Consider the following 57671-nt stretch of genomic DNA (forward strand, 5'->3'; position numbering starts at 1 on the left):
ATCCATCTCAATCCGGTGAAACGCGGCTATGTGGATGCGCCTGAGCATTGGCGCTACTCCAGCGCGCGGAACTATGCGGGGCTAGAGGGGCTGATCGAGATTGATCGCTGGGACTGAGTGGACGCGGAGCGTCTCAGGCTGCATTCCCACGCGGAGCGTGGGAACGATCAACGAACAACTGGCCTGCCCGACTATCTGACGGCACTCCCCGCCTTCCGCTCCAAATGACTCCGATACTCCCCCGGCGTCATCCCGGTCCAGCTGCGAAAGGCACGGATAAAGGAGCTTTGTTCAGAGTAGCCGAGCAAGAGTGCGACATCGGTTTGCGCCAGTGCCGGGTCGGCCAGGTATTGTCTGGCGAGGGTGTGCCGCGTGTGCGCCAGCAAGCCGCGATAGCTGTAGCCCGCGCTGCGCAGCTGTCGATAAAAGGTGCGTACGGAGCAACCCAGGGCGGCGGCGACGGCTACGGCGCTGACGTCGCCATTTTTCATCGACTCCAGGATCTGTTCCTGCACCCGATGAAAAGACGCACCTGCTTCGGCATCGTCCATCTGCGGTAGCTGGTTGAGTAACGCCTGCGCTTGCTGTTCGAGCAGGCGCAACAGATAAGGGTCTTTGCCGGAAATCGGTAGCGCCAGCAGGTGCGCGGGAATGGTTAGCTCGATGGCGCTGCAGTCAAAATCGACCGGGCAGCCGAGCAACGCCTGATACATGCCCACATCCTGCGGTTTCGGGAATGGTAAACCGGCGCGAAGCGGTGTTATTGCTCGGCCAATCAGCGCTTGGCACAAACTGACAAAGACCGCGAGACTGAACTCACTGGCCAACGGGGTGTTGGCTACGGACTGGGTCCAGCGCATGCGCAAGGCACCCTCCTTCAACTCGGCACGTGATACCAGACCATGCTGCAGCAAACGCTGGTAGCGGTGATAGCGCGCCAGCGCCTGCCCCAGAGTGCCACAGTAAGACACCATATAGCCGACTACGCCAAAGTAGCCGGGTTTTGCCGCCAGGCCCAACCTGACGCCCAGCGCGCTGACTGGTTCTTGCTCCCAGACGGCGGCCAATAACTCACAGAATTTTTGCGCAGGAACGCTGGGCGATTCCAGGCACTGACTCATCTCCTCCTGGAGCGCGGCAGCCGGCAGCGCGCGCTCGGCGACATAGTCCTGCAGCGTATGGATGAATCCTGAGGGAAGGTAGTCTGGCTTGCTCATAAAGGCACTATCGGGACGCTGGCACAAAATGTCAATCAGGCAATTACTGCCAATACGCACACACAAGCCCAGACATACCATAAGGGCTTTGCAATCTATGTGCGGAGTAGATAATGGCTTACGTAGTCACCCAAAGCTGTATTGGCAACAAACACACTAGTTGCGTCGATGTGTGCCCAGTAGAGGCTTTCCGTGAGGCGCCGGAAATGCTGTTTATTGATCCGGACGTTTGTATTGACTGCAACGCCTGCGTCTCCGCCTGCCCTGAGGGCGCGATCTTTCCGCGCAGCATGGTCCCCGACGACCAACAGAATTTTATCACCCTCAATGCCGAGGGCGCGAAAACCCACCCGGTGATCCGCCAGAGCCTGCAAACCGGCCAACAATCGGCCAGCCCGCTCGCCAATGTGTCGAGCCGCTTTGCGATTATCGGCTCAGGCCCTAGCGGCTTTTATGCCGCCGAAGCACTGATGAAGCAGTTGCCTGGCGCCCAGGTGGACATGTTTGAGCGTTTGCCCACGCCATTCGGCCTGGTGCGTTATGGCGTGGCGCCGGATCACCCGCGTATCAAGTCTGTCACTAGTAGCTTTGAGCGCATCGCCGAGAGTGAGCGCTTCCGCTTTTTTGGCAACGTGCAGATCGGTCGCGACCTGAGCAGCGCCGAGTTGCGCCAGCATTACCACGGCGTGATCTACGCCACCGGCGGTTCACAGAGCCGCCCGCTTAACCTGCCCGGCGCCGACAGCGGCAACATCTTTGGTTCATCTAATTTTGTCGGCTGGTACAACGGGCACCCGGATGAAGCCGATTTGGCGCCCGACCTGTCGGGCACAACCGCCGTGATCATCGGTATCGGCAACGTCGCGCTCGATATCGCCCGTCTGTTAGTACTGCCCCATGCGCAATTGAGCAAGACCGATATCGCCGACCACGCCCTGCAGGCACTGGCCAATAGCGGCGTGGACGAAGTCTGCCTGCTGGCCCGCCGTGGTCCCGCGCAAGCCGCCTTTACGCCAAAAGAGCTGGAACAGCTGATGGCCATCCCCGGCCTGCAACTGCGGGTAGATGCCGCTGATCTTGAACTGGACGACGCAACCGCGCGCCAGCTAGAGCAGCCCGAATTTGCCGAGGCGCGCCAGAACCTCAGCCTGCTGCGCGAGATTGCTGCGCGCCCCTTGAGCGCAGGCAAGCGCATTCGCTTTATGTTTTATACCAGCCCCGCCGCCTTCACCGCCGCCGGCGGACAGGTCACCGAGGTAGAGGTGCAGCGCAACGAACTGGTACGCGATGAGCAAGGTGCGCTGGTGGCACGCCCTGCGGATCAAAGCTCACGTCTGACTGCCAGCCTGGTGGTCCATGCGATCGGCTACCAGGGCTCGGCCATTGACGAGCTGCCCTTCGATTTGGGCCGTGGCGTGATGCAGCATGAGCAAGGCCGCATTCAGGGCCATGCCGACAGCCGCGATTACGTGGCTGGCTGGATCAAGCGCGGTGCCAGTGGCGTGATTGGCAGCAACCGCCAGTGCGCCACTGAGAGTGTGCAGCGCTTGCTCGCCGACCTGGGCAATAGCCTGCCCGAGCGCGGCGGCGATATCAGCGAACTGTTGTCTGCACGCGACGTACAGAGCGTCAGCATGGCGGACTGGCAGTTGCTTGATCAACATGAGCAAACCCGTGGCCGTATTGAAGGCCGGGTGAGAAGCAAGGTCGTCAAGATTGCCGATATGCTCAGCGTTATCCGCGATGCCCGCGCCCACGAAGAAGAACAAACTCGCCTACCGGTGAAAACTCACCACCGCGCCTGCACCCTATGTGAAGCCATGTGCGGTGTGGTGATCGAAACCCAGGGCGAGCAGATTCTGTCGATCAAGGGCGACAAGGACGACCCGCACAGCGAAGGCCATATCTGCCCCAAAGGCTACGCCCTGCAAGATCTGCACAACGATCCGGATCGCTTGCGTACGCCGCTGGAAAAGGTCAACGGCGAATGGCTGCCGATTGACTGGGACAGCGCGCTCGACAAGGTCGCAGCCAAGCTGGTGGATATCCAGCGCCGCCACGGTGACGATTCGATTGCCGGTTACTGGGGCAATCCCTCATCGCATAACCTGGGGTTGATGATGGCCTCAGGCACGCTGCGCAAGGCGATTGGCACACGCAATATCTCGTCCGCCGCCTCCCTCGACCAGATGCCCCACCAGTTGGTCTCTTACCTGATGTTTGGCCATAGCCAGCTATTTACCATTCCGGACATCGACCGCACGCAATACATGCTGATGCTGGGCGCCAACCCGGCGGCGTCTAACGGCAGCCTGATGACCGCTGGCGACATTCTCAAGCGACTGGAGCGTATTCGTGAGCGCGGCGGCAAGGTGGTACTGATTGATCCACGCCGCACAGAATCGGCGCGCTATGTCGACCAGCACCTGTTTATCCGCCCCGGTACCGACGCCTTCTTTTTGCTCGGCCTGATTCGTCACGTGCTCGACCAGGGGCTGACCAAGCCAGGCCGCCTGCGTGACCTAGCCGACGACTGGACGGCGCTCGAGCCGCTGTTCGACGGCGTATCACTGGAGCAAGTCAGCGCACGCTGCGGTATTGCGGTAGCAGACATCAAGCGCATTGCCGAAGACTTTGCCGCCGCCGAATGCGCTGTGTGTTACGGCCGCATGGGCGTTTCCACGCAAAGCTACGGCGCACTCAACCATTGGCTGATGCTGGTACTCAATATCCTGACCGGCAATCTCGACCGCCCCGGCGGCATGATGTTTACTACCCCGGCCTTTAATAAGGCACAGAGCCGGCCCATGGGCAGCTTCAATACTTACCAAAGCCGAGCGCGTGGGCTGCCGGAGTTTGATAGTTACTTCCCTGCGGTGACCATCGCCGAAGAAATGCTCACGCCCGGTGAGGGCCAGGTGCGCGGTTTTGTCTGTGTGGCCGGCAACCCGGTGCTGTCGACGCCCAACGGGCGGCAGATGGACGAGGCGCTGGACCAACTGGAGTTCATGGTCTCCATCGACTTCTACCTGAACGAAACCTCACGCCACGCCGACATCATTCTGCCACCCACTGGGCCGCTGGAGCACGAGCAATATGACATCGTGTTCAACATGCTGGCGGTGCGTAACCTGGCGCGCTTCAGCGACCCGGTATTTGCAGCACCGGAAGGCACGCGCTGCGACTGGGATATCGTGCAGGGGCTGACCGCGCGCATCATGGCACTGAAAAACCCGGATGCCGAGCCTGCGCGCAAAATGCCCTCGCCTGAACAGATTCTTGATCATGGCTTGAAAACCGGCCCCTATGCCGAAGGCTTCCATGAGTACAACAGCGGCGAGCCAGTGAAGTATGACGAGCCGCTAAGCCTGGACGTACTCAAACGCTACCCGCACGGTCTGGACCTAGGGCCTATGCGCGAATCCTTCCCCGGCTACCTGTTTACCGCCGATAAAAATCTGCATCTCACGCCGCCGGAACTGGTCGCCGATCTGAGCCGCGCCATGGCTGAGCTGCGTGGCGCCGAGCAAGGCGAGCTGATGCTGATTGGCCGTCGCGATCTGCGTACCAACAACTCCTGGATGCACAACAGCGAGCGACTGGTCAAAGGCAAGGACCGCTGCGCCCTGCTCGTCCACCCCAGCGATGCCGAGCGTCTGGGGCTGGCAAGCGGTAAACAGGCGCGCATCATGTCACGCACCGGAGAACTGCTGGTCAGCGTGCAGGTGAGTGAAGACATCATGCCCGGCGTGGTGTGCCTGCCACACGGCTGGGGCCATGATCGTGAGGGTGTGAGTCTGCGCGTTGCCCAGAGCAAGCCCGGCATCAACGTTAACGACATTACCGATGATCAGGTCGTCGATGTGCTATCCGGCAATGCTGTGCTCAATGGCATTCCGGTGTCGGTAGTCGCGGCGTGAGTCGTTCCAGCTAGTAGCGCAGCATCACGCAGTAACGGTTTCGAGCCGAGTAGACAGAAGCCTGATGTGTGAGTGATTGAGGGGAAACCAAAAAAAGGCCAGTGCTAATCGCACTGGCCTTTTTTTAATTCAAGTGAGTGTTAGTGGGAACTCAACTCACTTACTTCTTTTTCTCGGCAATCATTGCCCGCAGATGGGCGGCACGATCTTCAGAAGCGGGGTGGCTATCAAACATGCTGCTGCTACCGCTATTCATGGCTGCAAGCTTATCAAACGCACTCACCAGGCCGTCTGTGTCCAGGCCACGGTCTACCAGCAAATTCAGCGAGAATTCGTCTGCAGCGCTTTCCTGCGACTGTGAGAACTGTGCACCAATCAGCGCTTCAGTCATTGCGCCTAGCTTAGACTGGGCCGCAGCGGATACGGCTGCGTTGCTGGAAAGCGCGGCGGCATTGCGGCCCACAGACGTTGCGGCGGCGACCTGCATGGCGCGCTTGGTATGTCCCAACGCGACGTGACCCATTTCGTGGCCCAGCACACCGGTTACCTCTTCGTTATCCATCAAGTCCATGAGACCCGAGTAAACGCGGATGCAACCATTTGCCATTGCCCATGCATTGACGTCATCGGCCATATACACCTTGTAATTGACCGGCGTACCGGCGATCTCATTACCCAGTGAGCTGGCGATGGAATTCAACCGGCGCGTGTATTCACTATTGCTGGGGGCGATCTCGGCGCGAGCATCCATCTCTTGGCATGCATCGTTGCTCATCGCGATCACTTCTGCGTCGCTGAGCGTCGCTGCTTTCAATCCAGTCATGCCTGCTTGCAGAGCATTGCCGTCGAGGTTGCTGCAGCCAGTGACCAAAGCGCTGAGAGAGAGAGTGAGAAAAATACCAGTGAGTTTCACGATACATGTCCTTTGCGGTGAGGATTGAAGTAGTTAAAAGACGCCCTTCAGCGGCGCGCGCAGATACTACCGGCAAGCGCCATCACTTTAAAAGCCATCACCCGTGCTGTATCGAATCCGAGACTCGTAAACCTCGACCATTGCGCAAAAATGGCTGAATGGCGGAAGAAGTAGTTGAATCCAGGACACATTCCTAGGGCCAATTCTTGGTGAAGTCCCAACGGCACCTGGCGACGCAGGAGCCATCAAAACTGATGCTTGTACCTGAGTTGATCATCCCACCCGAAGCGGCCCATAAAGGCAGCCAATTGATTCGCGCTTTTACCAACCAGCAACAGGCCAATCATCTGGCTGCAATGACCATTCAGAGCCGTGACCTTGCCATTGGGCTATTGCTGACCAGAGCGGGTTATCGCTTGCAAGCGCATCGATTTATGCCTGAGCAGTGAATACAATGATAAATACTATCAATTGCATTACTGAAAGGCGCTTAACGCATTTCAATAATGCAAAGGCATCATTTTTTCGGGAAGTCGGTCTGGATGGAAACGCACACACCCAAGTACGACGCAACCGCCCGGCTGCTTCACTGGATTTCTGCGGCGGTGATTTTGTGGGCCACTCTGACCGGATTTTCTACTCTGCTACTAGCCAATGACAGCGCCCTCAAACATGTCATTGCCGACTTTAATGTGTCGCTGACGACGCTTTTTATTCCGGTTTTTCTGTGTCGAGTAATCTACCGTCTGCGCACGCCCTCGCCTTCTTATAACAACCAGCTCAGCACCAAAGAGGCAGGCATTGCCAAAGTAGCGCATTGCGTTATGTACATCCTGGTAACCCTGGTGCTGCTGAGCGGCGTGTTGATGATGACGAAAGACATTGAGCTATTTCACCTGATTGCCATACCTCAGATGGTGCACAACGACTTTGCACTAGCCTTGCTGAAAAAGTTGCATACCCTGGCTACAGTCCTGCTGGGTATCGGCATTATTTTGCATTTGGCGGCCGTGGTAAAACACGAGTTGGCCGGCAAAACCATGCTGCGGCGGATAGTCTAACCACCCGCTTGATTTATTGGTCATTAAGCCTATAACGCAGAGCGGGCATCCACCATAGCCGAGAAAAAACCGCAGTTAGCAAAGCTTCACACAAGCAAAAAGCGCATTGCCGGATACCCGATCCCAGGGCAGGATTCTGTCGTAATCATGCTCCAATACCTGCACATCAAAATACGGCGCAAGCAGGGCGAGTAATTCGTCAAAGCGCACCGCAACCATGGGGTGTGAGTCGTTCCATACCTGCCTTTCACCCGCCGTATTTTTTTCAATACGCAGTTTTAGCGCCTGCTGCGAACCAGTGCCAGCGTAATGCCAACCCGAGCTAAAGCTGAATAGCGAATCCGCGTGTTTAACGTTGTGCGAGACCCAAGAGCCGTTGTCGATATGCTGCCTGTCCACCGCGTTAAAGCAGAAGAGCCCGCCATCGACCAGTGCCGAATGCACGCTGGCGATACAGGCGTTCAAGCGCTCGATACTGGCGCTGTAATGGATGGAGTAGAGAAAGCAGGTAATCAGATCGAACGGCTGACTCGCGGAGAAACCGCACATATCCTGCAGCGAAAACTGCGCTTCAGGGCATCTGGTCAGCGCCCGGTCCAGCATGGGTTGGTTGATGTCGAGCCCGCTGCTTTGAAATCCGGCATCAAGAAAGTGCCGGATGTGCGGCCCGGTCCCACAGGCCAGATCAAGATGCCTTTTGCCACCATTGCCAAGCAGTTGCTGCAGCCGCTGAACGCAACTGCTTTGCGCGCTGTAGTCGATATCAGCGCACATGAGATCGTAGTAGCCCGAAAGGTCGGTGTAGATGGCGTTACTGGGCATGGTGACCTGAGATATGAGGTTGCGCATTGGGGGCGCGCATCATATATCGGGCACACACAAATTAACCATATCTAAACACCGGTTTTCAGCGGCCGACAAATTGCGTTAGCGCCACTGCGGCCTATTCGCTAGCGTCATCTTTTTCACTGCGCCCTATGATAGCCGCGCCCACCAGATCACCGGTTACATTCAGAGCCGTTGCGCCCATGCCCACCAGCGCATCTATGGCCGCAAGCAAGGCAACGGTTTCGATCGGCAGGCCCACTTGGGCAAAGACAGTCGCAATCATCACAATACCCGCACCGGGCACGCCTGCCGTGCCTATGGTTGCCAGGGTGCCAACAATCACAATTTGCATCATCTGCATCAAATCCAACGGCATACCAATCACGTTAGCCGCGAAAACGGCAGAGATGGCGATTCGGATCGCTGCACCATCCATATTGATGGTTGCGCCCAATGGCAGAATGAAGCTCGAGACCCGGTCAGACAGCCCCATGCGGCTTGCCGCATTCATGGTAATAGGCAAGGTGCCAGAGCTGCTCTGCGTAGCAAAAGCGGTAACCACGGGGGTTCTGGCATGACGGATAAAATTACCCAGCTTCACGCCCGATACCAGCATGGCCAACACATACAAGCCTGCATGCACAAAGAGCGCGATATACAACACCAAAACCATGCCCGCGAGGGAGGTAATGGTATCGGCGCCCTGCTTTGCAACGGTGCCAGCGACGATCGCGAAGATGCCAATAGGCAGGTAATGCAGCACGCCGCGCATGATCATCATGGTGGCTGCGTTGAGTCCATCAACTACCGTCAGCACCTGTTTGGCAGCATCACCATAAACCGGGGAATCCCGCAGTTTCAGCAGTGCAATCCCAAAGGTCACAGCAATAAATATGATGCCGAGCATATTCATATCAACAAAGGCCGCAAACAAATTGTCAGGCACAATGCTGAGTATGACCTGAACGATACTGGCCTCACTTTTCACCTCGACCACAGCCTGGCTATCAATCTGCATGCCCGTGCCTGGCGCCAGCACGGACGCCACGGCAATACCGACGATCATCGCAATGGCGGTGGTCAGCAGGTACCACAGGATAGTTTTTCTACCCAGACGTCCCATCCCGCCGACATCTCCCTGATTAATTCCCACGATCAGGGTAAACAGAACAATGGGCGCGATCAGAAACTGCAGCAAACGTAATAGCAGCTCACCCAAGGGCGCAAACCCGTCTACGACAGACTGCGTCGCAAACAGGCCAACGCCCAGCCCCAATATCAAGGCGATGGTAATCCGGATTATCAGAGAGGATTCTGTATACTTCTTGAACAACGCTTGCATAGCTTCTTCTCTGAGTTAAATAGGGAGCAGCAGTGCGCCGGGCCTGGTGGTGCTGGCGTCGCCTTCGGGCACTGTGCTGCGCAGTATAAGAACTCGCCTACCTTTCACAACCTCATGCACTGCAAAAGTGACAATTGCGCTTCGTGATAGCAGTCTAGCGAAAGCGCATGGTCAACGGTAAAAGCCGAACCGCCGCACGCACACATCTACGTCGAACGCCTCACCAATGGCAATCACCGCTACGCTGCGCATCGTTGCAGGGTCGAACTCAGCGTCAGTACGGTGCGCGCTCAACTCTGTATAGGGCACAACGAAGCGCGTCCATTGTGGCGCTATCGGCAAGGTACAGCGGAAAGACTGCCAGGGTTTGTCCAGCTGAGTGGTTTTTACATTGAGGTTATAATCGTGCGCCGGGCCGCATAACTCTATGAACAGGCCTGCATATTCAGCGAGAGGCTCGCCTGGCTCGATCTCGAGCTTCATCTGCAAAAAGCCGCCATTATTCTCCAGGCTGGTTCGACCCGTCAGGCAGGTGCATGCCGAACCAACACGGCAGTCCTGCCGTATTCCCCCGGAAGACTCACCACCCATGACCTGATCGCTGATCGCCATCCAAGGCGAGCGGTCATTGGCACGCGCCTGATAGATATCGACTAGTTGCTCGGCCTGTACAGCAGGACCATGCGTTCGCAACGTTTCTTTCATAGGCCTTTGGTATTCCTTGAATCGCCCCTAGTTTCGTAGACACCTCCAGGCCTTATAATCGAGGCACCCAGGAGGTCCAATGAGCAACTCACGCTACACCGAAGAATTTAAAATTGAAGCCGTCAAACAGGTGGCTGACCGAGGCCACTCTGTTGCCGAGGTCGCCGCCCGATTGGGCGTGTCAGGCCACAGTCTTTATCAGTGGATCAAGCGCTACTCCAAGCCCACCGCCCAGCGACAGCAGGATGATGATCTTCAGGCTGAGAACCGGCGATTGAAGGCCGAGCTCAAGCGCGTATCAGAAGAGCGAGATATATTAAAAAAGGCCACCGCGTACTTCGCCAGAGAGTCCGACTGAGGTACGCGTTTATTCAGAGCCAAGTGGACAAATATCCCGTGCGCCGCCTGTGCAAAATGATGACTGTGCACCCCAGCGGTTACTATGCATGGTGTCGCAACAAGCTGTCTGATCGCGCTCGGGAAGATCAGCGTCTGTTGGGCCAGATAAAACACTCTTGGCTGGAAAGCGGCGGCGTGTATGGCTATCGCAAAATTCATCTGGATCTTCGTGAAGCGGGTGAGGCTTGCGGTAAGCACAGGGTAGCCCGCCTCATGCGCTGCGAGGGATTGCGCTCACAGACGGGTTATCGCCGCCGCCCTGGTCATTACGGTGGGAAGCCTGCGGTAGTTTCACCCAATCACTTGGATCGCCAGTTCGATGTAGCGGCGCCCAATGTTGCCTGGGTGACAGACATTACTTACATCCGCACCTACGAAGGCTGGTTGTATTTGTCCGTGGTTATCGACCTGTTCTCGCGTCAGGTTGTCGGCTGGTCGATGAAGCCGCGCATGACATCTGACTTGGCGCTAGACGCGCTGTTAGCAGCAGTGTGGCGTCGCAAGCCGCAAGGATGTGTGATGGTTCATTCGGACCAAGGCAGTCAGTTTAGTAGCGGGGACTGGCAGAGTTTCCTGAAAGCGAATCACCTGGTGGGCAGCATGAGCCGCAGGGGAAACTGCCATGACAACGCGGTAGCTGAAAGCTTCTTTCAATTACTCAAACGGGAGCGAATCAAGCGACAAATCTATCCAACACGCGAGGCTGCAAGACAAGACGTGTTCAATTACATTGAGATGTTTTATAACCCAAGGCGCCGGCACGGCACGAGTGGTGACCTGTCACCGGTCGAGTACGAAAAGCGTCATTACCAGAGTCTGGCGAGTGTCTAGAATACTGGGGGCGATTCACCTGTTGACTGATGATGCGGTCTCAGCAGCGGGAACGCGAATCCAGCATCACTGATTAGCATGCGAAAATTGGACTTGGCAGGATTGCACAAGTTTGGCTTTAGAGCGTCACGTAGCGCTGTACGATACGCGCATAACTGCCATCTTCAACCAGCCGTCTCAGCACATTGATATAAGCCTCAACAAAAACCGGATCGTTTGAGACCTTACTAAAAGCGACTTCTGCCGCAGCGCTGGATACCACAATACCGGTGGCCTTTATCTGTTCGCTGAGGCCCAGCTGTTGCAGCTCATAGGCCCCCGTATACTCGTCAGCAATCACGCCGTCGATGCGCCTTCGGTACAACATACTCCATAGATTGGTCCTATTGGTCACCATCGAAACCTGAGCAGCAAAAGTCGGATCACTCATTAACTGATGATAGTCGGGTCCATAGTGAACATTAATCTGAGCTCCCAGACGAAACGAGGTGTTCTTCAGCTCAAGTAGTCGAGAAATAGGCCAACTCGCCAACGCCTCCTGGTGCATAAACAGAATGTTGCGTGCCGCAGGAAATACCGGCCCCGAAAAATAAGCGTAGGCCTGACGCTGCGGCCGACGAAAGGCACTCGGAAGAATATCCAGTCGGCCAGCCTCGAGTTCCCTGAGCGCACGCGCCCAGGGAAGTTTGCGCAGATTGGCCTGACAATTAAGCTCCGCCAGCACGAGAAGGCTGAATTCCACATCAATGCCCACCACCCTACCGTCAATACTTTGCATGCTAAACGGCGGGTCATCATCCCAGCGCAAGGTTTTCTCGCAGGCGACAGCGTTCAGGCTTTGCGAGCAAGCCAGGATCAACATTACTAACAATAAACGGCGGCCGGGGTTTGAAGACTGGCGTGCCGCAGTAACAGCGAAGGACACCATTGGCGCAGTGCTCGATAAGCGGTTTAAAGAGTTTAGTAGGCCTGGTGGAAAACACCATGAGTGTCAAACGACGCGCCAACGTGAGCCTCTAGACAGCAGCACGCCGCGCTTATCCGCCAACCCATACACCGCATCCATATGACACGCTCTATCATGCAGCCTAGCTCTACCAACTGAGCGTATTACCCTCAAAATCGACAAAACGCTGCTCACTCAATCCCAGTGCCCCTTCCAGTACAGCGACCATCCCGGTGGCGCTTTGCTCAACCGTCACAGGTGCATAGCTGCCGCCCATGTCTGATTGAACCCAGCCGGGATGCAGATTAAGCACACCAACACCGGCGGGTAGGGCCTGCTTGACGGCAAACCCACGTGAAAGACTATTGAGCGCTGCTTTACTAGCGCGGTAAAGCTCAAGCCCTTCGCCGTCATTGAGCGACACGCTGCCCATCCTGGAGCTAACAAAGCCGATGACACCGCCGTGCTTGATTGCCGGAAGAAGCGCTCGCGCAAGGCGCAAGGGAGCCATAGCGTTGATGTCAAACAACTCAGTGATTTCGGCGTCAGTTGCCTGTTCAACGCGCTGGTGGTCTGGGCCAAGAATGCCCGCGGAGATCACCAGAAGATCCAGGGTCTTGTCGGGCATCAAGGCGGCAAGCGCAGATACTTGCTCGGGTAGTTTCATATCCAGTGCGGCGATGGCAAGACGGTCCCCGTAGTGGTGCCCGACCTCACTCAAGGCATACGGCACGCACGAAACATCTCGCACCGTAGCCGTAACCTGCCATCCCCGCGCGAGCAATACGCTTACAAAACCCAACCCAATGCCGCGCGATGCGCCAATGACCAACGCTCGGCGGCCCGGCGCTTTTTCAATCGTTTGGTTGCTCGGCATAGTGCCTCCTCACAGTGATGTGACCAGGGTTAATCCGGGTTGCGATCAACTATTCAAACCTGCTGCCTTGGCACGCGCAGCATGCAGCTTCTGGTAACTCTCAATCAGACGCTGATGCCGGTCGAGGCCTTCGAGCTTGGTGCTGGTAGGCGTGAGGCCGTAAAAGCGGACGCTGCCATCGACCGAGCCGAGCGCGGCGTCCATCCGCTGTTCACCAAACATGCGGCGGAAGTTGACCACAAACTCTTCCAGCTCCAACTCATCATCCAGCACCACTTCCAGCACCACATTAACTGCCTGATAAAACAAACCGCGCTCGACCGTGTTGTCGTTGAACTGCAGGAAGGTCTCAACCAGTTCTTTCGCTTCGTCATATTGCTGCAGAGCCAGATAGATCAGCAGTTTGAGCTCCAGAATCGTCAACTGCCCCCAGGCCGTATTGTCATCAAACTCAATGCCGATCAGGGTGGTGATATCGGTGTAATCGTCAAGCTCGCTTTCTTCCAGACGCTCGACCAGCGCTTGCAGTTCATCCTCATCAAGACTATGCAGGTTAAGAATGTCTTCGCGGAAAAACAGCGCCTTGTTGGTGTTATCCCAGATCAGATCGTCGACCGGGTAAATCTCCGAGTATCCCGGCACCAGGATGCGGCAAGCGGTTGCGCCCAGGTCGTCATACACCGCCATGTAGACTTCTTTGCCGAGGTCTTCAAGGATGCCGAACAGGGTTGCCGCCTCATCACTGTTTGAGCTCTCACCCGCCCCGGAAAAGTCCCATTCGACAAAGTCGTAATCGGACTTGGCGCTGAAGAAGCGCCAGGAAACAACGCCGCTGGAGTCGATAAAGTGCTCCACAAAGTTATTCGGCTCAGTCACCGCATGGCTTTCAAAGGTGGGCGCGGGCAGGTCATTCAAGCCTTCAAAACTGCGGCCCTGCAGCAACTCGGTCAGGCTGCGCTCCAACGCCACCTCAAAGCTTGGATGCGCGCCGAAAGAGGCAAACACACCGCCAGTGCGCGGATTCATCAGAGTGACGCACATCACCGGAAACTCGCCACCCAGCGAGGCGTCCTTCACCAGCACCGGGAAGCCCTGCTCTTCCAGACCCTGAATACCGGCAACAATACCGGGATACTTGGCCAACACCTCCTGCGGTACATCGGGTAGCGCCAGCTCGCCTTCGAGAATCTCGCGCTTAACTGCGCGCTCAAAAATCTCGGACAGGCACTGCACCTGTGCCTCGGCCAGCGTGTTACCGGCACTCATGCCGTTACTCAGATACAGGTTTTCTATCAGGTTGGAGGGGAAGTACACCTGCTCGCCGTCGGACTGACGCACATAGGGCAGTGAGCAAATACCGCGCTCTATGTTGCCGGAGTTGGTGTCATACAGGTGCGAGCCACGCAACTCACCCTCAGGGTTGTAGATAGCCAGGCAGTACTCATCAAGAATCTCAGCAGGCAGCGCGTCTTTGCGGCCCGGCTTGAACCAGCGCTCGTTGGGATAATGCACAAAGGGCGCGTTGGCGATGTCTTCGCCCCAGAACTGATCGTTGTAGAAGAAGTTGCAGTTCAGCCGCTCGATGAATTCGCCCAGTGCTGAAGCCAGCGCGCCCTCTTTGGTTGCGCCCTTGCCGTTGGTGAAGCACATAGGTGACTGCGCATCACGAATGTGTAGCGACCACACGTTGGGAACAATATTGCGCCAGGAGGCGATCTCAATCTTCATGCCCAGGTCCGCAAGAATGCCCGACATATTGGCAATGGTCTGCTCCAGCGGCAGATCCTTACCCAGAATGCAGGTGCCCTCGGCCGACGCAGCTGGCAGCATCAGCAAGGCTTGGGCGTCGGCGTCCAGACTCTCCACCTCTTCAATAACAAAATCCGGACCGGTCTGTACGGCCTTTTTGACCGTGCAACGGTCGATAGAGCGCAAAATACCCTGGCGGTCTTTGTCTGAAATATCGGCCGGTAACTCGACCTGAATCTTGAACGTCTGCTTGTAGCGGTTTTCCGGGTCAACAATGTTGTTCTGCGACAGCCGAATGTTGTCGGTAGGAATATTGCGTGTATCGCAGTACAGCTTCACAAAATAAGCCGCACACAGCGCCGATGAGGCCAGAAAATAGTCAAACGGACCAGGCGCCGAGCCGTCACCCTTGTAACGGATAGGCTGGTCAGCAACCACCGTGAAGTCATCAAATTTGGCTTCGAGCCGAAGGTTGTCGAGAAAGTTGACCTTGATTTCCATGTGCGATTACCAGAGTTGCGAGCAAGACGAATTGGCCGCCATTATCCGGCTTTTCAGCGCAAAGTCATGTACTCACCATGACGGGGCAATGGCGCAGCGTAGCAGGCGCTTGCTCATGACGGGCCATAAGTAGACGCCTATCGTTTAGGCCAAAGCAATGATGCCCTGCGGGCAAGGTAAAACGCGGTCTGAGTAATTGGGCCGATAGCTACTTTTGATGGGAAAAGCAGGCAGTAGCGCCTAAAATGGTCCGCTCATTTTTTTGGCCTTTGCTGATGACCGACTTGCCTGCTGTTCACTACGACATTACCAAAATCGCGAAAATCGATGCCGTCCCCTTGATCCTGAAAATGATCAAGCAAATCACCGGCATGCGTTTCGCCGCGGTTGCCAGAGTAACCGAGGCCAAATGGGTTGCCTGCGCTGTCGACGACTCGATCGATTTCGGTCTGCAAACGGGCGGCGAGCTGGTCGTTGGCGACACCATCTGCGACGAGATACGGGTCCATCACCAGCCGGTCGTATTCCAGCACGCCAGCGAAGATCCTGTTTATGTCGATCATCACACCCGAAAACTGTTCGAGCTGGAAAGCTACATCTCGATTCCCATTATCAGGGCCAACGGCGAGTTCTTCGGGACGATCTGCGCAATCGATCGCGTGCCTGCGCACTTTGACGAAAGCACGGTAGTGACCAAACTTGAGCTCTTTGCTCAGTTGATTGCGGTTCAGCTGGATATGCAGGAAGCCCAAGAGAAAATAGAGGCGGCGCTGATCAAGGAGACGGAAACCGGTCGCTTACGCGAGCAGTTTATTGCCGTTTTGGGTCACGATCTGCGTTCACCGCTAACGGCTATAGGAATGAGTGCCGAGTTACTGGAAAGCAAACTGACAGTCGAACGTGATCGCGGCCTGGCAACATCGATCAAACAAAGCTCAAAACGCATGAGCACGCTGATTGAAGACGTGCTGGATTTCTCCAAAGCGCGCCTCGGCAGCGGCATTCCGGTCAAGCGAATGGTGACCAACCAGCTAACCTCAGCGATCAACGACGTTGTCGATGAAATCGCGTTATCTAACCCAAATACCGCTATAAACCGCCATATACAGATACCAGAAGAGGTCTTCTGTGATACCGGCAGAATGGGCCAGCTACTATCCAACTTACTGGTTAATGCGGTCACCCATGGCGCGCAGGATTCGCCCATTGGGGTGTCTGCGGTCATGGATAACAACGAGGTCGTGCTCTGCGTTACCAACCAGGGAAAACAGATTCCGCCAGAGCTGATATCCCTATTGTTTCACCCTTTTACCCGGTCTGAGGCGCAGAGCAGCGGTGAAGGCCTGGGATTGGGCTTGTACATCGCCGCTCAGATTGTCGCCGGTCACGAGGGCACGCTTGATGTCCAGTCCACGGCAGAAGCCGGCACTTGCTTCGTCGCCCGCTTCCCCAACAACCGCCGTGCAGCAAACGAAGCCTGAAAAGACGCACCGGCATGGATGCCAGAGCTCGGTTCAGGCGAACATCGAATAAAGCATCAGCCCCCAACAACAGATCACCACATATGCCAGATTAGGATGTATGCAACGGATAAAGTTACGTGCCTGAGTTGCTAAGCTGGCGTGATAGCCACCGCGAAACAAATCCGCCAGGGCCACCTCGTATAGATCGACAAATTTACTTTGCGGATTACGTGCGTCCAGCGGGCGCTGCTGACCAAGCATGGCAAACACCAGAAAGGTCATGGGCACGGCAATGCCCACCACAAAGGCAACCATGATATTGATACCAGAGTCCCCCAGGCGCTTCACATAAGAGCAGATAAAGCCATAAATCAGCACCAGCACCGCCACGATCAATACCTTGCCATGCATCACGCTGGGTAACAGCGCGTCAGTCAAACGCAGAATACTTGCCGTGATGCCGATCATGGCAGCGAGAGCCAACAGGAACTCGCCACGGGTAATACGCCCTTTCAGGTTAAACAGGGTTTTTCCCAGCCAGGCCCAGCAAATTTGCTGTGGCGGCGCATTCAGGCTTTCCTCGGCGGCTACCAACAGCAAGCTCAGGCGCTCAAGAAGCTCTCTTTCCACGCCCCAGTTCAGGCTCTGATCGGTGCTCCATTGGAAGCGCTCATCAAGACGCACCAGTATTGCGGCAGGGACTGCGGCGCGCTCCTGGTCGCCAAGGTTGTCCAGCAACGCGCTCAATAACTCACGCCCCACGACCAGCCGCACCTCAAGATTATTCAGATCAGGCGCCAGCAGCAGTGCATCCCACGCTGCCGCATCTGCGCGGCGCTGCGGGTCGTTAACCAGTTGAGTAAAGTCGTTGCCCAACTGGTCCAAGCGCTGCTGCGCACGTGCGCCCTCTTCCCGCACAGCCTGCTCGCGCTGCCGGTGCAACTCCTGGATACGCTCACGCTCGTCTGCCAACGCCTGGCGTGCGGCTTGCTGCTCAGCTGCTTTTTTTGCCAAGGCCTCTGGCGACATAACCGGCTCAGGGGCAGCGGGCTGGTCCGGCGGAGAAACAGACTCGGGCGGAGGAACAGGCTGGCGCTGCCAATTTGGCTCCGGCGCTGACACATCGGCATCAGCCATGCGGCGCGGCGCTGTTTTAGGCGCACTCGCCAGCGCCTGCTCATAAGCTTCGCGCAACGCCATGAAGTCTTCGGGGTGGTCTTCCGGATGAACCTCTTTAAGCAACCGAGAGTAGGCGCGTTTGATGGTTCTCTGGTCGCTGCCGAGCTCAACGCCCAGCGTCTGCCAATAGCTCACCAATGCCCCCGCTGATCCTTGATTTCACCAAGACGCACTTCAAGCTCGTCGCGCACGGCGTCACAGCGCTGCACATCCTGCGAGTCCATCGCGGCTTCAAAAAGTTGAATCAACTCCTCGATGTAGTCGCGCTCCTCGCCCAGCGCTTCGGCCCACATACGCTCGGCCTCGCCCAGCAAGGCAATATTGGCGCTGTGCTCGCGCGGATGAAACTTCAGCCTCTCCATTTCCTTGAGCAGCAGTGCCAGTTCGGCCTCATCCAGCTCGGTCGTGGTGTTCTGAATAACCAGGTGTGAGCGCGCGCCATTACTGACTACCTCAGCCTGTACTTCCAATACCCCGTTGATGTCGTAGGTAAAGCGCACATCCACGGCTTCCGCACTGGCCTTGTTGCGCGGTACCGAGACCTGCAACTCACCAATCTCGATATTGTGACGCACCAGCCGCTGTTCGCCCTGATAAACCATCAATTTGACCATATCCTGATTGTCGCTGACGGTATAAAAGCGATCTACCCGGCTTACCGGTACCACGGTATTGCGCGGAATGATCACGTGATAAAAGCCAGCCTGGTGGCCTTTATTCAAGTCTCTGGCGGTTTCAATCCCCAGCGAAAACGGACAGACATCGGTAAGCACCGTATCGCGCAGGCTCTGGTTACGCTGTTTCAACGCCGCCTGAATAGCCGCACCCATGGCGACCACCAGATCAGGATCAATGGTGGTCGAGGGGATGCGACCAAACAAACGGCCAACAAAGTTGCGCACCAGCGGCATGCGCGAGGCGCCGCCTACCAGAATCACCTCATCAAAGTCGTCGCGGCCCATGCCGGAATCACGCACCGCACGCTCAATCGGATCACGAATGCGCTGCAGCAAAGCATCACAACAGTTACCGAAATCATCACGGGTAAAGCAGATTTCCTGTACGGCGCCGCCGATACTCGCGCTCAGCTGCACCTCATGCTGCTCTGCCAAGGCCTTTTTCGCTTCATCACACAGGCGATACAGATGGGCGCGCTCCTCGCGGGTCAGCGACTGACGCTCACGCCCCAACTTCTCACAGACGGCGCCGACCATGGCAAAGGTAAAATCTTCGCCGCCCAGAAAGCTGTCACCACTGGTGGCGTGTACTTCCAGCAGGTCTTCAAACTTTTCCAGAATCGAGACGTCGAGAGTCCCCCCGCCGAGATCGACCACGATAAAACGGCGCTCTTCTTCTGTCTCTTGGATGCCGTAGGCCAATGACGCCGCCGTGGGCTCGTTGATCAGGCGTTCAACCTTGAGATCCGCCAGGCGCGCCGCATTCAAGGTGGCGGTGCGCTGGTTGTTATTGAAGTACGCCGGCACGCTGATGATGGCCTCATCCACCGGCTCGCCCAGATAACTCTCGGCGTCGGCCTTGAGCTGCTTGAGTACCAGCGCAGACAGCTCTTCCGCAGAATAACTGCGTTTGCCGAGGTTAAGTTTTTCCGCCGAGCCCATCAGGCGCTTGAACTGGGACGCCGTAAGCTCAGGATGGGTAACCAGGCGATCCTTGGCTGCCTTGCCCACCAGCACCATGCCCTGCTCGTCCACGCTGACCACCGAAGGTGTTAGCCGATCGCCAAGCGCGTTGGGGATAATCACGCTGTTGCCGTCCTGCCAGACGCTTACCAGGCTATTGGTGGTACCAAGATCAATGCCGACTACGGCCATAAAGCGTCCTTTTTAGCGGGTTATCCTCTGCGGACAAAATTATACACGCGCCCCGTTACAGGACCAGCGACCGCCGTCTCAGCTTGAAAACTTGGCTCTTGGTATACCCGTAAGCAGATTGCGCCCAAGCGCGAAACATCGCAGGATAAGCACAACATCCACCCAGCCCGGCCGCCATGACGTCTACCGCCTTACGCCAAGCTTGCCCACCCGGTACCTGCGACTGCGATCGTGATGCCTTGCTTGATTCCCCTGACGCGGACGCACGCATACTGCGTTTAACCTTGCATGAAGAGAAGCGTCTACTCGCGCGACTGGAAAGCATCAGCACACTCTCCGAGCTGGAGCACCTGCAGCAGCGCATGCACGAGCAGTTGGGCATCCGTCTGATGATTGGCCCGGGCTTGAAAGAGGTACGCAGCCTGCGCGGCATCGGTATGCAGTTTGAGCCGCAACGCGGCCTCTGCCGCAAAACCCGAAAATCGATCCCGGCGGCGATACGGCGAAGCCTGCAGGCACACCCAGAAATCGTGTTTGATCTCCTCAACAGTCAGGATTTGTTGCGCGATGCCTAAACGCAGCCAGTAGTAGCGGTGCAAGAGAGACGAAAAAACACAAACCTCGTACCAGACATAAAGGACTGAAGGTTGCTGCACAACTGCGCCTGCAAGCCGTTATAGAGAACCTGATCACAACGCCCTATCCCCGGTTTGACTTGCAGATTCCCGAGTGTTGAACTCCGCGCTCAGGAGCGAGCACCTCGCTTATAATGCATGGCGTTCGGAAGTCGCAGGGATGAATATCACAACGCGGTTCGCCGTTTGGCTACACGAGTTTAAAGCTCGCATACAGCCCAACACCCGGCTGTTCAAACTGATAAGAAAAGCAGAATATCGCCTGGGTACAGCGTTAAGCCTTGAAGACATTCGCTCGATCGTCGAACTATTCCGTGAGCTAGAATCACCGATCACCTTCCGCTACTTGACGGTATTTTTGAGCGTCGGCTTGGCGAGCATCGTCTGGATAATCCTGATTGCAGTCAATATGGCCGATGCCCACGGGTGGGTGGGCCAAAAGCTGCCTAGCCCGTACTTTGTTCTGCAAGACGCCATATTAGTGTGCGTTACCGTTAGTGCGGCGTCGGTTGTGTTCCGGCTTCGCTCGCACCGAAGAGCGTTCGACGCGTTGTCGTCAGATTTACATAGACGATATGCCTATCTCTTGCACGGCATAAAAACCGCCCCCGTCAAAGATGACCTAGCAGGGCTGGCCAAACACTTCGCTGAGTTTCGCCGGGGCGACACCGGTCGCGTACTGTCAAACAAGGTTGTGGGTAGTTATCAAGGGGACACACATAAACTGTCATTCACCTACTACCGATTTCGCTATGTAAAGTGTACGAGCGACGGCGAGAACACGAGCAAACAAGAGTATGAGCGCTTTGCGCTAATCAACGAATTTCCGCCGGTGGGTAACGTGCTCATCAGGGGAGATCATCGCGCTCAGCCCAAGGTCATCGTGATTACCCTGTTCGGCGATGATAGTGGCATCGAGCGCGAGCCAAAGAAACAAGTGCCTGAGCGCTACACCAGCAGCTCCTCAGCCTTCAATAAACGTTTCAACATATTCGGCAGCACCAAGATCGCCTGCGCGCGATTGTTAAAGCCCATCACCACACTAACCTTGCTGGAAAAAACCGCCTCGCTTGAACGGCTAAATATGCAGTTCGCCGACGAACGCTTGTGCATGAGTTTTGACAACAAAGACATGCTCCATTTCACCACCTACACCACACTGCACAACCCCGAAGCGATGCTGGAGGAAATGCAGGGCGGGATAGATAATTACCGCATACCGCTGCTTGAGCACTATCTGAAACTGAACCACAGGTTAGCGTGCCAGCACGACGATAACTTCTCCCTACCATCAGACAAACCGGCATAACGAGGCCCTATGACAACCACATTATTTATCCTAATTCTGCTGATAATCCTTGGCATCACCACCATCGGCGTCTACAACCGCATCATCGCTACAGCTAACGCGGCTCAGCGCGCCTGGGCAGACGTGTTGGCGTACGAACGGCAGAAGACAAAAACACTGGAGGCGCTGACGGAACAGGCAGACGCCTTTAAAGAGCATGAGCATCACCTGATGACCGAACTGACCCAGTTGCGCGAGTCGATAGCAGCGCTTCCGGAGTCGCCCAACGGCGGCACATTAAAGCCGGTCGAAACGATGTCGCAACAGGTTGTTGACCGCGTCAAGCTCGCCGTGGAGGCTTATCCCGAGCTGAGATCGTCTAACGTAGTGACGGGATTTATGCGGGAAATCAGTGAACAACAAGCCAATGTCGGTGCGGCGATCAACGTCTTCAACAGCGAAGTTGAGCGTTTCAACAACAGCATTCAGTTTTTTCTGGCCGCGCAGGTTAACAACCTGATGCTGCACAAAGAACGCATAGTGCCGTTCAGTGATAGCGAAGCGGCAAGCGGCTTTGAGTACCAGCCCAACTTCTGAGTTACCACCGGGGAGAAGCCTACACGCTAGTGAACAGCCGACCTGTATTGCTCGAAGGTTAGCACCAAAGGCACACCCTTGGTCACAGCAACAGCCTACCGACTGTGCAAACCTTCTGCTCCGTTAATAGCGATATCGGTACCGATCACCAGCACCAGCGGAACAGAAAAAATCACCAGCATCCCGTCCGCCATAACCGCTAGCGGTGTGACCAGCGTGCGCAGTGCCACCACGTGAGGGCCGAGGCTTTCACTGACCTTGATTCGGTAATCCCGATTCAGCGCCTGCTGGCGCAACGACTCATCCGCTCGTACGCCATTAGCGGCATAGCGTGTGCCGGTAATCTGACCATCAAACACCAGGGTTTGATCGTCCGCCCGATAACCAGCAGCCAACGCGGCCTCGCGCTCAGCAGCGTTTGCGTCGCTAATCTGCAGACGATAATGCCCTGAAACACGTTGCGCGGAGCTGACGCTGAACTGGTCAAAGCTCGCGCTCACCTTGGTACGAAACCCGGCACTAAAGGTCTCGCGTAAAACCGCCGGCAAGGGAAACACATAATGATGTTTGGGAGTCAGCACCACCATCCATTGCTGATCCGCCGACAACATAACGGCATCCAGCGTTTCGGTGTAGTCGCGGCTTTCATAGAGCTTGCTGGTAACACAGCCGCCAGCAAACAATAACGCGGCGATGAGCGCCGCTCGGTAAAACCTGTTCATTTAGCCTCCTGCCAACATATCGCAAAGCCATCCTGCTTTGCCCCTCAGGCGGTATACCTGAAAACACCAGCAACCGCTTTTTCTTTCCCTCGCGATTGTCTACTCGCTCTCACTTGGGCGGGCTAAAACCCGGTTTAACAACCAATACAGTCTCCCAGAGGCGACTTGGTGGTAGATGCGTGACACCTAGCAAGTAACACGCGCTATGAACACCTATTATCAGCGCATCCCCGCTAAAAAAGCCAAGAGCTTATCCACTACGACCTCGGGCTGCTCCTGCTGTACCCAGTGCCCCGCATCAGGGATTAGATTGCAGCTGCGCAGGTCACTGCAGGCGAGGCTCTGCATGGCCTCAAATGCGCCAGGGCTTTGATAGATGCCCCAATCGCTCGCACCGGCAATAAAGCACGCGGGCACGCTAATGGTCAGGCCGGCAAACAGCAGCAGCTCGGCCTGTGATGCCGCTGAGCCAAACGCCCTATACCACTGCAACCCACCCTGAAACCCGGTTGCAGCAAAGCTAAGCGCATACACCGCCAGATCCTTATCTGGTAACCAGGCACAAGCACTCACCTGTTCGGCCGTTGGCATCGCCTGCGCCACGGTTTGCGGCATCGTTTTATCCATCGCCATCACGTAATACTCGGGCATAGTAGCCAAATCAGCGGCGCTGGCGGATGCCAAAGGCGCAGGCTTATTGCCCGGCCAATCGGCGCTTTTCATGTGGAAGTAGGCACGCAGAAAATCAGGCAAGCCTTGCGCGCAATCCAGCATCTGCTGGTTCGCCTCCGGCAGACACAGGTAACGCTGGTAATGCAGGCGCGGCGGATTAAGCGCAGCCAGATCCTGATGCACCTTGGCTGCTTGCTCGGCCGCGCTGCGCCCATCAAAACGAAAGCTGGATGCTCCCGGATAGGGTGCACTCATCAGGGCCACCGAGCGAAAAACGTCGGGCCTGGTCAGCGCGCAGGTCGCGGCCACTGGTGAGCCGATATCGTGCCCCACCACCGCCGCAACCGACTTGTGCCCCAAGGCAAAAATCAGCCCCAGCGCATCCCGAACCAGATTGAGCAAACGGTACTGACTGACATCACCCTCGTAGCGCATATCGCTGCCTTCGGTCATGCCGTAGCCGCGTTGATCCGGAGCAACCACCTGATAGCCTGCCTCCGCCAACGGCAGCATAACCTTGCGCCAGGTATAGGCCAGCTCAGGAAAGCCATGCAGCAACAACACGCACTCTCGCCCCGAGGACTCATAGCCAGCCTCCAGAATGTGCATATTCAGGCCATTGCCGTTATCTATCTGGCGCGACCGAATACCCGGCGGTAGTTGGGCGATCAGGGTAGCTTTAGCGGCAGCGCGCGCTGAATGAGAACGGGAGTCAGGCATGCGGGTATCTTCTTGTTATTCGGTTAGGGCAATGAAGGCATTTCAAACTAACCAGCCCGCCAAACGCCGTCAAGCGAGCCCACACTATTCAGACCGGGTGAATAAGTACCAATTTGACCCATGGATAAACAAAAAAGGGCCGCTGAATTAGCGACCCTTCAAACTACGCGTAAAGCTGCATGCTCAGGTTGCAACAACCAGATCAGATTCTGCCTCGGCCAGCATGGCGAATTCCTCATCCGCCGATTTAGCGACCAGATGCTTGCGGCTATAACCGAAGTAATAGGCACCGCCGATCACGAAGAGTACTACGGTGTAGAAAAACGCTCTTGGGTCAAAGGCGTATACACCGGTAAGTGCAATCAGTGAGAGCACCAACGCGATGCCAGAGGTGACCACACCGCCCGGTGTCTTGTATGGGCGGACCAGATCAGGTTGCTTGATACGCAGCAGAATATGACTCAACGCCATGAGCGCGTAGGACACAGTCGCACCCACTACCGCCATCGCCAGCATCAGATCGCCCTCACCGCTGAGCGACGCCAGAAAGCCAAAGACACCAGGCACGATCAACGCCCGTGCCGGCACCTTGCGCGAGGTGGTGAGGGATAGCGACTTGGGCAAATAGCCGGCACGTGACAGCGCAAACACCAAACGACTGTAGCCGTAGATGATCGAGAAGAACGAGGCAACCAGGCCCGCCAAACCCAGCACATTCACCAGCGTCGCCAGGCTGCCGTTGCCAGTCGCATTCAGCGCGTCTACCAGCGGCACGGCGCTCTCGCCCATCGCCTTGGCACCTGCAGCGCCCGGCACCAGTACCACCACCATCAACGCGGTAAACAGCAGAAAGACCATGGCACCGATGATGCCCTTGGGCACATCCTTGCCCGGGTCCTTGGCTTCTTCAGCGGCCAGGGGTACGCCTTCAACCGCCAGAAACAGCCACATGGCAAAGGGCAGTGCCGCCCACACGCCATACCAGCCCAACGGCAGCATATCGCTCGCGCCTGCGGCGTCGGTAGTGGCGATGTCGAACAGATTGCTGGCATCGAAGTGCATCACCAGCGCTACACCGGTTGCCACGATGGCAAATACCGCCAAACCGCTGATGACCATCATCACCTTCAGCGCCTCACCCACGCCTGCCAGGTGAATACCAACGAAGATCAAGTAGAACGCGGCATAGACCCAAGGGCCATTGAAGCCGAGCAGCGACTCAACCGCCGAGCCGATAAAGATAACGATGGCAGCGGGCGCCAAGGCGTACTCAATCAACACTGCCAGCCCCGTCATAAAGCCGCCGGTCGGCCCCATTGCCTGACGAGCAAAACTGTAGCCACCACCTGCTGCCGGGATCGCCGCCGACATTTCTGCTAACGACAATACTAGCGTCAGATACATCAGCGCCATCAATACGGCAGCAATCGCAAAGCCGCCCCAGCCCGCTTCGGCGATGCCGAAGTTCCAGCCGGCAAAATCACCGGAGATCACATAAGACACACCCAGCCCCGCGAGCAGAATCCAGCCTGCGGTGCCGCGCTTGAGTTGCCGTTTGGCAAGGTACTCCTGATTGTCTGTAGCCATGTTCATCCCTCTATTTTTTCTAGTTAAAAGTTGCGTCTGGTTTAAAGCGCTTAGTCTTTTTTAGTTTTGTGTTGTCACGTGCCATATCGGGGTTATTCGGAAATCAGAAAATTCTTGCCGCCGCCGTGCTCGATCACATCGTCTTCAGTGCGGTCCTTGAGCTTTACGCCAGAGAGCTTCAGACGCCGCGCCTCGCGTAGCAGGTAAAGCACGCGCCGCGCTGCTTCGGAGTAAGCGAGACCCGCCGGGCGGACGTTGGAAATACAATTGCGTGCCGCGTCGTTGAGGCCTGGCCTGGCATCCCAAGTGAGATAAAGGCCAAGGCTATCCGGCGAACTAAGCCCGGGGCGCTCACCAATCAGCAACAGCACCGCGCGGGCATTGAGCAACTCGCCAATGTCATCACCTACGGCCACTCGGCCCTGCTCCACTACCGTGATCGGGGCTAGGCTCCAGGGCTCTTGCTCGGCCTGCAGCAAGTCCAGCAAGGGAGACAAAAACGCCGCTGCGTTCTGCTGCACTGCTAGCGACGACAAACCATCAACGATGACGATGGCCAGATCGGTTTTTGCCGCTGCACTGGCGGTAGGCAATCCGATCAGTTGCTCGCGCGACGCATCATCCAGCAACCGCCCCAGATCGGGCCGCTGCAAGTAGCTCACCCGGTCCTCGGCCTGCGAGTGCAGCCGCAATACCGGCCCTGATGGCAATCGGTTCAACCCAGTGAGTTCAGTACAAAGCGCTTCTACATCCAGCGGAAAATGGACGGCGTCGCGGGCCTGTGCATGTGAGAGCTGAAATGCCAGCATTTCGCTGGTAGGCAGGCTGATACCCGCTCTGCCCAAGCCAATGCGCGCATCGGTGAATTCACGCAACCGGCGCCAGGGATTCTCCACCACCTTGCCGTTCTGTACATGCTGCTCGACGCTGCTTGCCGGTTTGGCAGCTGTGTCGCTTTCCGGCTTGCGCTCACTCATGCGCGACCTCCCGGCAGCGCCTTCAGCGAACGCGCAAAGGGCTCTGGCAATGCCTCGTGCAGAATGTGTCTATCGGCATCGCGCATGATCTGCATACGCGTCAACCACTGCTCAAACTCCGGTGCCGGCCGTGAGCCCAGTACCCGGCGCACGTACAGCGCATCGTGGAAAGAGGTGGTTTGATAGTTGAGCATGATGTCGTCCGAGCCGGGGATGCCCATCACAAAGGAGCAACCCGCCACACCCAGCAGCGTCAGCAGGTTATCCATATCGTTCTGGTCGGCTTCGGCGTGGTTGGTATAACAAACGTCACAGCCCATGGGCACGCCAAGCAACTTGCCGCAGAAGTGATCCTCCAGGCCGGCACGGGTGATTTCCTTACCGTCAAACAGGTACTCCGGGCCGATAAAACCGACCACGGTATTCACCAGCAGCGGCTTGAATTTGCGTGCGACGGCATAGGCGCGTGCCTCGCAGGTTTGCTGATCCAGCCCGTGATGCGCGTTGGCCGAGAGCGCGCTGCCCTGCCCGGTCTCAAAGTACATAACGTTATCGCCCACGCTGCCACGCTTGAGGCTCAACGCAGCCTCGCGCGCCTCGGCCAGGGTATTCAGATTGAAGCCAAAGCTGCTGTTGGTGGCCTCGGTACCGCCGATCGACTGGAATACCAGATCAACCGGCGCGCCCGCTTCGATGCACTCAATAGTATTGGTTACGTGGGTGAGTACACAGGACTGGGTAGGAATCTCGTATTTTTCGATCACCTCGCCCATCAACTTCATCAACTTGATGGCCTGGGATACGTTATCGGTCGCCGGGTTGATGCCAATCACCGCATCACCGTTGCCGTACAGCAAGCCATCGAGAATGCTGGCCGCAATGCCATTCACATCGTCCGTCGGGTGGTTTGGTTGCAAGCGGGTAGACAGGTGGCCAGGCAGGCCAATGGTGTTACGAAAGGCGGTCGTTACGTGACATTTTTTTGCGACCAGAATCAGGTCCTGATTACGCATGATCTTGCTGACCGCCGCGGCCATCTCCGGCGTAATGCCGAGCCGCACTGAGCGCAGCACCTCAGGTGTGGCGTAATCGCTCAGTAACCAGTTGCGGAAATCGCCCACGGTAAGATGGGCAATGGGCGCAAAGGCCTCGGCGTCATGCTCATCCATAATCAGCCGGGTGATCTCATCCTGCTCATAGGGCACCAGTGCGTCATTTAGAAAGGTCTTAAGCGGTACTTCGGCCAGGGTCATCTGCGCTACCGCGCGCTCTTCTGCCGACAACGCGATAACACCAGCCAAGCGATCACCAGAGCGGTGTGGCGTGGCCTTGGCCATCAGCTCGGCCAGGTCACGAAATTGATAGGTCTTGCTACCCAGTACGTAGCGATAGGATTGGCTCATCATTCACCTCAGGCACAGAACTTGCTGCTAAAATGCGGCAACGTCGCTCATACGCAGCAATTAATAGCAAAGAGTCATGCGATGAACGTTCCAGGCAACTATCACGTTTTGGCAAATCGACTTTTTCTCATCAATTCAAACGCTTGGCGCATGCTGATGAACCATGAACACTAAACCCGCCCCAGAAGACGCACTCCAGCGCGCGCCCGTGCACCCGTCTTCAGCACCCGGCGCACCAGGGCGGAGCACGCTTGAGGCGCAGGACGCCGACGAGCACGCTCACAACCTGACCAACTGGCAGCAGGAATATGACCAGCTCGCTGGCGGTCGTTTTTATGGACGCATTGATGAAGTCGCGCTGGAGGGCTTTCAGCTGTTCAAGGAGCACACCAACCGCTCACTGCGGCAACAGTGCAATGTCTGGAAGGATTCGGTATGGCTGGGCATACCTGCGCAAACGGCGGACTGTCGTATCAACGGCCTCCCCGTCGACAGCAACCAACTGATGTGCCGCCCCGGCGCGCGCGATTTTGAATTGATGACGCCAGATGCCTTCGACATCTACGGCATCGTGGTAAAAGAAGAAGTATTACTGCGCGCCGTCGAGCGCGAGGGCCGTGCACTGAATCTAGCGCTGCTGGAACAGGCACCGCGCCTGACCGTAGAACTGCAGCGGCTCGATCAGGTGCGCTACCTGCTCGAACGGGTAGTAACGCATAGCGCTGATGGCCTCAACAGCCGGCTGCAGCAGGATCTTGCCAGCACCGCCCTGCTTGCCCTGCTCAGTGAAGACAATCTGACCACGCAGACCACACCCAGTTATGCGCACCGCAAACAGGTGGTAGACAAGGTTAAAGCCTACATCGCCAGCAGCCCTAACACCCCCGTAAGCATGACCGAGCTGTGCGAACTGACCCACGTCAGCCGTCGCACCCTGCAATACAGTTTTGAAAGCATCCTCGGCATCAGCCCGCTCAAATTCCTGCGCACCACCCGCCTCAATCAAGTACGCCGCGCGCTCAGTGACCCACTACACGACACGCCCATTGCAGTCACAGCCGCTAATTGGGGCTTCTGGCATCCAGGGCAGTTTGCGCGCGAGTACAAGGCATTATTTGGCGAGAATCCGTCGCAGACGGTGAAGAAGGCACAAAGCGCCTTCCGTTAATAACAGAGAGCCGATAGCTAGTGGCGCTAGCGTCCAAACCTCAACGCATCGCCCTAAGCTGAATACCTACGCGCTGCTCCAGCGCGACCAACAGATAACGTCGGGCGGACGTCCCCCTATTGGTTATGCGGCAAATAGCGAACGCGATGTTATGCATACAGCGGGCAGACTCATCAGACATCGCTTTATTACGCAATATCCGCTGAACCTCATCCGGCGAAGCAACCGCCAACAGGCAATGTTCGGTGCAGGTCACATCTACCCACCGACCGTCATCAGTTTGATCCAATAGTTGCCAGCGTTCTGCCCCACCCACCAGGCGAATCCGTCTTTCAGACAACTCGCCATCGCGGCGGACCAAGCCATAAATGGACTCGTCTGACGCGTCAAAAGTTAAAGAGCTATCAACTTGGGGGACTAGCGCACAGGCAGTGAGCGACGTAACAGCCAGAACGACGAGAAGTGAAGCCAGGCGCTGCGACCAGAAGCTGGAACAGCGGTTGAATAAAGCAATGACATCAGGAGACATGAGCGACTTTCCTTATCGATACTGCGCTTGCATCCGAGCAAGCGTTAACAAAAAACAGCTGAACTCAATAATAGCAAGTGTCTGGCATGTCGTCTGCTGCCAAGCCGATACGGGCGCACGCACGCCTCAATACCGCATGCAGCAACGCTAGCCTCGCCGCCAAACAGCACCAGTCAACGCTGGCGGAGTCGAACGCTGAGCAGGTACAGGCTTTGCGCACTAAACACCGTAAGAGCCAACCCTAGCAAAGCCAGCGTATAAACGTGGGCAATGCCTTTACCCGTAAAAACCTCAAAAAGCCATTGAGCCCCACCAGGCTCACTACGACGCCCAACAACATGGCGAAAAGGTCACGATTATGGAAGCCATTTTTTTCTTTGAATAAGAATAAATAGCTTCATCAACATAGGCGCCATGGCGAAATGCCTTACCGAACGAGAATATTATAATCAGTATGGATAACGGCACCAGGAGCAAGTCCATGGTCGCAATCGGTAAACCGGCCAGCCTGAATAAAGGCGAGCGCCCCGAGAATGACAGCCGGACTGATAACGAATTTCTCCACCCCGCAAGCCGGTCCCATTGGCGCCCCATTCTGACAAGAGACTCGCCAAAAACCACCTCAACAAGCCAGCCAAAACATTTGCTTGGCTGGACACAGGGTATTCCTGGGCCGAAGCTGGGCTTCAGCGCCAGCTGCTAACCAGAACTCCAGGGATTTCCCGTGGATTGCACCAGCCTACCTCCTTACTTTACCAAGCCATCCTGAAGGTAGCCGCTATCCCGTGATGCTCGTCTGAGCTGGCAAATTCGCCGCGGTAACCCAGGTCGAATGACGCGCTGTCATTCAACCGCATGCTCACTGACAGACCCACACGGGCACGGTCGCGATCCAGCGCTGGACCTTGCACGGTAAAGCTGGCGCTAGGGTCGGCGGCCATGCCGGCGCTCAGTGCAGCTGGCTGATCAAGATATTCATGCACCCAGGCCAGCTCCAGCGTCGGTTCAATGCGCAGGCCGCTGTCCGTGGTGGAGGCATGTGCAAGCCGGGTACCGAGCACCGAGCGCAGTGAGTCCTGTCGGTCTCGCTCACCCTGCAAGCCCAGTCCGGCATTATCCTTTTCAACGAAGGACGAGCGGTCCACATGGGCATATTCCAACCCGGCCAACGGTGTGACGCGGACATTGTCGGTCAACGCAAAGGTGCGGCCAGCCTCTGCAGTCAGATGCCCGGTCCAGGCGTGGTAGTCGGTTTCTGCCTTGCTACCAAGGTTGCCTACCACAATCTGGCGGCTGGACTCGATGTCATGGTAGCCCAGGCCCATCACACCGCTAACATATACCTGATCCGGCAGTTGCCATTGGCCGTACAGCGCCAGTTGATAGCTATCGAGCTGCAGACTGCCTTGCGCTACATCGGCGTTGGCGCGGCTATAGCCAAAGGCTGCGCCTAATCGGTGTTGATCGGCAATCAGGGTATCTACGCCGACTGCCGTGCCTGCCGCGCTGTAATGGGCACCAAGGGCATTGCGATCGCCGTTGATTTCACCGTAACTGCCGGTGCCACGCAGCCACAAGCCCTGGCCTGTCTGCGGTTGGTTGGTATTCAGACTGGCATCTGTGCGATGGCCAGAACCGCTATCAGCGAGGGTAAGCTGGTCATTATTGGCCAGCATGGGGGTATTGCCTTGTAGGCGATCAAGCAACAGCCCTTTGAATTGATTGTCCGCTTGCAGGGCAATCAGGTTGCTGTAGTTATGTTGTACGCCGCTGAGGGAATCATAGGCACGATTGGCGCCACTGCCGGTCAGCGTGTTCAGTTCGTCCAGGAGATCTTCGACGGCGCTAGGGTCGTTATCGAACAACTCATCCAGGGCCGAGCCGACCGAGCCCTGGTTAGGGCTGTCTGCGACCGAGGCATAGTCGGAATCATTGCGCCTCAAGTTCAGTAATACGGCGTTGGCATCGTAGGACAGGGTAGGTGTCAGAAAGGCCAGACTGGAGCTGATGTCATTGAAGCTTGTACCGTTTAAACCACCCGCCGCAGTGAGGATGGTGTAGTTGGTGTTGATCATATAACTGCCTGCTTCGGGCAGCACCATGACCGAGCCGTTGGTCAGGTTTGCGCTCCCCGTGACGTTGATCAGGTCGGTGTTGCCAGCGGCATCCACTTCCACCTGATAGACACCACCGCTGCTGAAGTCCAGATCACCATTTACATTGAGCGTGCCGATGGAGTTGCCTGGCATGAGGGTGCCACCGTTGAGGCTGACGTTGCCTACCGTGCCACTGCCACCCAGGCCCGCGCCGATATTGATCGTCGTCCTTGAGTTGGCAATCGAACCATTGACCACCAGTAACCCATTGTTAACGTTGGTATCGCCGGTATAGGTGTTGATGCCCGTCAGGGTCAGGGTACCGGTGCCGGTTTTACTGAAGCGGCCGCCGGCTGCACTGGATATCACACCGCTGAACAGGGTGCTGGTATTGTCACCGCCGGAGGTCAAATGATAGTTACCCAGTCCATTCTGAAGAAATACCCGTCCATTGCCGGCCAATGAGCCAATATTCAGATCGCTACTGAGCCCCAGTATGCCGTCGGTGTTAACCGTAACCGCACCATTGTTGCCTAAAGCGGACAGGTGATTAGCAACAAGTCGGCCGCCGTTAATTGTAGTACTACCGGTATAGGTGTTCTCAGCCCTGAGTACCTGAGAGCCCGGGCCGTTGACAATAATGTTGCCTGTGCCTGAGATAACCGCGTCATTAATTGGAATATTGCCATAAGAACTGGTGTTGATGGTCAAGGTATTGGCATTGAGCAAGACCTTGCCGCCTGCATCTATCAAAAGGTAGCCAAGCGTTTCATCACTGAGCAACTCAAGCTCGCCAGCACCCGTCACGATGAATGAGTCACCAATCGCATTGCCACCCGAGACGGCCAGGCGGCCCTCGTTGATGGCTACCTGGCCTAATCCGGTTTGCGTACTGGTGCCACTCAAGGTCAGGGTGGCGGAGCCGTTTTTTACCAGCACCTGACTGAAGGTGGTGTCGGTATGACCGGCAAAATCACCGGCATAAGTGGCATCGACCGTTTGATTGATGGTCAGGGTTGAGTCGCCGGTATCACCGGTATCGATAACACCGCCTACCCCGGATAGGTTCGCGACCGTCTGGTCAAAATTATTCAAATCGAAAGTGCCGCCGTTGACGGTCAGATCGCCGGTATTCAAAAGGCGATTGTCAGCGCCTAGCTGTAATCTTCCGTCGTAGATCTCGGTACCACCGGTATAGGTATTGCTGCCCAGCAGGGTTACCGACCCTGCACCGGTTTTAGACAGGCTGCCGTTGCCGCTGAGAACGACATCAATGAGGGCATTGACGCCGCTGGCGGCACGAATATCTGCCCCGCTGTCAGCAAGTACGATGGTGCCATTATTGTTGCTGTCCTCCAGCAAGTAGCCATCCGTGGCGAATTGCAAGCCCTGTACGGTGTGGGAGCCGTCAACCTCAACCGTCCCTGCGGCACCAGAGAAAACAGCGGTAAGATCGCTCCAGGCATCATTAGTGTCACCGGATGGGTTGGTCCAATTCGTGTCGCTAGCCGACCAGACCCCATTCCCGCCATCAGGCACTGCATTTGCCGTGGTTTGACTGCCATCCCAGTATTGCAGGCCGGTAAAGTCAGCAATCAGAGCAACCTCGCCTGCTGTGGCGGTATCAACGCGGTAGTTGTACCCCGCCAATAACCCCTCACCCAATGTGAGGAGATTGTCGGTCAGACTGCCGCCATAGTTGAACAGGGTATAGCTGCCGGTATCACCCGCGGTTACAGCAAAATCAAAACCGCCCAGGTCGGTGATATTGAGGATGCCATCCAGGGTGAGATCACCTGTCACGGTGATCAGGTCACTATCAACTCCCGCTATGCCTGTGGGGGAATCCAGCTCAAAGTCGAGGACTGAGGCGTTATTCAGCTGTAACTCACCGAGGGTCAAGTTGCCGGGTGAGTTGCCGGCAGCCAGGCGGCCACCATCGCTGACCGTGACGCTGCCGGCGATACTGCCGCTGCCACCCAGACTGGCACCGCTGGCCACGCTGACACTGCTGCTGCCGGTGGCGCTGCCTGACAGGTTATTGACCTTGAGGGTGCCGCCGATGACCCGCGTACTGCCGCTGTAACTGCTGCTGCCGGTCAGGTTTGTGAGGCCGGAATAGAGTTCAACCTCGCCATTGCCGGCGATGTCAGTGGCAAAGGTGTAATCGCTGCCGGTGTGGTTGAAGACGATCTTGCTGTTGTCAGAGCCGAAGGTTACCCGGTCTGCCGATAAGGTCCCGGCGGTCACGGCACTGTTGCCGGCAGCCGCACCGATATTCAGCGTGCCGGTTGCAGTGGACGAGCCCAGGAGCACGCCGCCGTTGGCGGCGGTCGCGGTAACACTGCCATCGTTGCTGATGGTCAGCGTACCGGCATGGCTATCGCCGACATTGATTGCGCTGGAATTCAAGCTTGAACCGCTGCCATCCACACTGATACGGCTGGCGCCATCGGCACCCGAAATAAAGCTGTTGGTATTGCTGACAAGGCCGCCATTGTTTATGGCCAGTTCACCGTGTTCGACACGAAAGTCGCCAATATCGATGTTGCTGCCGGTCAGACCCAGCGTGCCCGTGCCCCGCTTGATGAGGTTGTGGTCGCTGATGTTACCGCTAAAGACGGAGTTGTCAGACCGGTTGAAGACCACAGTGCCAATATCCGTTTGGCTACCCATGATATTGCCGGTAATGCTGCCGCTGAAACCACCGTCACCAATCGACAGCGTGGCTCCTGAGGTGTTGTAGGTGCCGCCAGAATAGCTGTTATTACCGGTCAGGATAAGGGCGCTTGAGCCGGTTTGAGTAAGACTACCGCTACCACTGATGATGCCGCTGTATGTGATGGCATCTGCGCGATTGAATACCAGGGAGGCGTTATTGACGATATTGCCAAGCACGCTGCCTGTCGTACCTCCGGCGCCAATGGAGAGTGTTCCGCTATTGATCGTGGTGCCACCGCTGTACGTATTGATACCGCCCAGAATCAAGGTGCCGTTGCCGAGTTTTCTCAGCTCGCCAGTGCCGGAAACCGCCCCGGCAAAGCTGCCGTCCGTGGTCTGATTGAAGGCCAGCGTGGCGTTGTTGACGATGTTGCCTTGCAGGCTGCGGGTGTTGCCCAGCAGGGTACCGGCGCTGATGGTCCAGGGGATAGGGGTATTGGCATCACCGGTCAGGCTCCAAGTACTGGTGCCGGTCTTCTCGAAGAACTCGAAACCCTGGTATTGCGCCGTGCTGCCGATCTGGCTGATATCAAAGCTGCTGTTGCTGCTGCCGCCCAGGGCCAAGGTATCACCGGTACCGCTGCTTGTGCCGCTGCTGCTGACCACGTTGCCGGTGATGCTGTAACCCTGCTCCAGTGTCAGCCTGTTGTTACCGTCAGACAACTCTATGGCGTTGGCGCGCGCGCTGCCATCGGCGGCAAGACCGCCGCTGATGCTGCCAGTGGTCGTGATGGTGCTGGCCCCTTTGACGTTGACACCGACCCCACCCTGGCCAGGTGTGCCCGGGCTGGGGAAAGGACCAGTGCCAACACCGCCAACACCACCTTCGCCACCACTTATCGCGCCATTGTTGTCGAGAGAGATAAAAGTACCGCTAACGCCCACCCCGCCATCACCGCCGCTGCGCCCGCTGCCGAGGCCCATGCCGCCTGCGCCACCGCTGCCGCCACGTATCACCCCGCTGTTGTTAAGCGCAAAAAACAAGCCGTTAACCGCCTCAGCGCCGTGGCCACCATTGGCACCGTTGCCCGCGTTACCGCCGGCACCACCGCTTATCGTGCCTTGGTTGATGAGTGTCGTACCCTGTGCAAGGATCGCCTCCCCACCATGGCCGCCATTACCGCCAACGGCGCTATCTCCAACGCCACCGTTGCCGCCGGCGCCCCCGCGCATCAGGCCGCTGTTGTTGATCGTGGAGCCGCTACCAACCAGCCATGGCCCAAACGCCGCGCCGACGTGACTCCAATCCTGCGCGTCGACAGCTAACCAGCCATTTTCACCATTGCCGCCGCTGGGGTTGCCGGGTGTACCTGAGCTACCATTGTTGCCGTTACCGCCACGCAGGGTGGCTGCGGCCATTACATTGAGGGTGCCAAGTCTGAAGGCTCGGATTGCCTCAGCGCTGCCAACGAGGTTGGTCGGTTGGTTACCGTCACCCACCTGCAAGATGCCATTCAGCAGTTGCCATTGCTGTGCGGGGCCGCTGCCTGTCAGCGTCCATGTGCTGCTGTCCGTCTTCATTAATTCCATGAAGCCAAAATATTGTTTGTCGATCAGGCTGGTGTCGAAGCTGGCATCCTGGCTCCCACCTAAATACAAGGCATCGCCACCATTAGTGGAACCACTATGGCTAACCACGTTGCCGGTGAAGCTGTAGCCGTCATGGAGTGTCAGGCTGTTGCCGCCCCCGGAAAAGTCCACAGCGTTGGCGCGTGTGACACCGTCTCCGGACAAGCCGCCGCTGATGCTGCCACGGCTGGTGATAAGACTATTACCGGTACTTAGGATGCCTGCACCGCCCAAGCCGTTGTTACCGAGAGTACCCGCAGGGCCCAGTGTGCCGATAACGTTCAGGCCTCCCGGACCGCCAATATTACCGGGCCCGCCATTGCCACCGGAGATGCTGCCGGTATTGGTGAGCGTGAACCCCTGTCCATCTACGCCCGCACCACCATAACCGCCATTGCCGCCGTTACCGCCATTGCCAGGCAGACCAGCGAAGCCAGCTTGGCCATTAGGAGCATTGCCTGGGCTGGGTGCATTGGAGCCACCCGGGCCGCCTGCACCACCGATACTACCGAATCCGCCAATGCTGCCAGCACCACCGTTGCCAGCATCGCCGCCGAGGATGGCGCCACTATTGCTCAGGATGAAATCTGTCCCGGCAACACCCGCACCGCCGTTGCCACCTGCACCACCGTTGCCAGCGTTGCCGCCGTTACCACCGTTGCCACCGTCTCCGCCGGGCAGGCCCATAGTGCCGGTGCCACCACCCGCGTCGCCGTTGCCGCCATTGCTGCCGTTACCTCCGGCTCCGCCGTTGCCCCCATCTTTTCCGTTGCCGCCCGAGATACCGCCGCTACTGATGAGCGTATAGCCCGCGCCGCTGACACCCGCGCCGCCGCTACCGCCATTACCACCGTTACCGCTGTTGCCACCGCTGCCGCCGTCGCCGCCGTCGCCACCATCTGTGTTATCACTACCGCTGCCACCGTTACCAGCGTTACTGGCGTTACCACCAGTGCTGGCTTCACCCCCTGCAATATTGCCAATATTGATGAGAGTGAAGTTGGTTCCGTCCAGCCCTGCGCCGCCATCGCCACCGTTACCAGCATCACCACTGGTGCCACCCCTGCCTCCGACGCTGGCCGCACCGTTGCCGCCTTGGCCTGAGTTACCAGCGCTGCTGGCGGTGCCGCCAAGGATGTTGCCACTATTCTCATTGGTAAGAATGAACCCCTCACCCTGGACGCCCAAGCCACCGGTACCACCGGCGCCACCATTACCGCTGCGGGTGCCGTTTGCGATCATTGCGTCAGTGGAGGAGGGAATGCCTGGCAGACCGTTTCCGCCGTTACCGCCAGTGCCCCCGGCGCCCCCCTCAATACTGAAGCTGTTTGTTTCTGCCTGACCGGCGAAGTAGACCTTCCCTGCGCCCGCGCTGCCACCGGCAGTACCGGATGTGCTGACTAAGCCTGGGCCAAGGGGCGTGCCGTCCGTACCGGCCGTACCGTTTGCGCCGCAGATTTGTTTGATATCTGGAATACAGGTCGCTGCCATTGCTGGTGTGACCATGACCGCGAGGGTTGGCAGCATTAACGCGGTACATAACTGCAGATAAAGTGTGGCTCGGCGAAACTGAGGGACTAGGGTAAGGCTGACTCCCGCTTGGCGGCCTCGGCAGCGTCCCTTCACTGCACTCTTGGCCAGTTCACTTACTACCACCCAGAGACCACGGGTAGCGTTCCAGATAACGCGGTGAAGTCGGTTCATGCCAGTTCCATTTGCCAAGAATGATGAGTGCGGACGGCATGCAGCGTGCAGTGCTATGCCATAGTAGAGCGACAATACTTAGGCGCGGCGCGGGGCACTATCCGATTTCCGCAAGGCGAAGACAGGAAGCGTGTTGTTAGCGGGTAGGTGAGCGATTTAAGAGGCGAGAGTTGCCGAGGGTGACTCGGCGAAGATCTTTTTGTAATCAACGGAAAAGCGACCGATGTGTAGAAAGCCGAAACGCATGGCCACGGTGGTGACGGAGGTGCTGTGCGGGTCAGCAGCGCGCAGCGTTGCGCGGGCCCGATTCAGGCGGCAGAGACGCAGGTATGCCAGCGGCGACATCTCAACGTAGGCACGAAAAGCATATTGCAGGCTGCGTTCAGAGACGCCAATAACACGGCAGATATCAACTACGGTGGGCACCACGTCCAGCTCTAGATGATCAGCAATAAAGGCACGCGCCAACCGGTAAACGGTAAAGGCCTGGACGCGCTCTGTGAGTGGCGGATGAGCTGTATTTTGCGCTGCAGCGGCGGTAATGTGCGCAATACTGTGCAGGAGCAAATTGTCGTCCACAGAGCCTGAAGGGGAGCGCAGACTATCAGCCATCAGCAGCCACTGATTAATCAGGGTTTTCAGGGCGCTTTGTTGTACTGCCTGGAACAATTGCAGCTGTTCTGGCGTGCACTCCCACTGTTCGGGGCTGAGGGTACGCAAAGCGTCAAGTAATGCATCCTGCTTCAGACTGACATAGGCTGTCTGCACGCCCGTTGGAACGTAAATATCAAACTCGGTCTGCTCCGGCATGAAGAACATGGTGGCTGCAGAACTGGTGCCTAGCTGGGAAAAGCGAAACCCCGGATCAAACGTGCAACAGGAAACGGTACAGAAATTAGCCGGGGTAATACCGAGTTTTTGTATAGGCGCTAGCTGGCGTTCGCGCACGATCTGCTGATCGCCAAGGTCAAGGCAGTCAACCGTCGATAGCTGTAAGCCGCGCCCCAGCTGAAAACACTCCATGTTAGCCCAAGGCTGTATATCAGCCTGCCGGGCTGCATCGTAAATGCTTACCGATTGCAGGACGGAGTCGCTGATACCTTTGGAGCTGCCCGCGTCCGAGTTAAACAAAGCCTATTCCTTCAGCTAGGTTAATATTGACTGCCCAAGCCAATAAATTCTTTTTTTCACTATACACGCCGACCTGGATTCAAGGTAATTCAGATCCTCCATCCGCGTGCTAGATTTTGTTAAAGCCTTTGACTGCTGCGAACTGTCTTGTTGCCATCTGTTTCGAAGTTAACGCCAAGACGATGCCGCGTAAAAATAGTGCACTTATTTATGGGGCACAATTTTCTATCAGGTCGGCTCGCCTCGAATCATTCGCCATCGCTGTGGATTGAAGCACGCTCGCCGTCATCAACTTGCCCTCTCAACCCTGAATACCGGAGAGCAAACTACCAAAGCTGTAATACGGTCTGTGTGCACGGTGCGATTTATGCGCTTGCTTTGCGCTATACTGCGCCGATCTAGCCAGGTTGGGTGTTCTATGAAAGTGTGCGGTGTTGATATAAACAGTAACGATGTGAATGTGTGCTTGTTGTCCCTGTCGGACGAGATTTTTGAACTGCCGGATTTTCGTTCACGGCGTTTGACCTTGTCGAATATCAATAGCACCAGCGAGCTGCGCTATTTCCAGCAGACTTTTGCCAAGTTGATGCACGATTATCAGGTGGACAAAGTGGTGATACGCCAACGCCCCATGAAAGGTAAATTTGCGGGTGGTGCGGTAGGCTTCAAGCTGGAAGCGGCCATCGAGCTGATTGAGGACCTTGATGTAGTGATCATGTCAACGACTGATATCAAGGACTCCTTGAAGCGCAATCCGGTGCAGGTCACTTACGCCGACACGGGGCTCAAGGCTTACCAGGAAGTCGCCTTCAATACGGCTTATTCCTTTTTGATGAAAGACAAGTTCGCCGCCTGAGGCAAAGATCGCCAGGTTGCCACCATCAGTTTTGCAAAAAGGCGCACTGCGCCTTTTTTGTTGCCTGAAACGCAGGCATCGCATTAAGCACGGAGGTACGAAAAGGCGGAGTTATAGCCAGCAGGCTACCCTACTCTGCTTTCCAGCTGACCGGGTATAACATCTCTTCCCGATAACCACTCAGCACACGGCGCAGGCCAGTGAGTTGCTGGTCCAGTTCTGCATCGCCGCTGTCGACCAGAAAGGGTCGACCATCCAGGGTTTTGAGTTTGGTTTTGGTCGCGACGACCAGCAGATTGTCGATGCCGACGGCACGGACTACACGCGGCGACAACTGCTGATTACCACGCCCAAGAATATGGCCCTGACCGCCAATAGCGGTAACCAGAATACGCCAGTCGCCGCCCTGCTCCAGCAAGGCCCATAATTGCTGCTCGGTCGCGTCTTGCAGCACCAGCTCGCCGTTACGCAGCACGTCTATTCCAAGCAAGGTGCCCTGCAGCCCCATGGCTTCCAGCAGGCCAAGGTTGGTTGAACCGGGCCCTAAAATCCAGCCGGTGTCGTCGTCCTGCTCTTCCTGCAGCCACGCAGCGATGTCGTCCAGCACCATGGTTTCGACTTCACGCCCGCCCTGCTTCACCTGCTGCACAAAGCGCCCTTCTTCAGGCACTGACAGCTCGCCGTAATGGCGGGTTTTAACTTGGCCTTGGCGAAAGGCATTTTCATCAATATCGCGCACGTCGGCTTCACGCAGACGTACCAGATCGCCCTTGATTAGCAGCGCGACCAGCTCACCTGCGGCTCGCGGGTTTACAGCGTACACGCCGGAGTGAATCTTGACCCCAGCCGGAATGCCCAGCACCAGCTGACTGCTGCTGATCTGATTACAGATATTACGCGCGGTACCGTCACCGCCCGCAAACAGCAGCAAATCTATGCCGGTTTTTTGCAGGGCAGCTGCGCAGCGTTCGGTGTCTTCGGCACAGGTCTGGTTAGGCTCGCTCAACTCACCAACCACCTGATGCGTAAAACCCAGCTCGGCAAGCAAATTGCTCCCCATGGCGCCCGGGGCGGCAAATAGCTGCAGTTGATCGCGCAGCGGCAGCAACAGCTCTAGCGCTTGCGCCACCCGACGCTGCGCCTGCGGTAGCACACCTTGAGCCAGCGCCTGTTCTGCCACGCCATCAGACCCTTTGAGCGCGGCTTGCCCACCCACACCGGCCAGTGGATTGATGATGAGCCCTAACCTGAAACCTGATTGCATGCCCTGTGCCCGTTCTTGTATCCAGTGAATATGTTGTTGCTGGTTGGCGCTTGTCTCCCGTTGTTACCCTGGAGACCAACGCGCTGTCACAAAGTCGTCATGGCATTGCCATATCCTGCCCTGAGCTGGTCGCCGGGAGGGGGATCAGCGTACTCAGCGACACCACAATGGGAGAAAACCATGAGTGTACATGCCTTGCAGACATGCCGTGAAAGTGCCGAAATTATGATCCATCCGTCGTCCTGCACGGGTGGCTTTCTGCTTGATGAACAGGGCCGTGAAATTGCCATTACCGAGCAAATGATTCAACACGCCTGTAACGAACTTGAGCGCCAGTGGGTACCAGCGCCCCGCCAAGCTAGCCACTGAAGCCCGCCGCTAACCAATGCGCCGGCAGGTCGCCCGCGCCCTGCCAAGCCAATTGCAGATGTGAGCACTCCCGCCGCAGCGGGTAGTGCTTGCGCAGCTGATCAAACACCTTGGCTATCTGGTCAACCGGTAACCCTGCCATGGCGGCGCGAAAGCGCGCGTCATCATCGCGAACGTCATAAACCCAGCGCAGTGCCCGGTCCAGCGACCAGTCTGTTGGCGTCTGCTCATTCACAACAATAGTCGCCAAGCCCGCTGTGGGCGCCAGCTCGCTCAAGGCCAGAGTGGCTGGCAACTGAAAATGCGCGCAAAACGCCTGATATATCTGCTCGGTACCGCGCAGTTTGCCGTCCAGGCTGTAGCCCGCAACATGGGGCGTGGCCAGCGCGCATTGGGCGGCCAGCGCCAGATCTACCTGCGGCTCGTGCTCCCAGACATCCAACGCCACCTGCAGATCAGGGCGCTGCAGCAAGAGGGCCGCCAGCGCCTGATTATCAATCACCGGACCACGGCTACTGTTGATTAGCCAGGTACCCTGCGCCAGCCTGGCCAGACGCTCGGCGTTCAACAGATGCTTGGTCGCGTGCGGACCTTGATGCTCTAGCGGCACATGACAACTGATCACATCCGCTTGCGCCAGCAGCTCATCCAGACTCACAAAGCCACTCTCACCACGCTCGGCGCGCGGCGGATCACACAGCAGGCAGTCCACGCCGAGTGCTGTCAGGGTGTTTGCCAGGCGGCTACCCACCTGCCCCACGCCAATGATGCCGACGCGCTGCGAGCGCCAGGCTTTGCCGGTGCGTTCAGAGAAGGTCAACAGACAGCTGAGAACGTACTCGACTACGCCGCGCGCATTGCAACCGGGTGCGCTGGATACAGCGATACCCGCCGCCTGCAGACCGGGCAGATCAAGGTGATCGGTGCCGATGGTACAGGTTCCAACAAAGCGCACCGGTGTGCCCGCTAGCAGCGCGGGATCCACGCGGGTAACCGAGCGCACCAGCAAGGCATCGGCCTGCATCAGATGTGCGCGGCAAATCTCGCGCCCTGGGTGGGTCGTTATCTCCGCTTGCTTGGCAAAGAACGCGCCCAGCAGAGGGATATTTTCGTCGGCAACAATACGCATGCAGGGCTTCCGAGATTAAGAGTGTAGGAGCATTGTCAGCGGTGCTCGACGGGCTGTCCAGCCGGGCTGCCTTAGCCGATCAACAAAGTAGCTGAATAGGCTTGCACTGATTCGGTGACGCTGCTTTACTGGCAACAACAGGCCCAACTGAGGCTTGCAGCCAGACCCATTATTAAAAGCGTTACCCGAAGGGTAATAGCCCTTCCTTTGCAGGACCTGCCTGAGTCAACGGACACCCCGCACACCGCCCATTGTGCTCGCCCCGAGACTGTCCTCACCACCCTGTCGCCATAACCACAAGCAAATTTGTCTGCACCGGACGATGCCTTGGCGCCTTTCGTTTCTTTCGGCGTTTTGCCAATAACTGCCCTGTATGACGCGCCGCAGTGAGCGCGTCCAGCCAATAGCGGAGACAGGGAATATGAAACCAGAACATCAAGTAGTTGAAGCGCTAGGCCAGTTCCTTATACAGACTCACTACTATGCCAGCCCTGCACCGCGGGGCACTGTCATTCTGGTGAATGGCTCGCTGGCGACCATGGCCGCGTTCGCCCAGACCGTTCGCTTTCTGCAGCCACACTTCAACGTTGTGCTCTTTGACGAGCCTTATTCCGGCGAGTCCAAGCATTACAACGCCAATCAGCGGCCGATCACCAAGGAACAGGAAGCAGGTATATTGCTGGAGCTGATCGCGCACTTTGGCGCCGACCACATGCTATCGTTTTCCTGGGGTGGTGCATCGGCTCTGCTCGCTCTGGCAAAGCGTCCGCCAACCATGCGCAAGGCGGTGGTAATGGCCTTTTCGCCGTTGATCAACCGAGCTATGCGTAGCTACCTTGAAACCGGCATCAACCTGTTACTCAACTGCGAGCGCCGCAAGCTGGGCATGCTGCTGAACGAGACCATCGGCGAACACCTGCCCTCACTGGTCAAGCGCTACAACTTTCGCCACATCATTAGTCTGCACGAGCATGAGTATCAGCAGATGGCTTTTCATGTTAGCCAGATACTGACGCAGGATACCCGTTGCTATCTGACCGGCAGTGCCGACATCAAAGTGCCGCTGCTGTTCGTTAATGGTGATCTGGATCGTTATACCTGCCCGGAGGACGCGCGGCATTTCAGCCGCCATGTGCGTCACTGCGAGTATGCGACGGTCACCGGCGCCGGACACTTCCTGGACATGGAAAACAAGGACGCCTGGACGCAAACCCGTGACGCGGTGCTCGACTTCATGACCGACAGGGAATGGCGTGCAGAGCACACAGACAACGAGGTGCTAGCACCCTTGCGGCTGACGGGCGCGAACCGCCACAAGTTGGGTTTGGTATAAACACCTATGATGCCTGCCTGGCGGTATCAGCCAGTCAGGCGCGGCCAAGGCTATCGACGGTCAGCACGGCACCAGGACGATAAAACGCCAATAGCGCATCGACGAAACGGGCTGGCCGCTCATGCAAACCACTCTCAAGATAGCTCACTGCCTGCGCATGCACCCTGGTGCGGAACGGCGTTGGGTCGGTCGCCTCACCGCTGAGGTTATCGGTACTCACATCAAAGCGGTGCCCGGCTGCCGCGCAGAACAACCATTCCAAGGCCTGCGGCTTCACTTCTACCTGCTCGAATGCACCTTGCTGATCTGCGCTGCGGCCATCGGGCGCATACCAATAGCCAAAGTCGGCCAACAGCCGTCGCTGCGGCCCAGCCACGCACCAATGCGCTACTTCATGTAGCGCGCTGCGAAAATAATCGTGGGTAAAACGTATGCGGTGAAAACCAGACTCATCATCTGCCGGCAGATATTCGGGCTCAGGATAACCGCCCACCAGTCGGGTGTTGAAATCAACCGCAAAGCAGCGGTCAAACAGGGTTACAAGATCGTCGCAATGGTACTGCATTGGCTGGTAGACAATATCTGGCAAGTTGATAGGATGAACCGCTTTTTCTGAAGGCAATCTTGGTAATGATCAGCAGACCACCTCGCTTTAACGGGCCGCGCATTGTAGCAGAACTGCGGGCGCTGATTGTGCTCGTGCTGCCGATTGTCGCCGCTCAGCTTGCCAACACCCTGCTGGGCTTTATCGACACCGCCATGGCGGGGCGCGTCAGTCCCGAGGCCTTGGCTGCTGTCGCCTTGGGCAACTCCTTCTGGATCCCTACTCTGCTGTTTCTCACCGGCGTGATGATGATCATCACCTCCAAAGTGGCGGCCAGCAACGGCTCTGGCCGCCTGGCCGATACCGGCCCCATGGTGCGCCAGGGAGCCTGGCTGGGCTTGTTCATTGGCTTGGCCTGCGCGGTATTTCTGAATCTGACGCGACCAATTCTGGTTGCCATGGATATTGGTGAGCAGCTTATTCCGGTCACCCTGGACTACCTGTTGGCGATCTCCCTGGGGTTTCCTGCCGTTGGCATGATGCTGGCGTTACGCGGGCTGACCGATGGGCTGTCCAATACCAAACCGGCCATGCTGGTTGGCTTTATCGGCCTGGCCATCAACGTGCCCGCCAACTATATCCTGGTGTACGGCAAACTCGGCATGCCGGCCATGGGCGCGGTGGGTTGTGGCGTGGCTACGGCCTTGGTGATGTGGGCGATGCTGATATGCCTGCTGATCCACATCAAGCGATCACCCACCTACCGCGAATGCGGCCTTTTCGAGCGCTTTGACTGGCCCAAGGGACGCACGCTGGGCCAGCTGTTCGGCCTGGGCTTTCCTATCGGCATAGCGCTCTTTGCCGAAACCAGCATGTTTTGCGTGATCGCCCTGCTGATTGGCGGCATGGGCGCTATCGTGGTGGCCAGCCATCAGGTCGCTATCAATTTTTCTTCGCTGGCCTTTATGGTGCCCTTCAGTCTGGGGCTGGCGATTACCGTGCGGGTTGGCCACAACCTGGGCCGCAACGGGGCGCGGGCGGCATTGTTTGCCGCCAAGGTCGGCACTGTGGTGGCGCTCGGCTTTGCGACCATAGCTGCTGGCGGTATGTATCTTTTTGCCGAGCAGATTCCGCTGCTGTATACCCAGGACGCGGAAGTCATCGCGCTGGCCGCCAGCCTTTTTGTGCTGGCCGCGCTCTATCAGTTCTCCGATGCGGTTCAGGTCGCCTGTGCGGGTGCCTTACGCGGCTTTCAGGACACACGCCTACCGATGTTGCTAACCATGATTGCTTACTGGCTGATTGGCCTACCTGCCGGTTATCTACTGGGCATCAGTGATCTGCTCGGCCCGCCACGCGGTCCGGCGGGCTTCTGGATGGGGCTGATTATTGGTTTGAGCAGCGCCGCGCTCTTCCTGGGCCTACGGCTGGCTGTCGTCGGCAAGCGCGAGAAACTGCGCCCACCGCGCCCACCCTATTCGCCAAGCCACCCGACCCACTGACCCGGTCACAGCAGGCATGGCATACTGAGCCCATGTCTGCCCTACCAACCCGCGCCACCCTTGCCCTATTGCTATCCCTGCTATTGACGCTGGCGGGCTGTCAGCGTGCGCCCGAGGCGCAGCAGCAGATGAGCAATTATCTTGATCGTGTGGCGCGAGTGTTGCAGCAGGACTGGCAGCCTTTTGTCCCCGACCAGCTCGCCCTATACCGTTTTCCAGCTCGCCGCGAACGGATGATAACCATCGCACCACTGCGTATTGGCCTGCTCGACCTGATTGTGGATACCAATGACTGTCGGCTGCTGCAGCAACGCATCAGCGAGCGCAATAGCGTGCTCGGCAAGGTCATGCCCTGGAGCCATCGGCTCGCCTACGACGGCGAATTGTTGCGCGCGCTGGACCAGTGTACTGCCCTGCTCGCACAACGGGACGAACAGCCGGAGCTGCGCGAACAACTGATCGCGATCGCAGAAAACAAAGGTGCCAACCTGCCAGCGACCTACTGGAATGCGTTGAATGCCAGCGAAGAGTTTGAACACTATCTGCGCTTTGCTGATCAACCACTCCCGGTGAGCAGTAGTCCGTTAAGCGATCAAGCAGCGGTTGCGGCGCTGAATGAGCTGGCAAAAATAGGCGTTGCACTGCCGCAACGCTTACCACCCGATAGAGCGCACCTTGATAGCCTGCTGCAGGCGCTGCAGCTAAGTCAGCGCAGCGGCCAACTGATCACCAGCCTGGCACAAACCACGCACGGCCTGCGCCAGGCCACACAGATGCTGCAGGCGACCGAACCGCGCCTGCTCTGCCCCATGCAGGCACCTTCGGCCAAATCAAAAATACTGCTGAATGTCTTTGTGCTGTTTTATGCTGGTGAGATTCAGCCCTACCTGGCGCAAATACAACGCGTAGGACAGCCCTGGGCTAATGCCGTTATTGCCCTGCGTGCGGTAGCGGGCATACCGCCAGCAACAGCGAGCGCGCTGGACCGGCTTGCCGGGAGCTCAAACAGTCTTTGGGAGCAGTATCAGCAGGCACTGGCAGAGCACACGCAAGCCTGGCAAGACCTGCTCGGCGCCTGTCAGTCGCAGCCGGGACAAAGCGGTTGGCAGGTACCGGCTGAGAGCTGAATGCGCCATGCTTCAAACTAACAATAGCGTTAGTCCGCTCTGACGTTCTGGTACAGCATCAGCCGAGAGGTTTCATGCAGCCCGCGCGTCAGTTGCTCGAGGCGCTGAAACTCCTCAGGATGCTGATCAGCTACATCCGTCAGTGGCGTCTGCGAGGCAAGATCGTGCAGAGTAGGCTGACTACCATCATGCTGCATCTGCAACAGAAAGTCCTTGGTCACCCCACCAATCAGCGGAAAGGTGCCCTCACGCAGCACCAGCGGCACCACTCGCTCACCTTCCGGCGCTGGCTGCTGAATATCACGCCCCATGGCGCCGTTACGAAACTCTACGCCCACCATACCAAGCACTGTAGGCAGCAAATCGGCCAGCCCCACAGCTTGCTCTATCACTTTTGGCTCAAGCAGTTTGGGTGCGTGAATCAACATGGGTACGTTATTGCTCTCCAACCCCAGCTTCTCAAAGGCAGGCGGCATATGCGGGATCTGACTGATACGGGTATTGTGGTCGCCAAACATCACAAAAATGGTGTTGTCGTACCAGCCGCCCTGCTGAGCGATCTCCATCAAACGTCCAATATTGAAATCCAGCAAGCGCGCAGCGTTGTACTGTGCCACGCTGCGCGAACCCGCGTTCTGAACCGTTTCCAGCGGTAGATCAAGCACTTCAAACCCGTCGTTCTGCGCCGGAATGGTAAAGGGCCGATGATTGCCCGCCGTCTGGATATAAGCGAAGAACGGTTTGCCTTGCGCTTGATTACGCAGGATGCGGTCGCTTTCCTTGAACAGATCAAGGTCAGAAATACCCCAGACGTCGACCATGGGCGAGCGCCAATCGCGCTCCTCGAACAGGCGAACATCATCAATACTCTGGCGAACCAGCGCGTTCATATTCGCCCAGCCGGAGTTACCGCCAATCATGTAGTACTTGTCGTAGCCCGGTAACGCATTGATCAGGCTGTGCTGTCGGGTAATCAGGGGATTACGTGTTGCGGTTTCATCGCGCGAAACGTCAGGCACGCCGGAGATACTCGCCCAAACTGTTTTTGCTGTACCCGTCACCGGAACGTAGAAGTTCTGGAAGAACCAGCTTTGCTTGGCCAGTCGATCAATATTAGGCGTCGGGTTCAGCGGATTGCCATAGGCTCCCACGGCGCTGGTGCCCAGCGATTCGAGCATGATAAACACCACGTTCGGCGGCTGACTAGCGGCAACGGCATAGGGCTGGGGACTTTGATGACGAACAAAATTCAGGCTCTGCGCATCAGGCTGGCTCACGCCAAGATACCGACTGACCACCTCATAATGCGCTGCCACCTGCGCTCGGTCGAACGGCTCATGCGGTACCTGCAGAGTATCGTAGAGGAAGATAACGGGGTTCAGGCCCAGGGCTGAAACACGGTTATCACCCGAGAAAAAAGCGTCGCTCCAGCGCAGTGGCACCGGATTTTCCAGGTTGATGCTGTCGAAACGGCCCAGTATTGCCAGGAACACCAGCACCACCATCAGCGAGCTTCCCCAGACCAGGGAGAAGCGATTGATAGGTTTGGCAGTGCGGTCCAGCGTTACCCGCTCAAGGCGCAGCAGCAACCACCAAATCAGGGCTGTCGCCAGCAGCCATCCAAGGGTAATCCAGATCACCGGATAAGTTTGCCAGACCATATCGGTCGAAATCTGCGCGTCCTCAAAAAAACGCAGCACCGTCGCATTGATGCGTACACCCAGATAGGCGTAGTGACCAAAATCAAAGATGTAAACCAGAAGTACAGCGCCCAGCGCCAACACTAGATAGATCCGCGCCAGCCAGCGCATGGCGCGCGAACGCGTGAGATTCCACTTTGGCAGCCAGGCGAGCAAGGCAACCGGCAACATAAGCAGAATCGCCAACCGAAGGTCGAAGCGTAAGCCTATACCCAGGGTTTCAGGTACGGCCTCAATCTCGCCAAGTGCACCAAAGTCAAACCCCGAGAACCCCACAAAGAAAGCAGCGCGCAACACTGCCAAGACACAAAACAGAAGCGCTACTGCACCAAGCCAATAGTGCAAACGCCGCGAGTGAAGCCAACCCATGATTCCTAACCCCAAACTCTCAAAGAGTGAAAATTGTTAAACGTGTTACACCGCGTCATCCCGGTTGCGATGACAGCGCGTCACGGCGCTTAGCCGACCCGTTACGCCAAAGCCTGCTAATTGCATAGCCGATCAATGCAAAGCAGCTATACAGCGCAATAAAGGGATCGATCAGGTAATCCCAATAGTTGGTAGCCGATTTGAGTCCCACGCTGAAAGCCAGGGTAGCCAGCGCGAGCATGCAGGCGCCGAGTCGGTTTTGTAGCGCCAGCAGCGCAAGGGTAAGCAGACCGACAAACAAAATCAGCGGCCGCGGCTGGTAGCCCAGACGATAGGGATCCAGGTAGGAAAGTCCCATGGTCGCCGGATACAGAAAGAGTGCGAGGCAGGCCATGACCGCCACAATCTGCAGGGTCTTCGCCCTTGGCTGGCGTGGGGCAAACCCTGTGCGTACGGCAGTCCAGTAGGCCAAAGCCACCAATGAGGTGATCGCCAGGTCTCCGGTAAAACTACGCATATAGTCAGCCAACGACAGCCCTGCTATGGGTATATAACCGATAGCCAGAAACACCAACAGACGAACGCGCTGCAACCCTGGGCTGAGACCAAAGCCAGGCGTAAGCAGGAACACGAATAAGCCGAAGGTCAGTTGCGCCTGCCAAAGGTCAGCGATCATAGCTGCGCCTCCAACCATGAATCATTGAAGCTGACGTGCTTGATGAAGGTGTTATTCCAGGAGTAGACCAGATGATAAAGCCCATCCGAGCTCTTGATGAAGTATGGGTATTCATACTCGAAGTCGCAGCCATGCATAGAACAGACGCGTTGATCGAGATTGGCTAAAAAATCACTGAGCAGTCCTATACGCCGCGGCCCACTGGACGATTGAAATTTGTCGCCGATGATGTCGCTATACACCTCCCGGCTGAACGGATTGCCCAGTGGGTCGGGCGACTCATCCAGATCAATAACCGGCTTCCAGAAGCTCAAACCCTCGTCGCTTCCCATCAGCCGGAGTCGGAAGCGACCATCCTCCAGATCGTTCAAGGCAACCAGCAGGCCGTCGTTCGGTGTAGCTATCGCAGCCAGTGACGAGTTGGGGTTGGCAGGTTCAATCGGATAGGGCTCACTCCAACTCTGGCCAGCATCCTCAGTACGGCTGGCGAGTACCTTATGGTGAGTCTCACCGGCATAACGTAACAGCGCTAGTGCCCCATACTCGCTGGTTGGCACTACTGTCGGTTGCAGCGAGTGCTTGCCTTTGCTGATGCGACTTTTATCAAGCACCTCACCGTCCGGGCTGATGTACAGATACTCGGCAAACTTGCCAAGGAACTCGTGGTAAACCGGCAGCCCTATAGTACCGTCGCGGTGAAACACGGGGGCGTTACGCACGAGCGTACTGATATTAAGGAAAGGGGTGGTAACCAGCTGCTTGGGTGGGGACCAATTTTCACCAAAGTCATCAGAGTACATGGCGTTAATCGCACTGCCCGCCCAGCCCCCGATGGAAACTGACACATAAAAAAGCCACAGTCGATCATCAGGTGCCAGCGCAATAACCGGATTACCCAACTTGCGTATGTGCCTTTGAATAGCAGTGCTAGTCGACTCCCGTGTGGCGAGTATCAGCTCCGGCCCCCACTCACCCGCGATTGCGTCGTAACGCGACGCTCTGATTTGGACATCGGCTGCGCCTTCTCGCGAGCCAGCAAACCAGACAGACATCAACGCGCCTGAAGGTAACGACGTCACCGACGACGCGTGCACAAACTCGTCAAGATCCGACGAAGCGAAACGGCTACGATAAAAGGGTGCCTGTACATCAACAGCAGTCCCCTTTTCTGACGGTAAGGCCATCGCAAAACCAGGGACAGACCGACTGGGATGAAGCCACCAAGCGGAGCCAAAAATGGCAAAGACCACAAGTACAGTCAAGCACTTGCTCAACAAACTAAACGTATGCGCACGCATTGAAGAAGCCATGTTCGAAGAAGAATTCCGTACATCCCTGTGATACAAGACGCACCAGAAACAACCCTCAATAACGAGAGGCTGGGTCAACAGTCGTGGGTAGCTGGATTGTTATTAGCGTCCAACTCGGCTCTATAAGACCGGCGGATAGCGCCAGAGAACAGGTACGGCCGACATCAGGATCATGTTCGAACAACATCACGCGTGCAACTGAGCAGGTTACAGCCTGAAGCTGGCCACAGCGCTCACTCACGCCGGATAATTCACCTGCGACGCCTCTAGAATAGTATATACAGACCAAACAAGAGCTTTCAGCGGTAAACATCCACGCAACATTTAGTCAACAGTTCGCTGCGTACTGATACCTGTTAGGGAGCGAGCACAGGCCTAAGGACCGGCGTCAGAGGATAGCCTGGCTGACGGGAATGATAACTATAGAATCCTGCAAAGGGGGCAATGGCGTCCCGCTAGCCCGCTTTGCGAATCTGGTAGTGATACACCCCGGCTATCTCACTCTGCTCGATCAGCTCATGCCCAAGAAAGGCACAAAATTTGGGAATATCACGCTGGGTTGACGGGTCCGTCGCCAGCACCTGCAACAACTCGCCCACGGCTATATCGCGAATGGCATTGTGCAGCATCATCACCGGCTCCGGGCACATTAGCCCTTGGGTATCCAGTACGGCTGGGGTGGTCTGTTCAGTCATGATCAAGGCCCGGTTGAGAAAAAACGATTATCCAGAATTCAGTTGGCGCTTGCCAGACGCGCGCGCAAAGCCAACACTTAGAGATGATAAACCAACACCCGCCACAGTAAGGGATGATGAATGATCAAAGTGTTGATTGAACGTGTCATTGCAGAAGGACTGGAAAAACCCTATGAAGAGGTTGCCCGCAAGGTATTGGCAGCGGCGATCCAGTCACCCGGCTTTATCTCCGGCGAATCGTTTCGTGACCTGGAGCAACCCAACCATCGCATCATTACCGTGACCTGGCAGAACCGCCACTCATGGGAACGTTGGGAAAACTCCGAAGCGCGCCGCGACAGTATCGGCGCGTTCGCTCCCATCCTGCTGGAAGAAGAGCGGATCACGCTACTCGAACCGCTCTAGCAACTATTTAGCCCCAACCAGCGTCAGTAGCCACGTGGTGCAGCACGCACGTGGCAGGTGACCTCTTCACGGTCGGAATACAGCTGCTTGCAGGATATTTCTGCCTTGATGCCCGCCTCATCCAGCGCATCCTGGATGTGCTCCAAGCATTGCATGGTTTCCTGATAGCGGCGTTTCATCGGCAGTTTGAAGTTGATGATGACTTCGCGGCACAGGCGTTGGCCAATCCACTTGGATACCAGCGCGCTGCTGCGGGCGGGCTTGTCGACAATATCGCAGACCATCCAGTCGACCATATACTTGGGCTTGTACATATAGCCGTCGGCTTGAATGTGCTCAACCTGTCCGCTATCCATCAGCTTGCGATCCATGGGGCCGTTATCAACGGCGATCACGTTCATCAAACGGTTGACCAACTGCCAGGTCCAACCACCGGGCGCAGCGCCCAGGTCAACCGCTGTCATGCCGGCCTTCAGGCGGCTATCCCAATCGTCACGCGGAATGAAGTGATGCCAGGCCTCTTCCAGCTTGAGCGTCGAGCGACTGGGGGCATCCTTGGGTACGCGAAAACGGGGAATCCCCATTGGCCAAGGCGCCGCATTATCCGCCCAAGACCAACCCACAAAAATGCGCTGCCCGCTCTCAAAGCACAGGTGCAGGCGCGGCAGGTCAGTCTTGTTGGGACGCACAAAGCGAGTCTTGGTTAGCGAGCGCTCAAGTGGCGCGCGCAACTTTTTAGTCAAAGCCGCAAGCGCCTTGCCGTCGTTGGTGTCGGCGGTCTCCAGCCACAACTCTGAGGCAATCGGGCCCTGCGCGCAGGCGGTAATGATCGGGGTGATGCGATCCTCGGGATCGACATCCAGCCAGCTGCCCACTGCCCACTGACGGGCGAAAATAAGATGACTGAAGCGAATGGCGCGCATCAGTTGCTCGGCATCCCCCGCCTCCGGGCAGACGAAGCGCACCAGGGCGGCACCATTCTGCGCTATGGGATAACCGGCAATACCCTGCTCGGCTGCCAGCTCCTGCATTTCTGCAGCGGCTTCCCCTTCAAAACCTGGACGACAATGTAGCAACAATTCCTGCATGACCCGCTCCCGCTCGATGACCGGCCGCTACTCTACAGGGTGCGCGGGAAGGGTTGAAGCATCCCAAGGCAGATCCTGTCGATTTTGTGGTACTGCTCGCCCGTAGGCTCATCATGATTATGAGCGCTACTAATGATCACATGTAAAAAAGTTCACTTTTTCTCAATCACCACAGATGCCTAAAATGCCCATCTTTCTTAGCCACAGACAAGACCTCTGAGCTTTATTGCCCGTGAAGCTGCAAAGCAGAGTCAGGGATCACCTCAGGTATCAGGACAACAGATCGCGATGAATACAGAATTTACATTTACCATTAAAAGCACTTTATTCGACGAGAGTTACCAGCCCGCCGACGATACGCGCATCACTACCAACTTCGCCAACCTGGCCAGAGGGGCAAGCCGCCAGCAGAATCTGCGCAACACGCTCGCCATGATCAACAACCGTTTTAATGCATTGGCGCAGTGGGATAACCCCAAGGGCGATCGTTACGCGGTGGAACTTGAGATTATTTCTGTCGAAATGGCTATCAATGCGCAAGACGAGGGCGTTAACTTTCCTGCAATAGAGATACTGAAAACCCACATTATTGACAGAAAAACCGACAAACGCTTTGAAGGCATCGTCGGCAACAACTTTTCCTCTTACGTGCGGGACTACGATTTCAGTGTACTGCTACTTGAGCACAACAAAGAGCAAACCGCGTTCAGCGTGCCCGAAAACTTTGGGGACCTGCACGGCAAGCTTTTCAAGCATTTCGTCAATTCAAGCGCCTACAAGCAGCACTTCAGCAAGCCGCCGGTTATCTGTCTCAGCGTCTCGGACAACAAGATATACCAACGCACGGAAAACCAGCATCCGATTCTGGGCTTCGAATACCAGCCCAATGAATCGTCGCTGACGGAGCTGTACTTCCAGAAAATGGGCCTGCAGGTTCGCTACTTCATGCCGCCAAATAGCGCTGCCCCGTTGGCATTTTATTACGTCGGCGACCTGCTCAACGATTATACCGGCCTCGAACTAATCAGCACTATCAGCACGATGGAGACCTTCCAAAAGATCTATCGCCCCGAAATTTACAACGCGAACGCGGCGGCGGGACAACACTACCAACCCAACCTGAAGAATCAGGATCACTCGCTCACTCAAATCGTTTATGACCGTCAGGAACGCGGCCAACTGGCAATTGAGCAGGGTCGTTTTGCGCAAGAGCATTTTATCAAGCCATACCAACGCGTTCTTGAGCAATGGTCTGCCAGCCACGTTAACTAACTCAGATAAGAGCCCATTTCTTATGAAAAAATTACTCCCTACCTCGACCGCTGGCAGCTTGCCCAAACCGGCCTGGCTGGCACAACCCGAGACACTTTGGTCACCCTGGAAATTACAAGATCAGGAATTGATCGAGGGTAAACAGGATGCATTGCGCATCTCGTTGCAGGAACAGCTACAGGCCGGCATCGACATCGTCAGCGATGGCGAGCAAACGCGACAGCACTTTGTCACGACCTTTATTGAACATCTCGACGGTGTTGATTTCGAGAAGCGTGAGACGGTCAGAATTCGTGATCGCTATGATGCCAGCGTACCCACGGTGGTGGGTGCTGTCGCTCGGCAAAAGCCCGTTTTTGTGGAGGACGCCAGGTTTCTGCGTGCGCAAACCAGTCAGCCCATCAAGTGGGCTCTGCCAGGCCCCATGACGATGATCGACACGCTGTTCGACGCCCACTATAAAAGCCGCGAGAAACTGGCCTGGGAGTTTGCCAAGATCCTCAATCAGGAAGCCAGAGAACTGGAAGCTGCTGGTGTGGATATCATCCAGTTTGATGAACCCGCCTTTAACGTGTTCTTTGATGAGGTAAACGATTGGGGCATCGCCACCCTGGAAAGAGCCATCGAAGGCCTCAAGTGCGAAACCGCCGTACATATCTGTTACGGCTACGGTATCAAAGCCAATACTGACTGGAAAAAGACGCTGGGCTCCGAGTGGCGCCAATACGAAGAAGCCTTCCCTAAACTGCAAAAGTCCAATATCGACCTGATCTCACTGGAATGTCATAACTCCCAAGTGCCGATGGATCTCCTCGAGCTCATTCGAGGTAAAAAAGTGATGGTAGGTGCCATTGATGTGGCAACGGACATTATCGAGACACCAGAGCAAGTCGCCAGTACGCTGCGAAAAGCACTTCAATTTGTAGATGCAGACAAGCTCTACCCCTGCACTAATTGCGGCATGGCACCTTTATCTCGCTCAGTCGCAAGGGGCAAGCTGAATGCGCTAAGTGCAGGCGCCGAGATCATACGAAAGGAACTCGTGAACCAGCCCAGTTAGCATCGCAAGTGATGAATTGGGGGGCTGTCTGAGACTAGTGTGCCTGACCAGGCTGAAGTGGTCGATATAAGCGCACTGTGTCAGCCCCCGACACATTTGAACCGAGCCGAGCATTGAGGAACTGGCTATGTCATTACCCACTACCGCTATCGAACCTATAAGCTTTCGCGAAGCGCTTGGGCACTATGCGTCCGGTATCACGGTGATCACATCAGAAGCGGATCACGAGCCGCTTGGTTTTACCTGCCAATCGTTCTATAGCGTTTCGATGAACCCGCCGTTGGTGTCATTCAGCGTCATGGCCAATTCGCGAAGCTACCCGCACATTCGTCAGGCAGGCCGATTTGCGGTGAACATACTGTCAGGTAAGCAAGCCGGGATTTCCAATCAGTTTGCCAAACAGGGCTCGGACAAGTGGCGCGGCGTCAAGTGGCAGTCATCACCGCTGGGCAACCCGATCATTGAGGGCAGCCTGCACTGGCTTGATTGCGAGGTTCACGCTGAATACACCGCCGGTGATCATCTGATCGTGATCGGCGAAGTCAAAGCCTGCAAACTGCAGCACACTGCGGCCGCGCAACCCTTGCTGTATTTCAAGGGACGATACTGCAGCCTTACTGAGCCTGCTGCTGTTTGAGCATCGAGAGGCGCAGCTCTATATCCTTTCAATCGGTCGAGCGATTTGCGATGAGGATGTCGGATTTGTGATTGAATAACGCTCACATGTGCCATGTTATAGTTCGCTTTCATTCATACACTCGGTCTCGCCATGCTCGAACTCCGCCATCTGCGCACCCTCATTACCCTGCGTGACGCCGAAAGCCTGGTCGAGGCTGCTGAGCGTTTGCACCTGACCCAGTCGGCCCTGTCACATCAGCTGAAGGACCTGGAAGAGAAGCTCCGTCTGAGCCTATTTGTGCGCAAAAGCAAGCCGGTACGCTTTACCAGCGCTGGCCTGCGTCTGCTGCGTCTCGCGGAAAGCGTACTGCCGCAGATGCGCCAGGCGGAACGTGATATCCAGCGCCTCGCCGGCGGACAAGCCGGACGCCTGCATATGGCGATTGAGTGCCATAGCTGCTTTCAGTGGTTAATGCCGACCATCGATCAATTCCGCAACGCCTGGCCTGACGTGGAGGTGGACTTTGCCTCCGGCTTTTTCTTCGCCCCGCTACCCGCATTGGCGCGCGGCGATCTGGACCTGGTGGTCACCTCAGACCCGCTGGACATCCCCGGCATCAGCTACGTACCGCTGTTCACCTACGAAGCATTACTGGCAGTCAGCAATCAGCATCCGCTGGCGGCGCAAAGTCATGTTCGCCCGGAGGATCTAGCCCGCGAAACCCTGATCAGCTATCCGGTCGATCGTGAACGGCTGGATATCTTCAAGCAGTTTCTCGACCCCGCCGGCATAGAGCCGGCGACGCTACGCACCGCCGAGATGACCGTGATGATGATGCAGTTGGTCGCGTCCGGCCGCGGCGTCTGCTGCCTGCCCAACTGGGCAATGGCCGAGTATCTGCACAAGGGGTACGTCAGTGCCCGTAAGCTAGGCCCGGATGGATTATTTGGTACGCTATACGCGGCAGTGCGGGAGGATATGCTGGAGATGTCTTACCTGCAGGATTTCTTGCTGACGGCGAAGGATACGTCCTTTGCGACGCTTGAGGGGGTGAGTGCCAAGCGGAGCGAT

Annotated in this window: 46 protein-coding genes and 1 pseudogene (2 of these 47 cut by a window edge); 21 read left to right on the forward strand and 26 right to left on the reverse strand. The window is 56.8% G+C overall.

Translation table 11 applies throughout. The features are described from left to right. A protein-coding gene (locus EF096_RS10000; RefSeq protein WP_123889480.1) for an REP-associated tyrosine transposase crosses the window boundary here: on the forward strand, window positions 1–117 show its final stretch. Its footprint begins 417 nt before the window's first position; only the last 117 of its 534 coding nucleotides appear in the window; its start codon lies beyond the left edge, outside the window; its stop codon occupies window positions 115–117. A 74-nt stretch (window positions 118–191) separates the two neighbouring features. Here EF096_RS10000 and EF096_RS10005 read toward each other — a convergent pair whose 3' ends face one another. Further along, window positions 192–1217, reverse strand: coding sequence for an AraC family transcriptional regulator (locus EF096_RS10005; RefSeq protein WP_158611259.1), 1026 nt, complete (start codon window positions 1215–1217; stop codon window positions 192–194). A gap of 206 nt (window positions 1218–1423) precedes the next feature. Between EF096_RS10005 and EF096_RS20585 the strand changes: the two are divergent. Further along, window positions 1424–2092: pseudogene (locus EF096_RS20585) on the forward strand (FAD-dependent oxidoreductase); the annotation flags it as partial. Between the two features lie 849 nt (window positions 2093–2941). Further along, window positions 2942–5137: a molybdopterin oxidoreductase family protein gene (locus EF096_RS20590; RefSeq protein ID WP_372237886.1), complete on the forward strand. Its 2196-nt coding sequence runs from the start codon at window positions 2942–2944 to the stop codon at window positions 5135–5137. Between the two features lie 160 nt (window positions 5138–5297). Here EF096_RS20590 and EF096_RS10015 read toward each other — a convergent pair whose 3' ends face one another. Next, window positions 5298–6035, reverse strand: coding sequence for a M48 family metalloprotease (locus EF096_RS10015; protein ID WP_305955057.1), 738 nt, complete (start codon window positions 6033–6035; stop codon window positions 5298–5300). A 269-nt stretch (window positions 6036–6304) separates the two neighbouring features. Between EF096_RS10015 and EF096_RS10020 the strand changes: the two genes are divergently transcribed. Together EF096_RS10020 and EF096_RS10025 are read left to right on the forward strand one after the other, a co-directional pair. Further along, a complete protein-coding gene (locus tag EF096_RS10020) occupies window positions 6305–6499 on the forward strand; it encodes a hypothetical protein (RefSeq protein ID WP_123889483.1) in 195 nt (64 codons plus the stop codon). A 93-nt stretch (window positions 6500–6592) separates the two neighbouring features. Next, the gene (locus EF096_RS10025; protein ID WP_158611260.1) at window positions 6593–7111 is read left to right on the forward strand and encodes a cytochrome b; all 519 of its coding nucleotides are present in this window, start codon (window positions 6593–6595) and stop codon (window positions 7109–7111) included. Between the two features lie 75 nt (window positions 7112–7186). Here the strand turns inward: EF096_RS10025 and EF096_RS10030 are convergent, their stop codons facing one another. From EF096_RS10030 to EF096_RS10040, 3 genes are all read right to left on the reverse strand, one after another. Next, window positions 7187–7933, reverse strand: a complete 747-nt coding sequence (locus EF096_RS10030; protein ID WP_123889536.1) for a class I SAM-dependent DNA methyltransferase — start codon at window positions 7931–7933, stop codon at window positions 7187–7189. 121 nt (window positions 7934–8054) lie between these two features. Continuing rightward, window positions 8055–9281, reverse strand: coding sequence for a dicarboxylate/amino acid:cation symporter (locus EF096_RS10035; protein WP_123889485.1), 1227 nt, complete (start codon window positions 9279–9281; stop codon window positions 8055–8057). Window positions 9282–9452: 171 nt separating this feature from the next. After that, window positions 9453–9986: a CIA30 family protein gene (locus tag EF096_RS10040; RefSeq protein WP_123889486.1), complete on the reverse strand. Its 534-nt coding sequence runs from the start codon at window positions 9984–9986 to the stop codon at window positions 9453–9455. Between the two features lie 79 nt (window positions 9987–10065). Here EF096_RS10040 and EF096_RS10045 point away from each other — a divergent pair. Beyond that, window positions 10066–11216, forward strand: a protein-coding gene (locus tag EF096_RS10045) for an IS3 family transposase (RefSeq protein ID WP_123888245.1) whose coding sequence is annotated in 2 segments (ribosomal slippage) — window positions 10066–10303 and window positions 10303–11216 — 1152 coding nt in all. Because the reading frame shifts where the segments join, the coding sequence is not laid out codon by codon here. A 118-nt stretch (window positions 11217–11334) separates the two neighbouring features. On the opposite strand, the gene EF096_RS10050 is transcribed toward EF096_RS10045, so the two are convergent. The 3 genes from EF096_RS10050 to EF096_RS10060 all read right to left on the reverse strand — a co-directional run bounded on the left by EF096_RS10050 (window position 11335) and on the right by EF096_RS10060 (window position 15289). Further along, window positions 11335–12144 carry a substrate-binding periplasmic protein gene (locus EF096_RS10050; RefSeq protein ID WP_123889487.1) on the reverse strand — a complete coding sequence of 270 codons (810 nt, stop codon included), beginning with the start codon at window positions 12142–12144 and terminating at the stop codon, window positions 11335–11337. A gap of 166 nt (window positions 12145–12310) precedes the next feature. Continuing rightward, window positions 12311–13039: an SDR family NAD(P)-dependent oxidoreductase gene (locus tag EF096_RS10055; RefSeq protein ID WP_123889488.1), complete on the reverse strand. Its 729-nt coding sequence runs from the start codon at window positions 13037–13039 to the stop codon at window positions 12311–12313. Between the two features lie 45 nt (window positions 13040–13084). Then, entirely contained in the window at window positions 13085–15289 is a 2205-nt protein-coding gene (locus EF096_RS10060; protein ID WP_123889489.1) for an OsmC domain/YcaO domain-containing protein, read from the reverse strand. Between the two features lie 275 nt (window positions 15290–15564). On the opposite strand from EF096_RS10060, the gene EF096_RS10065 reads away from it, so the two are divergent. Then, window positions 15565–16770 carry a GAF domain-containing sensor histidine kinase gene (locus EF096_RS10065; protein WP_235869699.1) on the forward strand — a complete coding sequence of 402 codons (1206 nt, stop codon included), beginning with the start codon at window positions 15565–15567 and terminating at the stop codon, window positions 16768–16770. A 33-nt stretch (window positions 16771–16803) separates the two neighbouring features. On the opposite strand, the gene EF096_RS10070 is transcribed toward EF096_RS10065, so the two are convergent. Beyond that, window positions 16804–18066, reverse strand: coding sequence for a J domain-containing protein (locus EF096_RS10070; protein WP_158611261.1), 1263 nt, complete (start codon window positions 18064–18066; stop codon window positions 16804–16806). Next, complete coding sequence (locus EF096_RS10075; RefSeq protein ID WP_123889491.1) at window positions 18063–19763, reverse strand: Hsp70 family protein; 1701 nt, start codon at window positions 19761–19763, stop codon at window positions 18063–18065. Before EF096_RS10075 ends, EF096_RS10070 begins: the two co-directional genes overlap by 4 nt. 176 nt (window positions 19764–19939) lie before the next feature. On the opposite strand from EF096_RS10075, the gene EF096_RS10080 reads away from it, so the two are divergent. From EF096_RS10080 to EF096_RS10090, 3 genes are all read left to right on the forward strand, one after another. Further along, a complete protein-coding gene (locus EF096_RS10080; protein ID WP_123889492.1) occupies window positions 19940–20338 on the forward strand; it encodes a hypothetical protein in 399 nt (132 codons plus the stop codon). Window positions 20339–20558: 220 nt separating this feature from the next. Next, window positions 20559–21707: a hypothetical protein gene (locus EF096_RS10085; RefSeq protein WP_123889493.1), complete on the forward strand. Its 1149-nt coding sequence runs from the start codon at window positions 20559–20561 to the stop codon at window positions 21705–21707. 9 nt (window positions 21708–21716) lie between these two features. Next, complete coding sequence (locus EF096_RS10090) at window positions 21717–22283, forward strand: LemA family protein (protein WP_123889494.1); 567 nt, start codon at window positions 21717–21719, stop codon at window positions 22281–22283. A gap of 95 nt (window positions 22284–22378) precedes the next feature. Here the strand turns inward: EF096_RS10090 and EF096_RS10095 are convergent, their stop codons facing one another. From EF096_RS10095 to EF096_RS10115, 5 genes are all read right to left on the reverse strand, one after another. Then, window positions 22379–23005: a hypothetical protein gene (locus EF096_RS10095; RefSeq protein ID WP_123889495.1), complete on the reverse strand. Its 627-nt coding sequence runs from the start codon at window positions 23003–23005 to the stop codon at window positions 22379–22381. 219 nt (window positions 23006–23224) lie between these two features. Next, entirely contained in the window at window positions 23225–24397 is a 1173-nt protein-coding gene (locus EF096_RS10100; protein ID WP_123889496.1) for an alpha/beta hydrolase, read from the reverse strand. A gap of 183 nt (window positions 24398–24580) precedes the next feature. Beyond that, window positions 24581–25984, reverse strand: a complete 1404-nt coding sequence (eat, locus tag EF096_RS10105) for an ethanolamine permease (protein WP_123889497.1) — start codon at window positions 25982–25984, stop codon at window positions 24581–24583. 92 nt (window positions 25985–26076) lie between these two features. Then, a complete protein-coding gene (gene eutC / locus EF096_RS10110; RefSeq protein ID WP_123889498.1) occupies window positions 26077–26961 on the reverse strand; it encodes an ethanolamine ammonia-lyase subunit EutC in 885 nt (294 codons plus the stop codon). Continuing rightward, complete coding sequence (locus EF096_RS10115; RefSeq protein ID WP_123889499.1) at window positions 26958–28364, reverse strand: ethanolamine ammonia-lyase subunit EutB; 1407 nt, start codon at window positions 28362–28364, stop codon at window positions 26958–26960. The genes eutC and EF096_RS10115 overlap by 4 nt, the downstream gene beginning before the upstream one ends. Window positions 28365–28527: 163 nt before the next feature. Here EF096_RS10115 and EF096_RS10120 point away from each other — a divergent pair, with 163 nt between their 5' ends. Next, window positions 28528–29532: a helix-turn-helix domain-containing protein gene (locus tag EF096_RS10120; RefSeq protein WP_123889500.1), complete on the forward strand. Its 1005-nt coding sequence runs from the start codon at window positions 28528–28530 to the stop codon at window positions 29530–29532. 40 nt (window positions 29533–29572) lie between these two features. On the opposite strand, the gene EF096_RS10125 is transcribed toward EF096_RS10120, so the two are convergent. The 3 genes from EF096_RS10125 to EF096_RS10135 all read right to left on the reverse strand — a co-directional run bounded on the left by EF096_RS10125 (window position 29573) and on the right by EF096_RS10135 (window position 39282). After that, complete coding sequence (locus EF096_RS10125) at window positions 29573–30061, reverse strand: hypothetical protein (protein WP_123889501.1); 489 nt, start codon at window positions 30059–30061, stop codon at window positions 29573–29575. A 752-nt stretch (window positions 30062–30813) separates the two neighbouring features. Then, the gene (locus EF096_RS10130; protein ID WP_123889502.1) at window positions 30814–38151 is read right to left on the reverse strand and encodes an autotransporter-associated beta strand repeat-containing protein; all 7338 of its coding nucleotides are present in this window, start codon (window positions 38149–38151) and stop codon (window positions 30814–30816) included. Window positions 38152–38307: 156 nt separating this feature from the next. Beyond that, complete coding sequence (locus EF096_RS10135) at window positions 38308–39282, reverse strand: helix-turn-helix domain-containing protein (protein ID WP_123889503.1); 975 nt, start codon at window positions 39280–39282, stop codon at window positions 38308–38310. Window positions 39283–39700: 418 nt separating this feature from the next. On the opposite strand from EF096_RS10135, the gene EF096_RS10140 reads away from it, so the two are divergent. Beyond that, window positions 39701–40138 (forward strand): DUF3010 family protein, encoded by a 438-nt coding sequence (locus EF096_RS10140; protein ID WP_123889504.1) that lies wholly within the window; start codon window positions 39701–39703, stop codon window positions 40136–40138. A gap of 130 nt (window positions 40139–40268) precedes the next feature. Here the strand turns inward: EF096_RS10140 and EF096_RS10145 are convergent, their stop codons facing one another. Then, window positions 40269–41402, reverse strand: a complete 1134-nt coding sequence (locus EF096_RS10145; RefSeq protein WP_123889505.1) for an ATP-NAD kinase family protein — start codon at window positions 41400–41402, stop codon at window positions 40269–40271. 180 nt (window positions 41403–41582) lie between these two features. On the opposite strand from EF096_RS10145, the gene EF096_RS10150 reads away from it, so the two are divergent. Further along, the gene (locus EF096_RS10150) at window positions 41583–41771 is read left to right on the forward strand and encodes a PA1571 family protein (RefSeq protein ID WP_123889506.1); all 189 of its coding nucleotides are present in this window, start codon (window positions 41583–41585) and stop codon (window positions 41769–41771) included. On the opposite strand, the gene pdxB is transcribed toward EF096_RS10150, so the two are convergent. Then, the gene (gene pdxB, locus EF096_RS10155) at window positions 41761–42900 is read right to left on the reverse strand and encodes a 4-phosphoerythronate dehydrogenase PdxB (RefSeq protein WP_123889507.1); all 1140 of its coding nucleotides are present in this window, start codon (window positions 42898–42900) and stop codon (window positions 41761–41763) included. The two genes, EF096_RS10150 and pdxB, sit on opposite strands and share 11 nt — an antisense overlap. 421 nt (window positions 42901–43321) lie before the next feature. Between pdxB and EF096_RS10160 the strand changes: the two genes are divergently transcribed. Then, complete coding sequence (locus EF096_RS10160; protein WP_123889508.1) at window positions 43322–44233, forward strand: alpha/beta fold hydrolase; 912 nt, start codon at window positions 43322–43324, stop codon at window positions 44231–44233. A gap of 34 nt (window positions 44234–44267) precedes the next feature. Here EF096_RS10160 and EF096_RS10165 read toward each other — a convergent pair whose 3' ends face one another. Then, complete coding sequence (locus tag EF096_RS10165; RefSeq protein ID WP_123889509.1) at window positions 44268–44798, reverse strand: elongation factor P hydroxylase; 531 nt, start codon at window positions 44796–44798, stop codon at window positions 44268–44270. Between the two features lie 65 nt (window positions 44799–44863). Here EF096_RS10165 and EF096_RS10170 point away from each other — a divergent pair, with 65 nt between their 5' ends. Then, complete coding sequence (locus EF096_RS10170) at window positions 44864–46279, forward strand: MATE family efflux transporter (RefSeq protein ID WP_123889510.1); 1416 nt, start codon at window positions 44864–44866, stop codon at window positions 46277–46279. Between the two features lie 32 nt (window positions 46280–46311). After that, on the forward strand, window positions 46312–47406 hold the full coding sequence (locus tag EF096_RS10175) for a DUF3080 family protein (protein WP_123889511.1): 1095 nt from the start codon (window positions 46312–46314) through the stop codon (window positions 47404–47406). Between the two features lie 29 nt (window positions 47407–47435). Here the strand turns inward: EF096_RS10175 and EF096_RS10180 are convergent, their stop codons facing one another. The 4 genes from EF096_RS10180 to tusA form a co-directional block, all read right to left on the reverse strand. Next, window positions 47436–49475, reverse strand: coding sequence for an LTA synthase family protein (locus EF096_RS10180; protein WP_123889512.1), 2040 nt, complete (start codon window positions 49473–49475; stop codon window positions 47436–47438). Between the two features lie 55 nt (window positions 49476–49530). Then, window positions 49531–50151: a hypothetical protein gene (locus tag EF096_RS10185; protein ID WP_220469239.1), complete on the reverse strand. Its 621-nt coding sequence runs from the start codon at window positions 50149–50151 to the stop codon at window positions 49531–49533. Then, a complete protein-coding gene (locus tag EF096_RS10190) occupies window positions 50148–51425 on the reverse strand; it encodes a sialidase family protein (protein ID WP_372237888.1) in 1278 nt (425 codons plus the stop codon). Before EF096_RS10190 ends, EF096_RS10185 begins: the two co-directional genes overlap by 4 nt. Window positions 51426–51916: 491 nt before the next feature. Next, window positions 51917–52156 carry a sulfurtransferase TusA gene (tusA, locus tag EF096_RS10195; RefSeq protein WP_123889514.1) on the reverse strand — a complete coding sequence of 80 codons (240 nt, stop codon included), beginning with the start codon at window positions 52154–52156 and terminating at the stop codon, window positions 51917–51919. A gap of 120 nt (window positions 52157–52276) precedes the next feature. Here tusA and EF096_RS10200 point away from each other — a divergent pair, with 120 nt between their 5' ends. Further along, window positions 52277–52561: an antibiotic biosynthesis monooxygenase family protein gene (locus tag EF096_RS10200; RefSeq protein ID WP_123889515.1), complete on the forward strand. Its 285-nt coding sequence runs from the start codon at window positions 52277–52279 to the stop codon at window positions 52559–52561. Between the two features lie 23 nt (window positions 52562–52584). On the opposite strand, the gene rlmM is transcribed toward EF096_RS10200, so the two are convergent. Next, window positions 52585–53649, reverse strand: coding sequence for a 23S rRNA (cytidine(2498)-2'-O)-methyltransferase RlmM (gene rlmM / locus EF096_RS10205; RefSeq protein WP_123889516.1), 1065 nt, complete (start codon window positions 53647–53649; stop codon window positions 52585–52587). A gap of 288 nt (window positions 53650–53937) precedes the next feature. Between rlmM and EF096_RS10210 the strand changes: the two genes are divergently transcribed. The 4 genes from EF096_RS10210 to EF096_RS10225 all read left to right on the forward strand — a co-directional run. Beyond that, entirely contained in the window at window positions 53938–54921 is a 984-nt protein-coding gene (locus EF096_RS10210) for a DUF1852 domain-containing protein (RefSeq protein ID WP_123889517.1), read from the forward strand. Window positions 54922–54943: 22 nt separating this feature from the next. Further along, window positions 54944–55981 carry a methionine synthase gene (locus EF096_RS10215; RefSeq protein ID WP_123889518.1) on the forward strand — a complete coding sequence of 346 codons (1038 nt, stop codon included), beginning with the start codon at window positions 54944–54946 and terminating at the stop codon, window positions 55979–55981. Between the two features lie 127 nt (window positions 55982–56108). Then, the gene (locus tag EF096_RS10220) at window positions 56109–56618 is read left to right on the forward strand and encodes a flavin reductase family protein (RefSeq protein ID WP_123889519.1); all 510 of its coding nucleotides are present in this window, start codon (window positions 56109–56111) and stop codon (window positions 56616–56618) included. A 132-nt stretch (window positions 56619–56750) separates the two neighbouring features. Continuing rightward, window positions 56751–57671, forward strand: the 5' portion of a protein-coding gene (locus tag EF096_RS10225) for a LysR family transcriptional regulator (RefSeq protein WP_123889520.1). The gene runs 3 nt beyond the window's last position; the window shows 921 of its 924 coding nt (coding positions 1–921); it begins with the start codon at window positions 56751–56753; its stop codon lies beyond the right edge, outside the window.

The organism is Pseudomonas neustonica, from assembly GCF_003797945.1.
Lineage (GTDB): Bacteria > Pseudomonadota > Gammaproteobacteria > Pseudomonadales > Pseudomonadaceae > Halopseudomonas > Halopseudomonas neustonica.

Bases quoted from the DNA above. Each gene is read 5' to 3' on its own strand.
- EF096_RS10175 (WP_123889511.1), top strand. From the start codon at position 46,312: ATGTCTGCCCTACCAACCCGCGCCACCCTTGCCCTATTGCTATCCCTG.
- EF096_RS10210 (WP_123889517.1), top strand. From the start codon at position 53,938: ATGAATACAGAATTTACATTTACCATTAAAAGCACTTTATTCGACGAG.
- EF096_RS10060 (WP_123889489.1), bottom strand. From the start codon at position 15,289: ATGGAAATCAAGGTCAACTTTCTCGACAACCTTCGGCTCGAAGCCAAA.
- EF096_RS10075 (WP_123889491.1), bottom strand. From the start codon at position 19,763: ATGGCCGTAGTCGGCATTGATCTTGGTACCACCAATAGCCTGGTAAGC.
- EF096_RS10080 (WP_123889492.1), top strand. From the start codon at position 19,940: ATGACGTCTACCGCCTTACGCCAAGCTTGCCCACCCGGTACCTGCGAC.
- EF096_RS10005 (WP_158611259.1), bottom strand. From the start codon at position 1,217: ATGAGCAAGCCAGACTACCTTCCCTCAGGATTCATCCATACGCTGCAG.
- EF096_RS10025 (WP_158611260.1), top strand. From the start codon at position 6,593: ATGGAAACGCACACACCCAAGTACGACGCAACCGCCCGGCTGCTTCAC.
- EF096_RS10170 (WP_123889510.1), top strand. From the start codon at position 44,864: ATGATCAGCAGACCACCTCGCTTTAACGGGCCGCGCATTGTAGCAGAA.
- EF096_RS10055 (WP_123889488.1), bottom strand. From the start codon at position 13,039: ATGCCGAGCAACCAAACGATTGAAAAAGCGCCGGGCCGCCGAGCGTTG.
- tusA (WP_123889514.1), bottom strand. From the start codon at position 52,156: ATGACTGAACAGACCACCCCAGCCGTACTGGATACCCAAGGGCTAATG.
- EF096_RS10020 (WP_123889483.1), top strand. From the start codon at position 6,305: ATGCTTGTACCTGAGTTGATCATCCCACCCGAAGCGGCCCATAAAGGC.
- EF096_RS10200 (WP_123889515.1), top strand. From the start codon at position 52,277: ATGATCAAAGTGTTGATTGAACGTGTCATTGCAGAAGGACTGGAAAAA.
- EF096_RS10215 (WP_123889518.1), top strand. From the start codon at position 54,944: ATGAAAAAATTACTCCCTACCTCGACCGCTGGCAGCTTGCCCAAACCG.
- pdxB (WP_123889507.1), bottom strand. From the start codon at position 42,900: ATGCGTATTGTTGCCGACGAAAATATCCCTCTGCTGGGCGCGTTCTTT.
- eat (WP_123889497.1), bottom strand. From the start codon at position 25,984: ATGGCTACAGACAATCAGGAGTACCTTGCCAAACGGCAACTCAAGCGC.
- EF096_RS10030 (WP_123889536.1), bottom strand. From the start codon at position 7,933: ATGCCCAGTAACGCCATCTACACCGACCTTTCGGGCTACTACGATCTC.
- EF096_RS10120 (WP_123889500.1), top strand. From the start codon at position 28,528: ATGAACACTAAACCCGCCCCAGAAGACGCACTCCAGCGCGCGCCCGTG.
- EF096_RS10150 (WP_123889506.1), top strand. From the start codon at position 41,583: ATGAGTGTACATGCCTTGCAGACATGCCGTGAAAGTGCCGAAATTATG.
- EF096_RS20590 (WP_372237886.1), top strand. From the start codon at position 2,942: ATGCTCAGCGTTATCCGCGATGCCCGCGCCCACGAAGAAGAACAAACT.
- EF096_RS10180 (WP_123889512.1), bottom strand. From the start codon at position 49,475: ATGGGTTGGCTTCACTCGCGGCGTTTGCACTATTGGCTTGGTGCAGTA.
- EF096_RS10145 (WP_123889505.1), bottom strand. From the start codon at position 41,402: ATGCAATCAGGTTTCAGGTTAGGGCTCATCATCAATCCACTGGCCGGT.
- EF096_RS10220 (WP_123889519.1), top strand. From the start codon at position 56,109: ATGTCATTACCCACTACCGCTATCGAACCTATAAGCTTTCGCGAAGCG.
- eutC (WP_123889498.1), bottom strand. From the start codon at position 26,961: ATGAGTGAGCGCAAGCCGGAAAGCGACACAGCTGCCAAACCGGCAAGC.
- EF096_RS10085 (WP_123889493.1), top strand. From the start codon at position 20,559: ATGAATATCACAACGCGGTTCGCCGTTTGGCTACACGAGTTTAAAGCT.
- EF096_RS10100 (WP_123889496.1), bottom strand. From the start codon at position 24,397: ATGCCTGACTCCCGTTCTCATTCAGCGCGCGCTGCCGCTAAAGCTACC.
- EF096_RS10035 (WP_123889485.1), bottom strand. From the start codon at position 9,281: ATGCAAGCGTTGTTCAAGAAGTATACAGAATCCTCTCTGATAATCCGG.
- EF096_RS10065 (WP_235869699.1), top strand. From the start codon at position 15,565: ATGACCGACTTGCCTGCTGTTCACTACGACATTACCAAAATCGCGAAA.
- EF096_RS10090 (WP_123889494.1), top strand. From the start codon at position 21,717: ATGACAACCACATTATTTATCCTAATTCTGCTGATAATCCTTGGCATC.
- EF096_RS10130 (WP_123889502.1), bottom strand. From the start codon at position 38,151: ATGAACCGACTTCACCGCGTTATCTGGAACGCTACCCGTGGTCTCTGG.
- EF096_RS10040 (WP_123889486.1), bottom strand. From the start codon at position 9,986: ATGAAAGAAACGTTGCGAACGCATGGTCCTGCTGTACAGGCCGAGCAA.
- EF096_RS10115 (WP_123889499.1), bottom strand. From the start codon at position 28,364: ATGAGCCAATCCTATCGCTACGTACTGGGTAGCAAGACCTATCAATTT.
- EF096_RS10160 (WP_123889508.1), top strand. From the start codon at position 43,322: ATGAAACCAGAACATCAAGTAGTTGAAGCGCTAGGCCAGTTCCTTATA.
- EF096_RS10125 (WP_123889501.1), bottom strand. From the start codon at position 30,061: ATGTCTCCTGATGTCATTGCTTTATTCAACCGCTGTTCCAGCTTCTGG.
- rlmM (WP_123889516.1), bottom strand. From the start codon at position 53,649: ATGCAGGAATTGTTGCTACATTGTCGTCCAGGTTTTGAAGGGGAAGCC.
- EF096_RS10185 (WP_220469239.1), bottom strand. From the start codon at position 50,151: ATGATCGCTGACCTTTGGCAGGCGCAACTGACCTTCGGCTTATTCGTG.
- EF096_RS10050 (WP_123889487.1), bottom strand. From the start codon at position 12,144: ATGGTGTCCTTCGCTGTTACTGCGGCACGCCAGTCTTCAAACCCCGGC.
- EF096_RS10140 (WP_123889504.1), top strand. From the start codon at position 39,701: ATGAAAGTGTGCGGTGTTGATATAAACAGTAACGATGTGAATGTGTGC.
- EF096_RS10095 (WP_123889495.1), bottom strand. From the start codon at position 23,005: ATGAACAGGTTTTACCGAGCGGCGCTCATCGCCGCGTTATTGTTTGCT.
- EF096_RS10165 (WP_123889509.1), bottom strand. From the start codon at position 44,798: ATGCAGTACCATTGCGACGATCTTGTAACCCTGTTTGACCGCTGCTTT.